The organism is Neobacillus sp. NRS-1170 (genome assembly GCF_050468025.1).
In genome coordinates this window covers 1-52,969 of sequence record NZ_JBITPF010000100.1, presented here as the reverse complement: position 1 = coordinate 52,969, position 52,969 = coordinate 1, and the positions used below count along the sequence as shown (strand labels likewise).

The 52,969-nt window shown below is 40.6% G+C and carries 55 protein-coding genes; 1 reads left to right on the top strand and 54 read right to left on the bottom strand.

What is annotated here, in order from left to right; all coding sequences use genetic code 11:
- Window positions 1-340: 340 nt before the first annotated feature.
- From lysS to metG, 43 genes are all read right to left on the bottom strand, one after another.
- Entirely contained in the window at window positions 341-1,825 is a 1,485-nt protein-coding gene (gene lysS / locus ACIFOT_RS31250; RefSeq protein WP_430072601.1) for a lysine--tRNA ligase, read from the bottom strand.
- A gap of 207 nt (window positions 1,826-2,032) precedes the next feature.
- Window positions 2,033-3,034: a tRNA dihydrouridine synthase DusB gene (gene dusB, locus ACIFOT_RS31245; RefSeq protein WP_430072597.1), complete on the bottom strand. Its 1,002-nt coding sequence runs from the start codon at window positions 3,032-3,034 to the stop codon at window positions 2,033-2,035.
- Between the two features lie 11 nt (window positions 3,035-3,045).
- Complete coding sequence (locus tag ACIFOT_RS31240; protein ID WP_289989690.1) at window positions 3,046-3,252, bottom strand: helix-turn-helix domain-containing protein; 207 nt, start codon at window positions 3,250-3,252, stop codon at window positions 3,046-3,048.
- Window positions 3,204-3,731: a 2-amino-4-hydroxy-6-hydroxymethyldihydropteridine diphosphokinase gene (gene folK / locus ACIFOT_RS31235; RefSeq protein ID WP_430072593.1), complete on the bottom strand. Its 528-nt coding sequence runs from the start codon at window positions 3,729-3,731 to the stop codon at window positions 3,204-3,206. The genes ACIFOT_RS31240 and folK overlap by 49 nt, the downstream gene beginning before the upstream one ends.
- 2 nt (window positions 3,732-3,733) lie before the next feature.
- Complete coding sequence (gene folB / locus ACIFOT_RS31230; protein WP_430072590.1) at window positions 3,734-4,093, bottom strand: dihydroneopterin aldolase; 360 nt, start codon at window positions 4,091-4,093, stop codon at window positions 3,734-3,736.
- Window positions 4,086-4,928, bottom strand: a complete 843-nt coding sequence (gene folP, locus ACIFOT_RS31225) for a dihydropteroate synthase (protein ID WP_430072587.1) — start codon at window positions 4,926-4,928, stop codon at window positions 4,086-4,088. The genes folB and folP overlap by 8 nt, the downstream gene beginning before the upstream one ends.
- A gap of 101 nt (window positions 4,929-5,029) precedes the next feature.
- Window positions 5,030-5,959: a cysteine synthase A gene (gene cysK / locus ACIFOT_RS31220; protein ID WP_430072584.1), complete on the bottom strand. Its 930-nt coding sequence runs from the start codon at window positions 5,957-5,959 to the stop codon at window positions 5,030-5,032.
- A 202-nt stretch (window positions 5,960-6,161) separates the two neighbouring features.
- A complete protein-coding gene (locus ACIFOT_RS31215) occupies window positions 6,162-7,055 on the bottom strand; it encodes a peptidyl-prolyl cis-trans isomerase (RefSeq protein ID WP_430072581.1) in 894 nt (297 codons plus the stop codon).
- A gap of 24 nt (window positions 7,056-7,079) precedes the next feature.
- Window positions 7,080-7,958 (bottom strand): Hsp33 family molecular chaperone HslO, encoded by an 879-nt coding sequence (gene hslO / locus ACIFOT_RS31210; RefSeq protein WP_430072578.1) that lies wholly within the window; start codon window positions 7,956-7,958, stop codon window positions 7,080-7,082.
- Window positions 7,959-7,991: 33 nt separating this feature from the next.
- A complete protein-coding gene (locus ACIFOT_RS31205) occupies window positions 7,992-8,759 on the bottom strand; it encodes a type III pantothenate kinase (protein ID WP_430072576.1) in 768 nt (255 codons plus the stop codon).
- Between the two features lie 109 nt (window positions 8,760-8,868).
- Entirely contained in the window at window positions 8,869-10,827 is a 1,959-nt protein-coding gene (gene ftsH / locus ACIFOT_RS31200; RefSeq protein ID WP_430072573.1) for an ATP-dependent zinc metalloprotease FtsH, read from the bottom strand.
- Between the two features lie 120 nt (window positions 10,828-10,947).
- Window positions 10,948-11,493, bottom strand: a complete 546-nt coding sequence (gene hpt, locus ACIFOT_RS31195; protein WP_430072608.1) for a hypoxanthine phosphoribosyltransferase — start codon at window positions 11,491-11,493, stop codon at window positions 10,948-10,950.
- A 25-nt stretch (window positions 11,494-11,518) separates the two neighbouring features.
- On the bottom strand, window positions 11,519-12,904 hold the full coding sequence (gene tilS, locus ACIFOT_RS31190) for a tRNA lysidine(34) synthetase TilS (RefSeq protein WP_430072570.1): 1,386 nt from the start codon (window positions 12,902-12,904) through the stop codon (window positions 11,519-11,521).
- Window positions 12,905-13,049: 145 nt separating this feature from the next.
- Window positions 13,050-14,051, bottom strand: a complete 1,002-nt coding sequence (locus ACIFOT_RS31185) for a serine/threonine protein kinase (RefSeq protein ID WP_430072605.1) — start codon at window positions 14,049-14,051, stop codon at window positions 13,050-13,052.
- A complete protein-coding gene (locus ACIFOT_RS31180; RefSeq protein ID WP_430072568.1) occupies window positions 14,020-14,757 on the bottom strand; it encodes a VWA domain-containing protein in 738 nt (245 codons plus the stop codon). Before ACIFOT_RS31180 ends, ACIFOT_RS31185 begins: the two co-directional genes overlap by 32 nt.
- A 94-nt stretch (window positions 14,758-14,851) precedes the next feature.
- The gene (gene spoIIE, locus ACIFOT_RS31175) at window positions 14,852-17,326 is read right to left on the bottom strand and encodes a stage II sporulation protein E (RefSeq protein WP_430072565.1); all 2,475 of its coding nucleotides are present in this window, start codon (window positions 17,324-17,326) and stop codon (window positions 14,852-14,854) included.
- A 342-nt stretch (window positions 17,327-17,668) separates the two neighbouring features.
- The gene (locus tag ACIFOT_RS31170) at window positions 17,669-18,109 is read right to left on the bottom strand and encodes a S1 domain-containing RNA-binding protein (RefSeq protein WP_223596365.1); all 441 of its coding nucleotides are present in this window, start codon (window positions 18,107-18,109) and stop codon (window positions 17,669-17,671) included.
- A 95-nt stretch (window positions 18,110-18,204) separates the two neighbouring features.
- On the bottom strand, window positions 18,205-18,588 hold the full coding sequence (locus ACIFOT_RS31165; protein WP_430072562.1) for an FtsB family cell division protein: 384 nt from the start codon (window positions 18,586-18,588) through the stop codon (window positions 18,205-18,207).
- A 12-nt stretch (window positions 18,589-18,600) separates the two neighbouring features.
- The gene (yabQ, locus tag ACIFOT_RS31160) at window positions 18,601-19,242 is read right to left on the bottom strand and encodes a spore cortex biosynthesis protein YabQ (RefSeq protein ID WP_430072559.1); all 642 of its coding nucleotides are present in this window, start codon (window positions 19,240-19,242) and stop codon (window positions 18,601-18,603) included.
- Window positions 19,239-19,541 carry a sporulation protein YabP gene (gene yabP / locus ACIFOT_RS31155; RefSeq protein WP_430072557.1) on the bottom strand — a complete coding sequence of 101 codons (303 nt, stop codon included), beginning with the start codon at window positions 19,539-19,541 and terminating at the stop codon, window positions 19,239-19,241. Before yabP ends, yabQ begins: the two co-directional genes overlap by 4 nt.
- Window positions 19,542-19,616: 75 nt before the next feature.
- Entirely contained in the window at window positions 19,617-19,895 is a 279-nt protein-coding gene (locus ACIFOT_RS31150) for an RNA-binding S4 domain-containing protein (protein WP_430072554.1), read from the bottom strand.
- Between the two features lie 15 nt (window positions 19,896-19,910).
- Window positions 19,911-21,377: a nucleoside triphosphate pyrophosphohydrolase gene (gene mazG / locus ACIFOT_RS31145; protein ID WP_430072551.1), complete on the bottom strand. Its 1,467-nt coding sequence runs from the start codon at window positions 21,375-21,377 to the stop codon at window positions 19,911-19,913.
- Window position 21,378: 1 nt separating this feature from the next.
- The gene (locus ACIFOT_RS31140; protein ID WP_430072548.1) at window positions 21,379-22,998 is read right to left on the bottom strand and encodes a putative polysaccharide biosynthesis protein; all 1,620 of its coding nucleotides are present in this window, start codon (window positions 22,996-22,998) and stop codon (window positions 21,379-21,381) included.
- Window positions 22,999-23,106: 108 nt separating this feature from the next.
- Complete coding sequence (gene spoVT, locus ACIFOT_RS31135; protein WP_317851496.1) at window positions 23,107-23,643, bottom strand: stage V sporulation protein T; 537 nt, start codon at window positions 23,641-23,643, stop codon at window positions 23,107-23,109.
- A gap of 372 nt (window positions 23,644-24,015) precedes the next feature.
- Window positions 24,016-27,555: a transcription-repair coupling factor gene (mfd, locus tag ACIFOT_RS31130; protein WP_430072546.1), complete on the bottom strand. Its 3,540-nt coding sequence runs from the start codon at window positions 27,553-27,555 to the stop codon at window positions 24,016-24,018.
- Window positions 27,556-27,764: 209 nt separating this feature from the next.
- Complete coding sequence (locus tag ACIFOT_RS31125) at window positions 27,765-27,995, bottom strand: anti-sigma-F factor Fin family protein (RefSeq protein WP_430072543.1); 231 nt, start codon at window positions 27,993-27,995, stop codon at window positions 27,765-27,767.
- 115 nt (window positions 27,996-28,110) lie between these two features.
- Window positions 28,111-28,671 (bottom strand): aminoacyl-tRNA hydrolase, encoded by a 561-nt coding sequence (pth, locus tag ACIFOT_RS31120; RefSeq protein ID WP_223596383.1) that lies wholly within the window; start codon window positions 28,669-28,671, stop codon window positions 28,111-28,113.
- A gap of 132 nt (window positions 28,672-28,803) precedes the next feature.
- The gene (locus tag ACIFOT_RS31115; protein WP_430072540.1) at window positions 28,804-29,442 is read right to left on the bottom strand and encodes a 50S ribosomal protein L25/general stress protein Ctc; all 639 of its coding nucleotides are present in this window, start codon (window positions 29,440-29,442) and stop codon (window positions 28,804-28,806) included.
- Between the two features lie 142 nt (window positions 29,443-29,584).
- Window positions 29,585-30,541 carry a ribose-phosphate diphosphokinase gene (locus tag ACIFOT_RS31110; RefSeq protein ID WP_430072537.1) on the bottom strand — a complete coding sequence of 319 codons (957 nt, stop codon included), beginning with the start codon at window positions 30,539-30,541 and terminating at the stop codon, window positions 29,585-29,587.
- A gap of 24 nt (window positions 30,542-30,565) precedes the next feature.
- Complete coding sequence (gene glmU, locus ACIFOT_RS31105) at window positions 30,566-31,939, bottom strand: bifunctional UDP-N-acetylglucosamine diphosphorylase/glucosamine-1-phosphate N-acetyltransferase GlmU (RefSeq protein ID WP_430072534.1); 1,374 nt, start codon at window positions 31,937-31,939, stop codon at window positions 30,566-30,568.
- A gap of 198 nt (window positions 31,940-32,137) precedes the next feature.
- Window positions 32,138-32,428: a septation regulator SpoVG gene (gene spoVG, locus ACIFOT_RS31100; protein ID WP_003347151.1), complete on the bottom strand. Its 291-nt coding sequence runs from the start codon at window positions 32,426-32,428 to the stop codon at window positions 32,138-32,140.
- A gap of 149 nt (window positions 32,429-32,577) precedes the next feature.
- On the bottom strand, window positions 32,578-32,952 hold the full coding sequence (gene ridA, locus ACIFOT_RS31095; RefSeq protein WP_430072531.1) for a 2-iminobutanoate/2-iminopropanoate deaminase: 375 nt from the start codon (window positions 32,950-32,952) through the stop codon (window positions 32,578-32,580).
- Window positions 32,949-33,782 carry a pur operon repressor gene (gene purR / locus ACIFOT_RS31090; protein ID WP_430072528.1) on the bottom strand — a complete coding sequence of 278 codons (834 nt, stop codon included), beginning with the start codon at window positions 33,780-33,782 and terminating at the stop codon, window positions 32,949-32,951. Before purR ends, ridA begins: the two co-directional genes overlap by 4 nt.
- Window positions 33,783-33,879: 97 nt before the next feature.
- Window positions 33,880-34,749 carry a 4-(cytidine 5'-diphospho)-2-C-methyl-D-erythritol kinase gene (ispE, locus tag ACIFOT_RS31085; protein WP_430072525.1) on the bottom strand — a complete coding sequence of 290 codons (870 nt, stop codon included), beginning with the start codon at window positions 34,747-34,749 and terminating at the stop codon, window positions 33,880-33,882.
- Window positions 34,750-34,940: 191 nt separating this feature from the next.
- The gene (locus ACIFOT_RS31080; RefSeq protein WP_430072522.1) at window positions 34,941-35,126 is read right to left on the bottom strand and encodes a small, acid-soluble spore protein, alpha/beta type; all 186 of its coding nucleotides are present in this window, start codon (window positions 35,124-35,126) and stop codon (window positions 34,941-34,943) included.
- Window positions 35,127-35,235: 109 nt separating this feature from the next.
- The gene (veg, locus tag ACIFOT_RS31075) at window positions 35,236-35,499 is read right to left on the bottom strand and encodes a biofilm formation stimulator Veg (protein ID WP_205181638.1); all 264 of its coding nucleotides are present in this window, start codon (window positions 35,497-35,499) and stop codon (window positions 35,236-35,238) included.
- Between the two features lie 202 nt (window positions 35,500-35,701).
- A complete protein-coding gene (gene yabG / locus ACIFOT_RS31070; protein WP_430072520.1) occupies window positions 35,702-36,622 on the bottom strand; it encodes a sporulation peptidase YabG in 921 nt (306 codons plus the stop codon).
- Window positions 36,623-36,848: 226 nt separating this feature from the next.
- Window positions 36,849-37,727, bottom strand: coding sequence for a 16S rRNA (adenine(1518)-N(6)/adenine(1519)-N(6))-dimethyltransferase RsmA (gene rsmA, locus ACIFOT_RS31065; protein WP_430072518.1), 879 nt, complete (start codon window positions 37,725-37,727; stop codon window positions 36,849-36,851).
- The gene (gene rnmV / locus ACIFOT_RS31060; protein ID WP_430072515.1) at window positions 37,720-38,280 is read right to left on the bottom strand and encodes a ribonuclease M5; all 561 of its coding nucleotides are present in this window, start codon (window positions 38,278-38,280) and stop codon (window positions 37,720-37,722) included. Before rnmV ends, rsmA begins: the two co-directional genes overlap by 8 nt.
- Before the next feature lie 202 nt (window positions 38,281-38,482).
- A complete protein-coding gene (locus ACIFOT_RS31055) occupies window positions 38,483-39,664 on the bottom strand; it encodes a ubiquitin-like domain-containing protein (protein WP_430072512.1) in 1,182 nt (393 codons plus the stop codon).
- A gap of 488 nt (window positions 39,665-40,152) precedes the next feature.
- Window positions 40,153-41,334, bottom strand: coding sequence for a ubiquitin-like domain-containing protein (locus tag ACIFOT_RS31050; protein ID WP_430072509.1), 1,182 nt, complete (start codon window positions 41,332-41,334; stop codon window positions 40,153-40,155).
- A 237-nt stretch (window positions 41,335-41,571) separates the two neighbouring features.
- On the bottom strand, window positions 41,572-42,339 hold the full coding sequence (locus ACIFOT_RS31045; RefSeq protein ID WP_430072506.1) for a TatD family hydrolase: 768 nt from the start codon (window positions 42,337-42,339) through the stop codon (window positions 41,572-41,574).
- Window positions 42,340-42,623: 284 nt separating this feature from the next.
- Entirely contained in the window at window positions 42,624-44,582 is a 1,959-nt protein-coding gene (metG, locus tag ACIFOT_RS31040) for a methionine--tRNA ligase (RefSeq protein WP_430072503.1), read from the bottom strand.
- 479 nt (window positions 44,583-45,061) lie between these two features.
- Between metG and ACIFOT_RS31035 the strand changes: the two genes are divergently transcribed.
- Complete coding sequence (locus ACIFOT_RS31035) at window positions 45,062-45,346, top strand: AbrB/MazE/SpoVT family DNA-binding domain-containing protein (protein WP_223596406.1); 285 nt, start codon at window positions 45,062-45,064, stop codon at window positions 45,344-45,346.
- 78 nt (window positions 45,347-45,424) lie between these two features.
- Here ACIFOT_RS31035 and rsmI read toward each other — a convergent pair whose 3' ends face one another.
- The 11 genes from rsmI to ACIFOT_RS30980 all read right to left on the bottom strand — a co-directional run.
- Window positions 45,425-46,297 (bottom strand): 16S rRNA (cytidine(1402)-2'-O)-methyltransferase, encoded by an 873-nt coding sequence (rsmI, locus tag ACIFOT_RS31030; RefSeq protein ID WP_430072500.1) that lies wholly within the window; start codon window positions 46,295-46,297, stop codon window positions 45,425-45,427.
- The gene (locus ACIFOT_RS31025; protein WP_430072498.1) at window positions 46,275-46,562 is read right to left on the bottom strand and encodes a GIY-YIG nuclease family protein; all 288 of its coding nucleotides are present in this window, start codon (window positions 46,560-46,562) and stop codon (window positions 46,275-46,277) included. The genes rsmI and ACIFOT_RS31025 overlap by 23 nt, the downstream gene beginning before the upstream one ends.
- On the bottom strand, window positions 46,552-47,292 hold the full coding sequence (locus ACIFOT_RS31020; protein ID WP_430072496.1) for a tRNA1(Val) (adenine(37)-N6)-methyltransferase: 741 nt from the start codon (window positions 47,290-47,292) through the stop codon (window positions 46,552-46,554). Before ACIFOT_RS31020 ends, ACIFOT_RS31025 begins: the two co-directional genes overlap by 11 nt.
- Before the next feature lie 46 nt (window positions 47,293-47,338).
- Complete coding sequence (gene yabA, locus ACIFOT_RS31015) at window positions 47,339-47,710, bottom strand: DNA replication initiation control protein YabA (protein ID WP_430072493.1); 372 nt, start codon at window positions 47,708-47,710, stop codon at window positions 47,339-47,341.
- Between the two features lie 12 nt (window positions 47,711-47,722).
- Window positions 47,723-48,550: a PSP1 domain-containing protein gene (locus tag ACIFOT_RS31010; protein WP_223596411.1), complete on the bottom strand. Its 828-nt coding sequence runs from the start codon at window positions 48,548-48,550 to the stop codon at window positions 47,723-47,725.
- Window positions 48,543-49,550: a DNA polymerase III subunit delta' gene (holB, locus tag ACIFOT_RS31005; protein WP_430072490.1), complete on the bottom strand. Its 1,008-nt coding sequence runs from the start codon at window positions 49,548-49,550 to the stop codon at window positions 48,543-48,545. The genes ACIFOT_RS31010 and holB overlap by 8 nt, the downstream gene beginning before the upstream one ends.
- 89 nt (window positions 49,551-49,639) lie before the next feature.
- Window positions 49,640-49,969, bottom strand: a complete 330-nt coding sequence (locus ACIFOT_RS31000; protein WP_223596413.1) for a cyclic-di-AMP receptor — start codon at window positions 49,967-49,969, stop codon at window positions 49,640-49,642.
- A gap of 106 nt (window positions 49,970-50,075) precedes the next feature.
- Window positions 50,076-50,699, bottom strand: a complete 624-nt coding sequence (gene tmk / locus ACIFOT_RS30995) for a dTMP kinase (RefSeq protein WP_430072487.1) — start codon at window positions 50,697-50,699, stop codon at window positions 50,076-50,078.
- Window positions 50,700-50,728: 29 nt separating this feature from the next.
- A complete protein-coding gene (locus ACIFOT_RS30990; protein WP_430072484.1) occupies window positions 50,729-52,156 on the bottom strand; it encodes an aminotransferase class I/II-fold pyridoxal phosphate-dependent enzyme in 1,428 nt (475 codons plus the stop codon).
- Between the two features lie 237 nt (window positions 52,157-52,393).
- The gene (locus ACIFOT_RS30985; RefSeq protein WP_430072482.1) at window positions 52,394-52,612 is read right to left on the bottom strand and encodes a sigma factor G inhibitor Gin; all 219 of its coding nucleotides are present in this window, start codon (window positions 52,610-52,612) and stop codon (window positions 52,394-52,396) included.
- 174 nt (window positions 52,613-52,786) lie between these two features.
- On the bottom strand, window positions 52,787-52,969 hold a 183-nt coding region (locus tag ACIFOT_RS30980; RefSeq protein WP_430072478.1), incomplete at its 5' end, for a hypothetical protein.

The window sequence follows — 52,969 nt, the reverse complement described above, 5'->3', positions numbered from 1 at the left end:
AGTTTTCAAAGAGCAATTTTATTATCGCTCAAAAGCGACTTTCTTATCATACCAAGTCATCAACTTAAAGTCAACAACTTTTTTATTTTTCTTTTTTAAAACATGTTGTTTCGCAACAACGTTTATTAATATACCACCATTTATCCTTCCATGCAATAGCTTTTTTATACTTTTTAAAGACAAATAGTAAAGTAAAAATATTCGAATTACTTCTAACAAAAAGGCTGTGACTAGTCTGTTGATTTCCGCTCCAATCAACAGGGTTAAAAAATCTACAACAACTTATAACACAGCTAACAAAAAAAAGCACCGGATCCACCGGCACTTTTTTTCAATTATATTATCGGTGCCGCATTAATGGGAATAATAGTACGTCACGAATAGAAGGAGCATTCGTTAACAGCATCACTAGTCGGTCAATTCCGATTCCCAATCCGCCTGTAGGAGGCATACCATACTCTAATGCTTCGACGAAGTCCTCGTCCATCATATGGGCTTCATCATTACCCTGCTCGCGCTCTTTTAGCTGTGCTTCAAAACGCTCTCTTTGATCAATTGGGTCGTTAAGCTCCGTGAAGGCATTAGCATGCTCACGAGCTACGATAAACAACTCAAAGCGGTCAGTAAAACGTGGATCTTCATCATTCTTCTTCGCAAGCGGTGAAATCTCCACTGGGTGGCCAAAAATAAAGGTTGGCTGAATGAGCTTCTCTTCTACTTTTTGCTCAAAGAACTCATTCACAATATGACCGTAAAGCATGTTATCATTAATTTCTACTCCGTGCTCCTTAGCAAGCGCACGCGCCTCTTCGACGCTCATTTCTTTCCAGAAGTCCACTCCGGTATATTCTTTAATTGCGTCTACCATGTGGAGTCTCTTCCATTCCGGCTTAAGGTCTACTTCGTGATCGCCATATTGAATTGTGGTAGTTCCAACTACTTCTTGTGCAATATGGGCAATTAGATTTTCGGTTAAGCTCATGATATCGCGGTAATCAGCATATGCCTCATACAATTCAATCATTGTAAACTCTGGGTTATGACGAGTAGAAACACCTTCGTTTCGGAATACACGGCCAATTTCATACACTTTTTCAAGGCCGCCGACAATAAGGCGTTTTAGGTGAAGCTCGATGGCAATCCGCATATATAATTGCATATCCAGAGCGTTATGGTGTGTAATAAACGGGCGTGCAGACGCACCGCCGGCAATGGAATGCATCATTGGTGTTTCTACTTCTAAATAGCCTTGATTATCTAAATAACAGCGCATCGCGCGAATAATTTTACTGCGGGCAATAAAAGTTGCTTTACTTTCCTGGCTCATGATTAAATCCAGGTAACGCTGGCGGTAGCGCTGCTCAACATCCTTTAGACCGTGGAATTTATCCGGCAGCGGACGAAGTGCTTTTGTTAAGAATACGAATTCTTGAACCTTTACAGATAACTCGCCAACTTGAGTTTTAAAAAGGGTTCCCGTTACTGCAATGATGTCCCCTAAATCAGCAGAATCAAAGATTTCATACTGTTCTTCACCGACAGCATCTTTCCTTACGTATACTTGCAATTGGCCGGTTAAGTCTTGAATATGGGCAAATCCTGCTTTTCCTTTTCCACGTTTTGTCATAATACGACCTGCGAGTGAAACAGAAACATTTTTTGCTTCAAGTTCTTCTTTTTCCAGCTCACCATATTGTTCAATCAATTCAAGGGTATTGTGAGAACGATCAAAACGCTTGCCAAATGGGTCAAGTCCATTTTCACGCATACTTTGCATTTTTTCCCGTCTGACCCTTAATTGGTCATTTAATTCTTCCTGACTCATGACTAATTCAACTCCATTACTTCTTTTTTATGTAAAACTAAAAAGAATACTCACCAATTTTTTTACATACTATATTATTTTACACAAACTTGAGTATTCAGACATTAAAAATGTTTTTTAGATAGAAGAAAAACTGCCAGTTGTTCTACTGGCAGCTTGCATTCGTAAACAAAAGTATTATAGAAAATGAGAAAAGGAAAGTCAAACTCAGCCAACAATCGCCTGGTTTTGTTCCATTTCTTCAACCTCTTGAACTAAACCATTTAACAAGAGGACTAAATCTTCGCGGGTATTGCACTCATTGATGGCGTTACGCACTCTTGCGTTTCCGCGCACTCCTTTTAAATACCAGGCCGCATGCTTGCGCATTTCCCGAACGGCAATATCTTCATTTTTCAAGGCAATTAATCGGTCCAAATGAAGGATACAAACATCAATTTTTTCCCGGACAGATGGTTCATCCATTAGCTTGCCTGTTTCTAGATACTGCACCGTACGGTAGATCATCCAGGGGTCTCCAAGCGCTGCGCGGCCGATCATAACTCCATCAACACCGGTTTCATCCAGCATCCTCTTGGCGTCCTGAGGTGTTTGAACGTCACCGTTGCCGATAATCGGGATATTAACTGACTGCTTCACTTCACGAATGATATCCCAATTGGCTTTTCCTTCGTACATTTGCACGCGGGTACGGCCGTGCAGGGAAACGGCTTTTCCTCCAGCTTTTTCTACCATTTGTGCATTTTTGACGGCAAAGATATGCTCTTCATCCCAGCCCATCCGCATTTTCACTGTAACTGGCTTTTCAACGGCATCCACAACCGCAGAAACCATTTCATAGATTTTATTTGGGTCTAAGAGCCACTTTGCCCCAGCATCACACTTCGTAATCTTTGGAACCGGGCAGCCCATATTGATGTCGATAATATCGGCATTGGTGTTTTTATCTACGAATCTTGCAGCTTCGACAAGCGTTTCTTTTTCACCGCCAAAAATTTGCAGGCTTAACGGCTTTTCTCGCTCATCAATATACAGCATATTCATCGTCTTTTCATTTTTAAAAACGATTCCTTTATCGCTAACCATTTCCGCACAAACTAATCCAGCACCAAACTCTTTTACCGTTAAACGGAATGCAGAGTTACAAACACCGGCCATTGGTGCTAAAACGACTTGGTTCTTCATTTCAATATCGCCGATTTTTAACATCTAACAACCTCCTATTCTTTTGGTGTTAAATCATCTATGGTAATTTTTAAGGAATGTGCAATCCTTTCGAGTAATTCCCCTGCTGGCAGGCGGTTTCCTCTTTCAATCTCCCCTAAAATGGACACTGATACACCTAGCTGCCTTGAAAAGCTTTCTTGTGTATATCCCTTTAGCTTTCGATAGGCTCGAATACGTCTTCCCCATTTTTCCGCTTCCATATTCTGACTCCTTCTTTATCTGGTAATTCATTTAACCATGTTTCAAGAGGTTTATCTTTGATAGGTAATCTACTATCATGATTAATTTCTATAAATGGAATCATCACAAAAGCCCGCTCTAGCATCCTAGGGTGCGGAACAATTAGCTTCTCTGTTTCAATATTTTCTTGGTTAAAGGTCAGAATGTCAAGGTCTATTGTCCTTGGCCCCCATTTTATTTCCCTTTTTCTCCCAAGTTTAAATTCCGTTGTTAAACATCTATCTAATAATTCATCTGCACTCAAATCAGTGATAATCTCAATTACCATATTTAAAAATAAATCCTGATCTTCATATCCGACAGGATCTGTTTCATAAATGGAGGAGTAATTTACCAGCTTAATATCTGAATGACTTGTTAATTTTTTAATCGCACTTACCATATTATCATAACGGTTTCCCATGTTAGAGCCAAGGGCAATAAATGCTGTATTTTCCACTTTTATCTACTCCTCGTTATTTCTACAGCAACGGATTTGTAATGTCCGGGAATCGGCGGATCTGGTTTAATTACCTTCACCGTCACCTCTCCAATAAGCTGGAATGCTGCCAGCAAACTACCGGCTATTTTTTCGGCAATAGCTTCCAGTAATTTATATGGTTTTCCTTCGACAATTTCTTTACATAATTGATACAGCTCGCCATAATTTACGGAATGCTGCAGTTCATCGGTTTCGCCCGCTCTTTTTAACTCCAAGGAAACAGTTAAGTCGACGATAAAACGCTGGCCAAGTCTGGTCTCTTCCGGGAAAACTCCGTGATAGCCATAGAACTCCATTTGGTTCACAAATATTTTATCCAATCACTTCACCCTTCCCCATTAGTACATCCATCATTTTGGCCATACGGCTCATTTCTTTGACATCGTGAATTCTGATGATTTGACAGCCCTTTTGAATTCCGTAACAAATGGTTGCGCCTGTTCCCTCCATTCTTTGTTCAACCGGGAGATTTAGCGCTTGTCCAATCATGGATTTTCTAGATGTACCTAAAAGAACAGGATAACCCAGCATGACAAACTTCTCTAAATTCTGCATGGTTAGCAAATTTTCCTGGAAGTTTCTCGCAAAACCGATACCCGGATCGATAATAATTTTTTCATCCTTTACTCCTGCCTTTTTTACGATTGCAATACTTTCATAAAGGTCATTTAATACGTCTCTCATAAAAGAGTTGTAGTTTCGTTCTTGGCGATTATGCATTAATACAATGGGAACATCATATTGTGCCGCTACTTCTGCCATTTGATCATCTGCTTTAGCTCCCCAAATATCATTAATGATATGAGCCCCTGCTTCAATCGCCTGCTTGGCTACCTCTGCTTTATATGTATCGATGGAAATCGGTATTTGGACGTTCTCGGAAATAGCCTTAATAACCGGAATGACCCGTTCAAGCTCTTCTTCTGCCGAAACTGCCGCAAACCCCGGCCGTGTTGATTCACCGCCGATATCAATAATATCCGCACCATTTGCCGCCATTTCCTTTGCATGGCGGACAGCATGTTCAATTTGATTAAATTTACCGCCATCGGAAAAGGAATCTGGAGTTGCATTTAAGATTCCCATCACAATTGTTTTTTTACGAAAGTCTAAGGTATATGGACCACAATGAATTTGTTCCTGAGCTGTATACACCCCTATGCCCCCCTATTAAATACTTCTATTATCATACATGATATAGCAGTTCATTTACAAAAAAAGAAGTGTCGGCAAATGCCAACACCTCTTCCATAATTTTACTCAGCTTCATATTGATAAAGCGGTGTACTTAAGTAACGTTCTCCGTTATCCGGAATAATCGCAAGCACTTTTTTACCTTTGCCTAATTGTTTAGCAACCTTTAATGCTGCAGAAATAGCAGCTCCAGAAGAAATACCGCCTAGAATTCCTTCTTCTCTTGCTGCACGGCGGGAAGCTTCAAATGCTTCTTCTGTATTAATTTGAATAACTTCATCATAAATTTCTGTATTTAGGGTTTCAGGGATAAAGCCTGCTCCAAGTCCTTGCAGCTTATGAGGGCCAGGTTTTCCACCCGATAGGACTGGAGAATCCTGCGGTTCAACTGCTACAATTTTTACATTAGGGAAATTTTCGCGAAGAACGCTTCCAGCTCCTGTAATAGTTCCTCCTGTTCCAATCCCTGAAACAAAAGCATCTAACTGATCCATTTGTTCAACAATTTCTTTACCTGTTGTTCTTCTGTGAACCTCAGGGTTAGCTTGGTTTTTAAACTGCTGCGGCATAAAATAGCCATTTTCTGCTGCAAGAGCCTCTGCACGGGCAATTGCACCCTTCATCCCTTCTGGTCCTGGTGTTAACACAAGCTCACCGCCATAGGCACGAAGAAGGTTTCTTCTTTCTAAGCTCATTGTTTCCGGCATTACAAAAATCGCTTTGTATCCTTTGGCTGCTGCAATCATCGCAAGACCAATACCAGTATTACCGCTTGTCGGCTCAATAATGGTATCGACACCAGGCTTAATTAAGCCTTGTTCTTCAGCCGCTTCAATCATCGCTAAACCAATACGATCTTTTACACTGCTGCCTGGGTTAAAGTATTCAAGCTTTAAGTAAACCTCAGCGCTATTTTCATCTACTAATCTGTTTAATTTTACGATTGGCGTTTGACCAACTAATTCTGCTACAGAATTTGCAACACGTACCATAAAGGACACCCCTATTCCGAGTAATTTCATTGGATTTATATTATTAAATTTACCAGTTACATAGTCCTATTGTCAATTGTTTTGTTTGTAGAATTGTGAAAATATTATAAAAAATACTATTTAAACTTGCCTGTTGATTTCCGCTCCAATCAATTAACTCGACTATAAAAAAAGAAAACACAGAATAGTACCGTGTTTTTATTTATTGTTTATTCTTGCCATAAAACCAGTCTACTTTTGCTTCGTCCCAGAAAGTAGCTGCTGACGCTGGTTTTTTCATCTGGTCGAGGGCAATTTGCCTGCGGAGTTGATCTTTTACCTCGGAAAAAGAATAGGTTTCTCCGCTAATTTTACCTTCAAGCTTAATTAAAGCATACCCTTGCTCCACTTTGAGTGGTTTACTGTATTTCCCCTTTTTTAGCTTTTTAGCTGTCTGAAGATAAAGTTTAGGGTAGCGCTCGTCCTCTTCCGTGATAAAGCCGATATCGCCGCCTTCATTTGCAGAAAACTCATCAATGGACTTTTCCATTGCCAGTGCGGAAAAGCTGGAGCCATGGGCTAATTCCTTTGATGCCTTCACTGCCTCTGCCTTTGTTTTCACAATGATATGCGACAAATGATAGCCTGCCGGAACATCGAAAAGACTTTTATTCTTTTCATAATAGCTTTTTAATTCTTTATTAGAAACCTCTACATCTCTCGTTAAAAGCTCTTCTAATAAAAGAGTGCTGCGAATTTGTTCCTTCCACTTTTTCTCATTGGCCTGTTTTTTTTGACTAAAAGTATTATAAGTGGTCTGCAGCATGCGATATTCACGTTCAACATCTTCGTCCGATATTTCAATATCGTATTTTGCCGCCATTTCTTCAATGACCTTTTGATCGACCATTTCCTTTAACACATCTTTGCCATATCTTGCTTCAAGTTCATTCAGCCAATCTTGTCGCGAGATGGTCTTTTTCCCGATTGTCGCTACCGCCTCTTCATTGGCCAATGCTCCATTTGCCTCGTTCACCTTTGATAAGAAAAAGGCAGCCGTCAGGCAATTGAGCATAATGAGGGCAGCAATAACCATCCAAAGCTGCTTCCTGCCCAACCGGTTCTCCCCCTAATGAATCTCTTATTTCGCTTCTTTTTTAAGTTCTTCTAATTCTTCTTTTGTGAATAAGTATTTTTCATTACAGAAATGGCAGTGTGCCTCAGCCTGTCCATCTTCTTCAATCATATCATTAATTTCCTTTGCGCCTAGACCGACAATCGCACCAGCAAAACGCTCTTTAGAACATGAACATTGAAATCCAACCGGCATGGTTTCAAGTATCTTTACATTTTCCTTGCCAAAAAGCTCTTCTAATATATCCTCTGGAGTTAAGCCTCGTTCAATTAATTTGGATATCGGTTCAATCGTTTTCAACCGTTCTTCCATTTTGGAGATAATTTCATCTTTAATCCCCGGCATTAACTGAAAAATAAAGCCTCCTGCCGCTAAAATGGAATCATCTGGATTCACTAAAACTCCGACACCTACAGACGATGGAACCTGCTCAGAAGTAGCAAAGTAGTAAGTAAAATCTTCACCTAATTCCCCTGATACGAGAGGCACCTGTCCAGAAAAGAAATCACGCAGCCCAACATCCTTCACAACGGATAACAGGCCCTCGGTACCGACCGCGCGGCGGACATCAAGCTTGCCGTGTTCATTCGATTCAAAATCAACCTCCGGGTGGGTCACATAGCCGCGGACCTCTCCTTTAGCATTACTGTCAACTAAAATAGGCCCAAGCGGCCCGCCGCCATCAATCTTAATGGTCAGCTTTTCGTCTCCCTTTAGCATTGCACCCATCATGAGCCCTGCGGTCATCGCGCGGCCTAGTGCAGCCGATGCTGTTCTCCAGGTTTGATGGCGGCGCTGCGCCTCACGGACTGTTTCAGTTGTACGAACTGCATAAGCGCGAATATTTCCATCATAGGCAAGCGCCTTAACTAGATAATCCTTCATTGTCAAACTCCTTTCGTGCTGTCCCCTCTTAGGTTATCCTATGTTGCGCTTATAGATAAGCTGCAAGCCCTTTAATGTTAAAAATGGGTCTACGATATCAATAACCGTTGATTCTTGGGCAATTAGATTAGCCAAGCCGCCTGTTGCTATAACAGTTGGCTTCTTCTCACCCTGCTCCTTCATCCGCCTTACAATGCCTTCAACCTGTCCAACATACCCATAGACAATCCCTGCCTGCATTGCTGCAACGGTATTTTTTCCAATAACACCTTCAGGGCGGGCAATTTCAATCCGCGGCAATTTCGCCGCTCTAGAATATAGAGCTTCGGTAGAGATGCCCACTCCCGGAGCAATCGCACCACCCATATATTGACGCTCTTCATTAATATAACAATAAGTGGTTGCCGTTCCAAAATCGACAATAACCAATGGGCTTCCATATTCATGGATGGCCGCAACGGCATTAACAATTCGGTCCGCTCCAACTTCACGAGGGTTTTCATATTTTATATTTAAGCCAGTCTTAATTCCTGGGCCGACAACAAGAGGTTTAATATGAAAATACTTTTGGCACATGCGCTCTAACGCAAACATAATCGGCGGAACAACAGACGAAATGATAATGCCATCAATATCTGAAAAAGAAAGACCGGAATGATCAAACAATGCTTTAACATTCATCCCAAACTCATCTTCCGTACGATTTCGATTCGTTTCGATCCGCCAATGGTATTTCAGTTCATCCCCTTGATAAACGCCAAGTACAATATTCGTATTTCCCACGTCAAAAACAAAAATCAAATCTATCACTCACTTTATCGGATTTTTCTTTTCTCATATTGCACATATCATACCATAATTATCTGCATCAGGAAAAAAAAGAGTGCTTCATCGAAGCACTCTTTCTACATTACTTATAGTCAATTTCATCAGGAGGAGTATCTAAGAAGGATTTTTCATCCTTTTCGGAATCATCCTTTTTGGTGTTGATATTTACCTTTACATCTTCTGCTTTTTTAGGTTCAACCTTAACCGCTTCTAAAGTAACAGAAGGGTCTGGCATATGGCCATGGTCAACTAAATAGCGAATTTGTTCAGCATTAAGTGTTTCCACTTCAAGAAGAGTCTTGGCAATAAGATCAAGCTTATCTCGATTCTCAGTAAGAATCTTTCTAGCTCTTTCGTATTGTTCTTTAATAATACGCTGAATTTCAAGATCGATTTCATAAGCAATCGCATCTGAATAATTCTGTTCATTATGAAGGTCACGGCCTAGGAAAACTTGACCGCCTGAGGCTTGACCGAACTGCAATGGTCCAAGCTTATCACTCATTCCAAATTCTGTCACCATGCGGCGTGCAATTCCCGTAGCACGCTGGAAGTCATTGTGTGCCCCAGTACTTACCTCACCAAAGACAATCTCTTCTGCCACACGGCCGCCTAATAAACCAACAATTTTATCAAGCAATTCCGGTTTTGTCATAAAGTAGCGGTCTTCTCTAGGAAGCATTACCGCATATCCGCCTGCCTGGCCACGCGGGACAATCGTTACTTTGTGAACCATATCGGCTTCATCAAGCACTAATCCAATAACGGTATGGCCGCCTTCATGGAAGGCAACAATGTTTCTTTCTTTTTGAGAAATGACACGTGTCTTTTTAGCTGGACCAGCAATGACACGATCCGTTGCTTCATCGATGTCGGTCATTTCAATTTTCTTTTTATTCTGACGAGCTGCCACCAACGCGGCTTCATTTAATAGATTTTCTAAATCTGCCCCTGAAAAGCCTGGTGTACGCATCGCAATATTTTTTAAATTTACCGATTCATCTAAAGGCTTGTTGCGTGCATGAACCTTAAGGACTGCTTCACGTCCAATAACATCTGGACGGTCAACCGTAATTTGGCGGTCAAATCGGCCCGGACGTAAAAGGGCTGGATCGAGAATATCCGGACGGTTTGTTGCTGCTACAATAATAATTCCTTCATTGGCACCGAAACCATCCATTTCAACAAGCAACTGGTTCAAGGTTTGCTCACGTTCATCGTGACCGCCGCCAAGACCTGCACCACGCTGACGACCAACGGCATCGATTTCGTCAATGAAGATAATACATGGGGCATTCTTTTTTGCATTTTCAAATAAGTCACGAACACGGGATGCACCGACCCCAACGAACATCTCAACGAAATCAGAACCACTTATCGAGAAGAATGGAACTCCTGCTTCACCAGCACATGCTCTCGCTAATAGCGTTTTACCTGTTCCTGGAGGTCCAACCAAAAGGATCCCTTTTGGTATACGGGCGCCAAGTTCAGCAAATTTGCGAGGGTCTTTTAAAAACTCAACCACTTCGACTAATTCAGCCTTTTCTTCATCTGCTCCGGCTACATCTCTGAAACGAACCTTTTTCTTATCATCGTTATAAAGCTTAGCTTTAGATTTACCAAAATTCATAACCCGGCTGCCGCCGCCTTGAGCTTGGTTTAATAAAAAGAAAAACAAAATAAAGATGATGACAAACGGAATAATGGATGTAAAGAACGTAACCCAACCACTTGTTTCCTTCGCAGGCATTACATCAACTTTAGCTTCTGAATCCTGGATGCTTCCAATAATCTTTTCACTGTTTGGAATATAGGTTAGAAATTTCTCGCCTTTTGCCTTTAATTCACCCCGAACTTCATATACACCTCGTTCAGGCTGCATGGAAAATGATTTTACTTCGCCATTTTCTAGCTGCGAAACAAACTTATCATACGTAATATGTTTGGTCGATTCGCTGCTTCCATTAAAAAAACTCACAACGCCAATAATGACTAAAAATATCAATAAATAAAAGATGGTATTACGGAAAATCCGATTCATCTCTTACCTCCTCCCACGGGTAAAAACTATAATAAATAGTATCATAGAAAATCTTACAAATTCAAGGAATTGCCCTTTACAACAAGGGTTTCCCTAACAATTGTTCAAGAAAAATCCTTATTAATGATTATTACTGTATACCTCTGGTTTTAGCACCCCAATATATGGAAGGTTTCGATATTTTTCAATGTAATCTAACCCATAACCGACAACAAATTCATCAGGAACAATAAATCCTACATAATCTGCTTGAATTTTGCTTTTTCTTCCGGTTGGCTTATCAAGTAAAGTGACAATCTTGATGGATTTCGCTTTACGGTAACGGAATAAATCGACTAAATAGCTGAGCGTCAGCCCGCTGTCAATGATATCCTCGATAATTAAAATATCTCTGCCTTCAACAGAAGTATCTAAGTCCTTAATGATTTTAACTTCGCCGGAGGATACTAATCCCGTTCCATAGCTGGAAACATCCATGAAGTCCATTTCTAAATAGCAGTCCATTCGTTTTAATAAATCAGCCATGAAAGGCATGGCTCCCTTTAATACACCAATTGCGAGCGGGAAACGGTCTTGATATTCCTCGGTTAATTGCGCCGCAAGCTCCCTGATTTTTTCTTGTATTTCCTCTTCTGAAACTAATACCTTTTCAATATCCTGGTTCATCATAATTGTGCCCCCTAGAAGATCATTACTTATAATATGTGAGTAGTATATATTGCCTTGCTGCTGAATCTATGCCTTCAAATGATGATTTTTTCAGACCTGGAAGCCAAATAATATTTCCCTCACTGTCCGTTATCACCGGCCAGTTATCGCGGTCATGAACAGGAATTTTTCGATCGATAAAAATATCCTTTAGCTTTTTCGAGCCCTGCATTCCTTTTAATGTCATCCGGTCGCCAATGCGCCGCGTCCGAATGATAATCGGCCATTTCAATTTTTCCTCTTTAAAGAAGGCCATGTACGGCTTGTTAGAGGGAATTTCGCTGTTAGCGCGTTCTATCCTAATACTCTCTTTACTTGGCAGCAAAATCGTTCCTGGCTCGTTTACTTCAAAAAAATATGGTTCAACCTGATCCGCTTGAAATTGAAAGGATAATTGATGATAGGAGCGAATCACTTTTAAACCACCCGGAAAATCAAGTTTACCTGAAGGTTCACGATGACGAATTAAGTGAAATACTTGCTCGATATGTACAGCAGAAAGATCAGCCGATTTTCCCATGTAAAGATAGTTTAATATTAGTTGAATCCCTCTTCTTTGTAAAGGTAAAGGCACTTCTAGAAACTGGTTAACGTCAATGGTTATTTTGCTCTTTTCCCTTATTTTCACTACTGTATTCATGTGTCTTTCTGTTAATTCCAGAAGATAAGTTTCATCAGATTGTAAATCTTCACTAAATCGTTGAAAATTCTCATGCACATGGGGATTTTCCGTTTTCAAAAACGGGAGAACTTGCATACGGAATCGATTCCTGCTATAAACCCCTTTTTCATTACTCGGATCCATCCTTGGTGTAAGCTCATTGGATTTACAATAGTTCCAAATCTCATCCTTTGACAAGCACAAAAATGGGCGAAAGATTCGGCCTTTATGAAACGGGCGAGAGAAAGGAATTCCTGCTCGTGCCATCCCCGTACTTCCTCTTGTTGCCCGCATCAGCATCGTTTCGATTTGGTCATCCCCATGATGACCTAGGGCTAAAAAAGGGAAATCATATTTTTCCATAGTACTTAAGTAAAAATCATATCGCGCTTCTCTTGCTGCAAGCTGTGAGCTCATCCCAGAAGCTTCCATGATTTTTGGAACATTAATTCGGGCCATTTCAAAGGGGACCTGATTTTGTTCACAAAAGTTTTGGACGAACATCGCGTCCTCATAGGATTCCTGACCGCGGAACATATGGTCAACATGGGCTGCTACAATGGAAAGATTCTTTTTATCTCTTTCCCCCAGCAAGAAGTGAAGTAATGCTAAAGAATCAGGCCCGCCTGATACACCAACGACAATTTTTTTATTGTTCAGTTTGAAAGAAAGGCGTTCAAGAAAGGCCGTGACCTTTGTTTCTAACATATAAAAAACTTCCTTATTAAAATAAGATGAGAATATCAATAGCATACCACTATAACGAAGGAACTATCAAAATTTAGGCTTTACTATTCATATAGAAATATTTTCTTCATTTTAATACGAATAACCTTCAAAATGGTTTCAAGTTTTATAGTAATTTTAAAAAAATATATCCGCTATATAAAACGGCTAATACCGCCGCGATCACAAAAAATTCAATCCAGCCGTTCTTTTTCTTCTTTTTCCGATAATGGCGCCTTGAAACTGGCGGACCTCCCTGTGATGGCTTCGACTGGACCGTGGTGTGTGCCTTTTGTGGGCTTTGTTTCGGATTAGAACTTGGATGATCGTTCAGTAAATCTAATAAGTCCGTGCGCATTTGTTTGGCAGTTGTATAATGCCCCTGCAGTGCTTTTAACATTACTTTTTCAAAGGGAATTAACTCTGACTTTTGGCGAATCGCCTCTCTTAACTGAACGATTCCACCCGTTGTTTTGGTAAAACGTTTTGGATAGGCAGTGTTGATCATGATCATGGCGACGGAGAATAAGTCATAAGAGCGTTCCGCCTTTCTACCGCCCAACCCCCAATAGCCTCGGTCATAAAACTCAGTGAATTCCTTAATTGCTCTGCCTTGGATAGTCGTTCCCCCCACATCAATACATCTAATTTTGGGAGGCGGTCCAGTGACAATTAAATTTTCAGGTTTTAAATCACCGAAAACCCAGCCGTTTTCATGCAGGGTATCTAAATCATTGAGAAGCTGCAAAAACAAAACGGTCGTCCATGATTTCCCCTTTTGTTGTAAAAAAGAAAGAAAATCAGGGCCGTGAATATATTCCATTACATAAAAGGAAATGCGCCCGCCACTCGTTTGCCAATCATCTACATCAAGCAAAGAAGGCCCGAGGGATGAGGGCCCCTGGACCTTTGCAAAGGATTTTAAAACATTAACCTCAGAGGTGATCGACATGCCATTATCACTCATTTTTAACGCTACTTGAGTGTTATTGTTTTTTGCAAGGTAGACAACCCCGTTTGCTCCAAATCCTAGTTCCTTTATAATCGAGTATTTATTTCCATGCCATTTTCCTGAAATGACGGTTCCGGGACTGACTTTACATTGATTCTTCAAAGAATGATTCATCATCACGTGCAAGCAGACTCCTTAATGAACGTTTTTGACTGAAAGCAGAAAGGGCGGTACGTAAGGCTGGGCCTGTAGGGGTAATCCCTCCGGTTGATAACTGCGAAAAGATGCTTGTCAAAGATTGTAGTTTTGGCGTCCAATCCAACAATTTTTCGACATCGTTCTTTTTCCCGGGAAATACATAAACAGAAAATTGGTTTTCTCCCGTCCGGGCATTTAAGCTAAGCGAAAGGTCTAACAGCGCTTCTTTTACCGTTTCTAGTTTATGCTTCATACTTGCACTTGTGTCGACAAGAACCAACACTTCTAATTCGACAGTTTCCCCTAATTCATCGACAACCTCCATGACCTCACCGCGTTTTTCAGGTGGCAGGTCTTCCATTGTTTGCGAACGGCCCAAAATCTGTTGGAGCTCGCGATTGACTACACCTTGAATCGTTTGATTCATCGCTTTTCGTGTAACCATTTGCACGGTTTGCGAAAGCTGCTGGGCATAGACTATTTGGCTGACACCTCCGCCTGACATCGCAATCCCGTCAATTTCGGTCATACCTTTTTCATCAATAACATCATGCTCCATCACACCAATGACATTTACGGTAATTCCTTGCTCTTTGGCGAGTGCGGCCATCGCTACTGGATCGTCTCCTTGATTGGAGCATCCATCCGTGATCAACAAGATTTGCCGGATTTTCCCTGTATACATAACCTTCTCCCTCCACTACATGTATTGGTACCATTTTCGACCGTGTGGGGGTGATTTATACATAATTTAGGAAGGTCATGCATAAAATAAACATTTATGCATGCTTTCTTTTTTTATAAACCGGGATAGATGCCCATTTTGGGGTATTATGTTGTATTTTTGCAACGGTCACCGTCATATCGTCTGCGATAACTCCTGCTCTTGAGCGAATCACTTCCTCCATAATTAAATCGGCTACTTCTTGCGGATCTTCTGTTTCTAATTCATGTAATTTCCGTTTCATCCATAAATCATAATTTTCAACATGCTTTGGCCCCTCGAACACCCCATCGCTCATCATAATTAACAAATCGCCTGCTTTTAATTGCTCGCTGACAACATCCACTTCAAATTCCTGAAGTATCCCAATTGGCAGATTGCTCGCTTGAATCTTAATAATTTTATTGCCCCTTTTAATAAAGCTTGGTGTCGAACCAATTTTAAGGAATTTAGCGGCAGCATTTTTTAAATCAATCATCGCTAAATCTAGGGTGGAAAAAATTTCATCCGTTGTTCTTAGTGAAAGGATTGAATTGATCGATTTGATAGCCACCTTTTCATCAATACCTGACTGGAGAATCTTTTGTAATAGCTGCAGCGTTTCTTTACTTTCATAATGGGCTCTCTCCCCATTTCCCATGCCATCACTGATTGCAATAGCAAATTTCCCGAAGCCGAGTTCAATGGTTGAATAACTATCACCAGAGACTAAGCCGCCATCCTTGGCCGCATGGGCTACCCCCGTTTCAACTGTATAAGCCTTTGACGACCTAAAGGTAACGTAACAGAACTCATTTGGATATGTGGCACATTCCTCCTTATTGACGATAATTGTTTCTGCTAGAATATCTGATAGCATCGGGGCAATCAGCTTTTCACATTCACCGTGCCCATTGCAGAATGGGACACTCATTTCAATATCGACATTCCCTGGCTCCAGGCTATAAATCTCCACTTGCTCAATATGAATTCCGAATCCTTGAAGCGCTTCCATAATTTGTTCTTCCTGTTTATAATGATTTTCCCTTTCTCGCTGAATTTCCTTAGCGAAATTATCCATCACTTCAGATACACCCAGCAATTGGTCGGCTACAAGCTTTCTGGATTCATGCACCTGCTTTTTTAATTTTTGATTGGCTTGAAAAAACGTTAACTCCTGTCCAATGGTTTCATATACCCTTTTCGGACGGGAACATATTTTTTCCCATTCCTTTGATAGCTTTAAAGAGACATTGCCATCGTTTTGGTCCATTTCATGGATAATTTCTTCCATATAAGAATAAGTTCCCGCAAAGTTTTTTGCCCAGCATTGTTCCTTCTTAAAGCAGGTTTGGCACGTTTTTTCTGTTACATTACTCATAAAATAATCCATTTCACGCTGGTCATAATCTTCGTTCGGTAATATTTCTGTTTGTGAAAAACTGTTTGACAGTGTATGAAATAGACTTGAAAACTGCGAAACCCGCTGTGCGGTAACATCACGCATTTTGCGCATATATTTTTGCTGTTCTGCCGTATATTCAGGTGTTCCCGGAATATATTTCGCTAATCTTGAGGTAAGACTTTGTGGAGTTAGCAGAAATAATAATACTGCCGCTGACGTTTCTAAAACCGTCAGTGTAATCGAACCGCCGCCTTCTCCGTACATACCGATTAATAGAGTAGAAATAAATAAGCCAATCGAAACACCAATTTTTTTCCCTTCCTTCAATAAACCGCTCAGAACACCAGAAAAGGCCAGTAAACTCATATGATAAAAGCTCGATACGCTTGCAAGGCTGAAAATTAATCCTGTTACGACCCCAACGGTTGAGCCGATAGTTGCCCCTGCTATAAAGGAAAAGACTAATACCAAATAACGCGACATAATATGCTCTATCGACAAATCATATAGCTTCCAGCCAATTGTTCCCGTCATAATCGATGCAAGCATGATGATGAGGCAGACGATTTCTTCTGTCTTTAATAATTGTCTGCGTTTATTTAAGGTTAAGAGCGGGATACTTTGTAAGAAGATTAGCGTTAAAATAAAGGCAAGGCTTGCCTGGACACCGACCATCATCGCATCATATAAGGTCAATTGCTGTGAGAGGATGAAGCTTTCTGCTAATTTTCCAATTCCTAAAATAATACCGACAAAAAGCGGCAAGGCCCTCATTTCATTTTTCAGCCATTTCCTGCTGACCCGATAGATGACTAGAAAAAGGATTGAGATTGCAAAGGCTGAGGCTGCATTAGCTAAAGAAAGGGTGGCTGCTCCTGCGATCAGCCCAATTAAGGCAAGCGGTGCCCGATCCCTTCTAATTAAATAGACAGAGGCAAAAAATGGAAGGGTAAATGGGGTTAATTTCGCAAGGATCAGCGCCCTTCCTAGCAAAAACCCTACTAATAATAATAGAAAACCTTTCTTTATAAAAAAGGATTCTAGTAATAATTGAACTTTTTTGACTCCAACCCCAGGGTCCCACTTTGATGAATGAAGGTTGACTTCTCCGATTGGTTCTATTAAACTCCGCTCCAGCTTTTCCATAAATCACACTCCCTACTAATTCATCGTTGGAGTCTATTATAAATTTGCTAGATTTAAAAGTTTGTCAAAATAATGAACAGAATATGGAAAATCGTTCGACGGTTTTCACTATTTTTAATCAATTAATGTCGTAAAAACAAATGGTTTGTTAAATTTGTCTGTTGATTTCCGCTCCAGACACTTCGCGCACCTTAGGGTGGTCTGGGGAGCCTTCCGCTCCAATCAACAGAATGATTAAATTTAGACATTTTTTAAAACAAAAAAGACAAGTCCTCTAGGACATGTCTTGATCTATTAGATATTTAGTGGAACCTGCTTTTTCCGATAAAAGCGAGCAGCAAGTTAACCCCGTCTAGCTCCTCTTCCTCCACGCTTGGACTCCGTGTGGCGCTTTAAGGAAGATAAACGATCCTCACTATCTTTTAAGAATTTTGCCATTTTTGTTTCAAAGTTTTCTGGTCTAGCATTGTTACGATCGTTTGATCTACCTTGACGAGGACGTTGCGAATGTGAGTGCTGTCTTCTCTCTCTTTCCGGCTGTTCAGGTCTATCCTTTGCTTTTTTAATGGATAGGCCAATCTTTCCATCCTTCTCAACATTGATGACTTTTACCTCAACTTGGTCGCCAACTTTAAGATGGTCGTTAATATCTTTTACATAGTTGTCAGCAACCTCACTGATGTGGACGAGTCCTGTTGAGCCATCCGGCAGCTCCACAAACGCTCCGAAATTTGTAATCCCTGTTACCTTTCCCTGTAACTTGCTGCCTACTTCAATTGACATAAAAAGAATGTTCCTCCTTAATAATTTAAAAAATCAATCTTACTCTATATTATACAGAAAGAAAAAATTGAGTGTCAATATGACTAAACATTGGTTCATTTTTCCTTGTTTTCATCTGGGATGGTAAAGATGACTTCATTTTCCTTAGAGAAAAAGAACTCTTTCCTGGCAAATTTAGCAATGTAGTCATCATCATTTAAATTAATAATTTCTTGTTTTAAACTATTCCGTTCTTTTTTTAAATCAGCAAGCTGGTTGTCCACCTGTTTTTTTTGTGCTATTTTGGCCTCGAGCTTAGTGGTTTGGGAAAGAAAACTGGAAATCATCAGGTATGATAGTAAGCTGGCAAAAACGAAAAACACTGAAAGACGTCTTATAACCTGCTTCTTTTTCCTAGCCGAGGCAATTTCCGCGTACTCCTGCTGGGCAACATAGGTTGTCTGAATCTTGGATACATTTCTTTGGGCTGGCGTTCCCATTCCCTTCCCCCTTTACTCTTTTTTCTTTTTCCATCTATTCCACTTATCTATCCACTTTACAATATAATTCCCGATTTCCTTTAATTTTCCTGCCGTTCTATTATATAACTTCTCGACGGATTTTTTAAGACTTTTCGGCAAAAGTTTCCAAAAAATTAATAATATCTTTTGGATAATAGTGAGAAGGATTTTAACGATGGACAATAAAACCTTAAAAATAAATTTGACAAGGGTTAAAAGCCCCCTGCCAATAAAAAGAAGTATGATGATGACCAGTTGGATTAAACCGACGACTGGTTTATACACAAGGAGATGAAAGGTTTTTTTGATAAATTTGGCAATAGCAATAATCGTTTTAATAAAAAACTCAAGTAAACGGAGATAAATCCCCTTAAACAAGCTTTGATAGGCTGCGAAGCCACAAATTAGGGCAATAAAGATATAAAATCGTAATTCTCCATTATTAACGAGGAAGAGAGTATAAAAAATAATCACCGCTTGAATCATCCAAAATAATAGATCATTCAAAAAAACAATCCAGCGTTTTTGTTTGGGGCGGTTTAAAAAACGCTGATACGTATCAAACATGGCGCCAAACAGCGACCCCATTCCAATCATCGAAAGCATCGTTAAAAATTGCGTCGAAAGGGTCATCGGAATAACTTGCTAAAGAAGCCTTTAGCTTTCTCCCCGTGCTGCTCATCTAAGTATACTAAATCAAAAACCTTCCCCTTGATGGAGACAATGCCCTTTTCGACATCAAGATTCTTCATTTGCAGGTTTTGCCCTTTAATGGCTAAAAAACCCATCGACGTTTCTAATAAAAATTCCTCATTATCAAAGCTTTCTACTTGTTTAACGCCGGTAATATCAAGCAACTTTCTTCCCCGCATAATCACATCATGCTCAGGAACACTGCTCTTTTGTGGATTGCTATCATAATATTGGCTCATCCTTCATCCCTCACAATCATTTGTACAACCTTTTTGTACATTTTTATGTGGGGATAGAGGAAATTAGAACTTTCATTAATCTAGTGGATTTTCTAATGAACCCATCCGTTCCTCATTTATGATTGTATACATCTCAGCCGCCTCATCCTTACGAGTGGTTTCCTGAATCCGGTCAATTCTGGCGGTGACCTTTCTTTGCCCGAGGCGAATCGTTAATTCATCGCCCACCTTGACCGTGGTACTGGCCTTAGCTTCTTTCCCATTTACTTCAATTCTGCCTTGGTCGGATACCTCTTTAGCTAATGTTCTTCTTTTTATTAATCTTGAAACTTTTAAAAACTTATCTAGACGCATGCTTCGTCCCCCGTTCTATAATCCTTTTAACTTTGCTTCATCCCAGTACTGATCCAGCTCTTCTAGCGTGTGATCTTCAAACGCCCGGCCGCTCTTTTCCACCATTTCTTCGACATATTGAAACCGGCGCGTGAACTTTTCGTTCGTTTCAAAAAGGGCTTCTTCAGGATGAATCTTTAAAAATCTTGCTACATTAACAAATGCAAATAATAAATCACCAAATTCCTTTTTGGCTAGCTCTCTGCTTTCTTCAGTTCCATTTAATTCTTGCACAAATTCCTCAAGCTCTTCCTTCACTTTCTCCAAAGCAGGAGTAATTTCCTGCCAGTCAAAACCAACCTTGGCAGCTTTCTTTTGCAGTTCATAAGCCCGGAGCAAGTTTGGCAGTGATTTTGAAACACCTTCCAATATTGTTGACCGTGTTTCACCTTTTTCCTGCCTTTTAATTTCTTGCCAGTTTTGGACTACTTCTTCAGCATTGTCTGCTTTTGCATTACCAAACACATGGGGATGCCTGCGGACCATTTTTGCAGAAAGTCCTTCAATTACATCATCGATGGAAAAATAACCGTCATCCTCACCAATTTGGGCATGAAGCATCACTTGAAGGAGAACATCTCCAAGTTCCTCAACAAGATGGTCGATATCTTCGTTGTTGATTGCCTCGATGACTTCATAGGTTTCTTCAATTAAGTACTTTTTCAGGGATTCATGGGTTTGTTCCTTATCCCAAGGGCAGCCCTCCGGCCCTCTTAATTCAGCAATAATCTCACGCAGCTTGGAGAAATTTTTCCACAAGATTTGTTCATCCTTTACAGGAGGGACATAGACAGAGGTGAGATTATTTAGCGATACATTTCGGTCAAGCTCATACAGCGGGACCTTTTCAATGACTTCCTCTTTGCTGCCTGCTGCCGTCACAATCCAAATCTCATAATCATCAGGCAATTTTTCCATTAAGGTTAATTTCACATCAGAGGCGACAAATTGATCATAAACTTGGCTAATCATCATGTGCTGGGTCAAATTCAGCTGACTGGCCCGGAGCATCGTCCCGTCAAGCAGCTGAAATCCTTCAACCGGGTCAATTTTTAACGAAGCAAATATGGCATCAATAAAGCTTTGTCCGCCGCCGATGATAATTTCTACACCTTGTTTTGGTCCGTTTTCTAAAAGAAGCTGAACGGTTTGCTCTGCGACAAGCGGATGGCCTGGAACCGCATAAATAATGTCTTCCGTTTGTGCCTTTTCCAAAAGAGTCTTTGCGATTTCTTGGTATACCGACTCAAATTGATCATGTTTTTCATAAACGGAATCAAAGGAAGAATAGTTCATCCCTTCTTTTTCTAATTCGTTTACTACGCGATGTTCTTTTGTTCTTAAAAAGAGATGGCTGGCATTCATTAATTTTTTATAAATCCCCATTGGCAGCTGTTCTATGTCGCCTGCCCCTAAGCCTAAAATTTCAATTTTTTTTACCATTTTATCTTCTATCCTTTCGAGCCATTAAATGGAGGAGCTTACTTCCCAATGGAAATAAGGAGAGTTCTTCTTCAAGAAACACATTTCCTCTAATGATAATTAGTAAAAACAGCAAGCCTCCGAAACTGGCAGAGCTGATTGCTTGAAAAGCAGCACCTATCCTGCCCAAGTCCAATGGGCTGATAATAAAACCTGATACAATTAAATAGCCCTTTAAAAAAAGAACCATCAGAACTGTTGCCGCTAGCACAGTCCCTAAAAAATGAGAGTTAAACAACGGGATTTTGACCATTTTTTTTAATCTCATAAACAATAGAACGCTTATAATGGCTAAGGTAATCAAGGAAGAAAGTGCCGCTCCCATTGTTGCAAACTTCGGGACGAAAATAATATTAAGGAAATACTTCATTGGAAATGCAGTTAGGACAACTAATGCCGGAAAAATAAGATTTCCCAACCCCTGCATAATGGCAATGAGCGTTAAAATAATCGAAGTAAACAAAATCACAAATCCTAGAATTCCCAAGACAGCTGAACCCGCTTCATTCTCAAACAGCATGGTGTTCGTCGGTTCAATGATGGCCCATAAACCGGCAGAAGCGCCAAGACCGATGACGATGCTGACCTTGATGGCCAGCTTTATTTTATGATGTAAAAATTGTGGTTTGTGCGCCATTCGCTCCTGTGTAATCAAGGGAACCAATGTTAAGGACATCGCGGTAGCCACGGTTGTTCCTAACTGAATTAAAGGCTGACCGCGGTCAAATACTCCTTTTAAGCCTTTTGCGATATCCTGTTCGATTCCACTAGAAGTAAGTAAAGAAAACAGATTCAAAGAATCGCCTAATTGGAGGAAAATTAGCAGCATTCCGCTCAAGCAGATGGTCAGACCCTGAAAAAGCAGCGACTTAAAAATCCTTTTTGCATCTTCAGTATAACTTTGGAATATTGCCTTTTTGGGCGCTATCCATTTCCATTCTTTACGAATCCATAAAAACATAAACAGGATAATGGCTGAAATCAGACTCCCGGTAATAGAGCCAAACATTGCTCCTCCGCCAACAAGGTAAAGAGAGTATCCCTTTTGCATAAACAAATAGGATAAAAGGATAATTGTAAGTACCCTGGTTGTTTGTTCTCCTACCTGGGATAGAGCTGTCGGCACCATGTCGCCGATTCCTTGATAATAACCCCTGAGGAGCGAAACAAATGGAAAGGTTAAAAAAACAATCGCGACAACCCTTAATAAGATGGATAAATGAGGATCATTCATCCATAAGGCGATTTGGTTCGCCCCTAAATAAAGAACAAGGAAGCAGACAAAGCCGAATAACTGTAAATAAATAAACGATACAAGCAGAAGGAGCCGGGATTTTTCATCGTCCCCTTTTGCTTTTTGTTCTGCATAAAGCTTCGAGATCACTACTGGAAAGCCTGTAGTTGACAGGACCATGGCGATCCCATAAAACGGGTATACTTGCTGGTATATGTAAAAACCAATATCGCCGACAATGTTTTGAAATGGAATCCGGTAAAAAGCGCTTAATATTTTGGTTATGATGGCTGCAATGGTTAAGATTAGGGCCCCTCTAAATAAGGTTTTTGATGGATTTGAAGACATCTGCATTATTTCACCTACTATGTAAACTCGAGGTTATTATAGCACAGTGTTACTTGTTTTATCGCTAAATAAAAAAGACAGCCAATGCTGCCTTTTTAAATAAAAATATTATGACTCCATTTGTCTTGCCAGGAATCCTGCCGCTGTTTCTACAGCTTTTTGTTCTACTTCACCAAGGGAGCCTTCTTTGGAGTAGATAATGACCGCTCCAATTGGATCTCCATTTGCAATAATCGGTCCAATGGTATACGATGATACAGTTTCATCATTACCATCGGCTAAAGCAATTTCACCTTGCTGGTTAACTAGGACTGAATTACGTTCTTCCATTGTTTTTTCAACTAAATCACTAATATTTTTATTTAAATAATCCTTTTTGGAACCGCCTGCTACTGCAATGAAGGCGTCTCTATCACAAATTAAAATTGGGTTACCGAGGCTATCAAATAGGGCTTCTGCATATTCTTTGGCAAAATCGCTTAATTCGCTGATAGGTGAATATTTCTTTAATATGACTTCCCCATCCCGATCAACGAAAATCTCTAACGGATCCCCTTCACGGATACGTAAGGTTCTGCGTATTTCTTTAGGAATTACAACACGACCCAAATCATCGATTCGACGAACTATTCCAGTTGCTTTCATCCAATGTTGCCTCACTTTCATCTGATGATTTTTCAACTTGGTGATTGACTGTGTTTCCTTTAATAGCAATCATCACCAACTTTGAACTTAGTATCTTTCAACTGGAAAGTTCTATACACAATCGACATATAAATTTCACATTTACAGGAAATTTTCCCAAGAGAATGGGATGAGAATAAGAGAAATTGTATTGAATGGTAAAAATAGGTCCTGATTTAGGGGAATTTTTGAAGGTTTGGGTTTCCAAGTGTTTTATGAGGACAGATTCTGCTTCTTCATCATGATTTTTTGTCCTCATGAACGCTCCATGAGGACAAGTTCTGCTTCTTCATCATGATTTTTGTCCTCATGAACAATTCATGAGGACTCTTTTTAATTCACCGGATTTTCCTGTTCTCTTTTAGCAGTTGGAATCGCTTTTATCATTTCAAAGGCAATGTTCAGCCACTCGGCAGTTTCATATTCTTTCGTCTTAATCATTATTTTTAATTTTTGGCCTTCCATTCCCGGTGTGACATTCCGGCCGAATTGATTGGCGATTCTGAAAAGCTTGCTTCCATCAATGGTGTTGGTAACCTTTTCGTTGATTAATATGGTTACATCTTGTTTTATCTGCTTAATTTGCTCGATTCCGCTTAGTGCAGCATAGATCTTCATTTCAGCAATTTGGAAAAGGTAAGAAACCTCATCCGGATATTCGCCGAAACGGTCCAGCATTTCTGACTGGAGCTCTTCAATATCCTCAAGCGCCTGGGCGCCCCTAAACCGCTTATACATCTCTATCTTTTGATGGCCATCCTTAATATACGTATCCGGAATGTAAGCATCAATCTCAAGATCGATTTCCACATTTGTTTTTACCTCGGCGGAAACTAGGTCACCTTTGCGCTCTTCAATCGCTTCCTTCAGCATTTGCGAATATAAGTCAAACCCAACGGAATCAATGAAGCCATGCTGCTGGGCTCCTAATAAATTACCGGCCCCGCGGATGGATAAATCACGCATTGCGATTTTAAAGCCCGAACCTAATTCAGTAAATTCCTTGATTGCTTGCAGGCGTTTCTCGGCCACTTCCGTTAGCACCTTATCCTTGCGGTAGGTAAAATAGGCATAGGCAACGCGGTTTGACCTGCCAACACGGCCGCGCAGCTGATAAAGCTGGGATAGCCCCATGCGGTCGGCATCAAAGACAATCAGCGTATTCACATTTGGAATATCGACCCCTGTTTCAATAATCGTCGTACTAACGAGCACATCAAATTCCCCGGCTAAGAAACTAATCATCACCGATTCCAATTCATTTTCCGTCATCTGGCCATGTGCATAGGTTACACGCGCATCCGGGACAAGCATGGAAATTTCCTCTGCCTTCCGTTCAATGTCTTCTACCCGGTTGTATAAAAAGTAGACTTGTCCGTCGCGGGCTAGCTCTCTTTCGATTGCTTCTCTGACCAATGATCCATTGTACTCCATGACATATGTCTGGACAGGGAATCGATTCTCCGGCGGCGTCTCGATGACTGATAAGTCGCGGACACCAAGCATTGACATATGCAGCGTCCTTGGAATTGGCGTTGCCGTTAACGTAAGGACATCGACATTGGTTTTTAACTTCTTAATTTTTTCCTTATGGGTAACACCAAATCGTTGTTCCTCATCGATAATTAACAGCCCTAAATCTCGATAGACAATATCCTTTGATAACAAGCGGTGGGTTCCGACGACAATGTCACATGTGCCAGCCTTTAGGCTTTTTATGGTATCTGTCTGTTGCTTTTTCGAGCGGAAACGGCTTAACAGGCCAATATTGATCGGGTAATCTTGAAATCTTTCACGGAGGGTTTCAAAATGCTGCTGCGCCAAAATCGTTGTCGGCACAAGGAACGCAACCTGCTTGCCATCAGCTATCGCCTTAAAAGCGGAACGGATGGCGACCTCTGTTTTTCCATAACCAACATCGCCGCACAATAAGCGGTCCATTGGCCGCGACCGTTCCATATCCTTTTTAATTTCATGAATCGAGCGTAATTGATCTTCCGTTTCTTGATACGCAAAGGAGGTTTCAAATTCTCTCTGCATATCCCCATCCGGTGTAAAAGCATAGCCAACGGCCGATTCCCGTTCAGCATACAGCTTAATTAAATCGTCGGCGATATCCTGAACCGAAGATTGAACCTTTTTCTTGACCTTTTTCCAATCAGTGCCGCCCAGTTTATAGATTTTTGGCTCTTTTCCTTCTGAGCCTACATACTTCATGACCTGATCAATTTGTTCAACCGGAACATAGAGTTTATCGGTCCCCTGATAACGAATATGGAGATAATCCTTATGAATTCCGTTAATGACCAGTGTTTCAATTCCTAAGTACTTGCCAATTCCGTGATTGACGTGAACAACATAATCGCCAATTCTAAGCTCGGAGTAACTTTTAATTCTTTCAGCATTTGATAGCTTTTGACGGCTGGCAGACTTTTTCACCCGTTTGTTAAACAGCTCTTCTTCTGTGATGACAGCAATTTTTTGAATTGAAAGCTCAAAACCTGATTGCAGGTTCCCTTTCATAATCTGAACTTTGCCAGGGAGCAGCTGCTGATCTCCCTTTATAATGCTGGCATCAATTTCATAATCCTCTAACACCCGCTCAAGCTTTTTGACCCGTTCTTCGTCCGGTCCTAAAAATAAAATAGAATAATTGCCTTTTTTCCAACGCTCAATCTCTGCCTTTAATACATGCATTTGTCCATGAAAGTTTTGCATTTGCTTGCAAGAGATATTAATAATATTCTGCGGACTAGTATTGGCTACATGCCGTAAAAACAGGGACATGTACAGGATTGGAAAATCCTTTTTTTGCAGCATCGACTGCAAATCATGGGAGATATGTAAATCATGAATGATTTGACCTTCACTAAGCAGAGAGGTGTACCATTCAGCCTCCTCTTTAACAAGGGAGTCGTTCATCTCTTGAACCCTGCTGATTTCATCAATAAATACCAATCCATTACTTGGAAGGTAGTCTAGTAAACTATTAGGCCTGTCATATGCCAGCGAGAGGTATTTAAAGACTTGATCAGGCTTATGGCCATTTTTCAATTGCTCCAGTTCGAAACTGATATTTTGCGATAACTGGATTTTTGCTTTATCATCTTTTAATTTTTTAAGGCTTTTGGATAAACCATCTTCCAATTTGCCGATAATCCGGCTATAATCTTCTGCTTCTAGCAATACCTCCGTTGCCGGACCAATCAGAATCTCCGAAACCTTCTCTTTGGAACGCTGATCCTCCAAGGAGAAATAGCGAATCGAATCTACCTCTGTATCAAATAATTCAATTCGGAGCGGATTCGTTTCGGTAAGCGGATAGATATCAATAATTCCGCCTCTAACGCTGAATTCCCCTGGTGTCGTGACCATTTCAGCCCGAACATAGCCCATTTGGACAAAGGTATTTAACATTTTATCAATATTTAAATCTTCGCCTATTTTTAAAGATAGCTGGTATCCCTTCCATAACGACTTGGGTGGAAGGATTTTCTTTAACCCGGAAATCGGGACAATTAATATGCCTTTCTGCTGCTTGCTCCAGTGATTCAAGGCCTCAATCCGCTGCGCCTTTAATTCTGGACTCGCAATGCTCATTTCAGCGGCAATCAATTCATTAGCTGGAAAAAGAAACACTTCTTTCTCACTTAATAGATTTACAATATCATCATAGAGTTTCTGGGCTTGTAATAGATTGTGGGTAACGAGCATAATCGGCCGTTTCAATTGTTCATAGACCGCAGCCGTAAGAACCGTCCTGGATGAACCTGATAATCCGGCTATCAACTGTTCCCTTAAGCCCTCTTGCACACCGGCGATGATGGAGTGTACATCTTCCTGCTTCAGGAATAATGACTTTAAACCGTTCAAGGTTTCTCCTCCCTTCTTAACGAAAAGCGAAAGCGCCTTGACCAGGGGCGACAAGCATAAGACGAGCCGGCGGGAAGGTTGCTTTTTAACCTTCTCGACGGATTGGCTTATGACCTCGAGCCCCTAGGCGCTGTAGCTAGACATTTATCAAATTAATATAATAGAAAAATATAAATAGAAAAACGCTTTGGAGTAGCATCCAAAGCTGGTTAATGAATAAGGTAATCGTATTGATGGTAGTCTGGATTCCGTTCTAAAGCCTCCTGGCAGTCCTCACAGATGGCCGTGATATGAATATCGCCAGATGAATCATATGCAATCATATCAATTCTTTCCTGATCCGTTAATTTATGAAGACCAAGGGATTCTGAGTGTATAGATGCTTTATCAATGGAACCAAGGTTCGTACCACAATGCCGACAATGGTAATGGATGGCCACACATGTCCCTCCCTAATCTACGATTCACTTCTAGTATTAACCTGATAGGAGGAACTTATTCAACTAGTTTCTTATGCATTTTATTCTATGACATATTGGCTCGTATCATGAATACTTACTGATTATATTCATTCATCACCTGTAAGAAAGGCTTCTCGAGCCACACTTCGCAGGCTTCAGAACTTTTTTTCACTGCCTCCTGTGTCAAAGGCCTTTCATCCTGACGGAAACGTCCTAAAACATAATCCGGCACGCTCATTCCCGGCTCAGGGCGGTCAATTCCAATTCGAATCCGGTTGAACTGCTGCGTGCCCAAATGGGCCACAGTTGATTTAATTCCGTTATGTCCGCCAGGGCTTCCTTTTTGACGCAGCCTGATTTTTCCGACGGGCAAATCGAGATCATCATAAATAACTAGCAGATCCTCTAACTCGATTTGGTAATAGTCCATTACAGCTCTGATCGACTCTCCAGATAAATTCATGTATGTAAGAGGTTTTAAGAGAAGAATCTTTTCTCCTTTATGAAAACCAATCCCATATAATCCTTTAAATTTGGATTGATTAAGCGGTATATTCATTTGGCTTGATAAGGCATCAATGACTTCAAAACCGATATTATGCCTTGTTTGGTCATACTGTTTCCCCGGGTTTCCTAAACCAACAATTAATTTCATAGGTGGTCCCTCCTCTTTTGGTTTAGCCAACCTTTTAAAAAAATTTCGGAACATAGCTATCTCCCATAATATAATATATTTTCTATGGAAATGCGATAAAGACGTAACCAAGGATAGGTTACGTCTTTCTTTCTATTCTTCTCCAACTGGAGTGGTTTCTCTTCCTTCTTCATTATCAGGGTGGCCGCCTTCTTGCTGCTCCCCAGCATTAATTTCCTCTTCGGCCTTAGGCGGCAGGATAGACGCAACGACTTCTTCATCCTCGTGGTTAATGCTGAAACCACCTCCCGATGGAATATCGCCAACAGTTATGTTTTCGCCGACCTGAAGGTTCGTGATATCGACTTCAATTTGCTGTGGAATATTATCAGGGGTTGCCGTGATTGAAATTTCATGAAGCGGCTGCTGAAGGACACCGCCATCCTTTACTCCGATTGCTTCGCCTACAAGAGCAAGTCTTACATTAACGTTGATCTTGGATGATTTATCTACGGCTAAGAAATCAACATGAAGAATTTCCTTTTTAATAAAATCCTCTTGATAATCGGTTAAGATAACATCCTGTTTGCTGCCCTCAACATCAAGTGAAATGACCCCATTACGGCCGACAGCGCGGATTGTCTTCGTTAAATCAGCTGAACTGACATAGACCGGCTTGCTATCCACTCTTGCTCCATAGATGACCGCAGGAATGTTCCCATTATCTCTGATTTTTCTTAATGCTGAATGGCGGAGCTCTTTCCGCTCTTTTGCCTGTAAAACAGTACTCATGTATTGTCACCTTCCTATTTTGAATAAAACATTCTATATAAAATTGCCCCAAAATAGGAAGGACTAAACATTTTTTTGCAAAAAATAACACTTATAGCGAAGAAGGACCTGACCCAAAAAGTCAGATCCTAATTATGGCCTATTAATCAAATAGGGTACTTACAGATTGTTCTTCGTGGATGCGGATAATCGCTTCCCCAATTAACGGTGCGACAGATAAATTAATGATTTTATCGGTCTTTTTCTCTTCTGGCAAGGCAATAGAGTTAGTCACCACTAATTCCTTAATTTTTGAATTTTGGATTCTTTCAATTGCTGGGCCTGAAAGGACAGGGTGTGTACAGCATGCATATACTTCCAATGCACCATTCTCTACTAATGCGTTAGCTGCCAATGTGATCGTTCCTGCGGTATCAATGATATCATCAATTAATATCGCTACTTTCCCTTCAATATTACCAACGATATTCATAACCTCAGCCACATTCGGTCTTGGACGGCGCTTGTCAATAATTGCAATCGGTGCTTTTAGACGTTCAGCCATTTTTCTGGCTCTTGTAACCCCGCCATGGTCCGGTGAAACAACAACAATATCACCGTTTAATTCTTTATTTGAAAAATAATCTGCTAAAATAGGCACACCCATCAAGTGATCAATCGGAATGTCGAAGAAGCCTTGAATTTGTGGTGCGTGTAAATCTAAGCAAAGGACACGAGTTGCACCAGCTGTCTCAAGCAGGTTTGCAACAAGTTTCGCCGTGATTGGCTCGCGGGAGCGTGCTTTACGATCCTGACGTGCATAGCCATAATAAGGCATTACGATATTAATTGTTTTCGCTGATGCTCTTTTTAGGGCATCAATCATGATTAATAATTCCATGATATTTTCATTAACTGGTGAACTGGTTGACTGAATGACATATACATCACAGCCGCGGATACTTTCTTCGATATTGATTTGAATTTCTCCATCACTGAATCTTGTTACCGAGCTCTTTCCAAGCTCGACACCGATTACTTTAGCAATTTCTCTTGCAAGCGGGAGATTTGAATTTAAACTGAATACCTTTAAATTTGGATCTAAATATTGATTTGACATGAGGGCCCTCCTGAAATCATTCGCTTATTTCTTTAAGTTAAGCTTTGCAACGTAATTTTCTTTATTCACTTGTTTAGCACGGGCAATGGATAAAGCCTCGCCAGGTACGTCTTTTGTAATCGTGGATCCTGCAGCTACATATGCTCCTTTTCCAATCGTGACAGGGGCAACAAGATTGGAGTTGCAGCCAATAAAGACTCCATCTTCAATTTTGGTTAAATATTTATTTTTGCCATCGTAATTCACTGTAATCGAGCCGCAGCCGATGTTTACATCACTGCCGACTTCGGCATCGCCGATATAGCTTAAGTGTGAGGCTTTGCTTCCTTTTCCGAATACAGCCTTCTTAATTTCGACGAAGTTTCCGATTTTCACATCATCATTAATATTTGAATCAGGGCGAATGTGAGCAAATGGTCCAATATTGACGTGGGAACCAATCGCGCTTTTAAAGGCAGCTGATTGACGGATGACAGTTTCATCCCCAATTTCACACGTGTCAATTTCTGTGTTTGGACCAATTTGACATTCCGCACCAATAAAGGTTTTTCCTGTTAAAATAGTGCCAGGATAAATAATGGTATCCTGACCGATTTCAACATCCGTTCCAATGTAGGTGTTGGCAGGATCTATGATTGTCACCCCATTGCGCATATGCATCTCATTCAGACGAGTTCGCATAATTCGCTCTGCTTCCGACAAGGCAACCCGGTCATTGACGCCAAGCGTTTCTTCGATTGTCTCCGTTTGAAAGGCTGTAACAATTTCACCTTGGTTTTTCAGGATTTCAATGACATCTGGTAAATAGTATTCTCCTTGTACATTGTCATTAGAAACATTTTTTAATGCTTCAAAGAGAGCAGCATTGTCAAAACAGTAGGTCCCTGTATTGATTTCATTTACTTTACGCTCATCTTCCGTAGCATCTTTATGTTCGACAATTTTCTCGACAAGGCCTTTTTCATTCCGAATGATTCGGCCATATCCTGTTGGGTCGTCAATTCTAGCTGTAAGGATCGTTGCTTTGGCCGCTAATTCTTCATGGTGTTTAAACAAGGACTCCATCGTTTCAGCCTTAATTAACGGGGTATCACCGCACACAACGATGGTAACGCCTTCTTTTCCTTCCAGCATGCTTGCAGCCTGCATAACGGCATGGGCTGTACCTAATTGCTGCTCCTGAAGCGCATAATGACTCCTGCCGCCTAACTGTGCTTTCACCATTTCCGCTCCATGTCCAATGATGGTGACCATTTCCTGGACATTCAGCTTTTCCACATGGTCAACCACATGCTCGACCATCGGTTTACCGCAAACTGGGTGTAATACTTTATAAAGCTTAGATTTCATCCGCGTTCCTTGTCCTGCGGCCAAAATCACAGCATAACGATTGGGCATGTTCAAGTCCTCCAATGTAACCTTTTTATCCACTAAAAATATTAACGTAAATGGGGCGGCTTTTCAAGGAATGAAGGATATGTGTCTATTGTTGTAATTTTGAGTTTTTTTAGTAGAGGACAGAAGATCGTTTCGTGGGTTTTTGAAAACAATAAAAAAGAGCCTTACTTAGAAGAAAGGCCCTAGTTGTAATAATCCTTAGGAAGCTCCGGCTTCTTCAAATTCTACTTCCAATTCACCTAAACGGTGGTACTCAGCCAATACAGCTTCTTGGATTTTACCGCGTGTTCCTGAATTGATTGGATGCGCAATATCACGAAATTCTCCATCAGGAGTACGTTTACTTGGCATAGCTACAAATAAACCGTTGTTCCCGTCAATAACACGAATGTCATGAACAACAAATTCATTGTCCAATGTGATTGATGCAATCGCTCTCATTCTTCCATCCGTATTAACCCGGCGTAATCTTACGTCAGTTACTTCCATGTGCTCACACCCTTTTCCTAAAGATAAAAAGCTAATTAAATAAATTCAACAAATAATTTGCTTATTCCTTCTTTATTTTCAAAATTTTTTTAAAAAATTAGGACGAAATTGTGAACTTTTGTAAAATTAGATACAAAAAAAACGCTCGTCTATTTCACGAGCGCAACTACTTCAATCTCAACCAACACATCTTTTGGCAAACGGGCAACCTCAACACAGGACCGGGCCGGTTTATGCGTGGAGAAATATTCCCCATATACTTCATTAACTGCCGTGAACTCATCCATATTTTTAATAAATACAGTAGCTTTTACGACGGTTTCAAAGGATGCTCCTGCTTCTTCAAGCACAGCCTGCAAATTGCGGAAAACCTGATGGGTTTGTTCTTTAATGTCTCCAGTCACCAGTGTCCCTTCTGCTGTTAGCGGAATTTGTCCTGAACTGTAAAATAAATTGTTGACAATGATTCCTTGAGAATATGGCCCGATGGCTGCCGGCGCTTGATTCGTTTGAACTACTTTCATACGATCTCCCCCTGTTTATTAAAATAATTCCCTATTTGAACATTAATCTTTTTTTCTTTTACATCCACATCAGAAAGTTGGACAAGCGATATATATTCATCAACTAACCGCTCTTCAATTTTTTCCGCTTCCACTAAAACAGCAATACCGGCGACTTGGGAATTGAATTCTTCAATGATACTGATCATCCCCATGACAGTGCCGCCTGCCTTCATAAAATCATCAACAATAAGAACGCGCGACCCTTCCTTCATGCTTCGCTTTGAGAGAACCATGGTTTGGATTCGCTTGGCTGACCCAGACACATAATTAATACTGACGGTTGGCCCTTCAGTAACTTTACTGTCCCTTCGGACAATAACTACCGGAACATTCAATTGACTGGCTACTGCGTAGGCCAGCGGAATTCCTTTAGTGGCAACGGTCATCACCACATCAATTTTGGCTTCCGCATAGGCTGAGGCAATAATTCGTCCGGCTTGCTGCACGATGGAAGGATTTCCCAAAATATCCGTTAAATATAAATACCCTCCAGGCAAGAGCCTATCAGGATTGGCAATTAAGTCACAAAGCTCATTCATGAATGGCTGTGCTTCTTCTTTACTAATTTTCACAATAAATTTAACCCCGCCAGCGGCTCCGGGCACTGTTTGCAGTGTTCCGATTCCTCTTTGTTCAAAGGTTTCCTTGACGATAGCTAAATCCTCACTGATGGAAGACTTAGCCGAAGCATAGCGCTCGGCAAAATACGTTAGCGGTACTAATTGACGAGGATGGTCCAATAAATAGTTGGTCATATCAATCAAACGTTCACTGCGGCGAAATTTCATAACAAACCCCCAAAAGCCGAATATTCTAATTAGAGGATATCATTATTGTACGTATTTAATCAAGTGTTTGCCATAAAAATACCAATAATGTTCGGATTTAATCAAGTGAATGCCGTTCTCCAAGCATACGAACTGCGAATACCTGGTCACAGAAGCCTCGAAGGCCGTTATAGATTCGGTGCATTCTCGAATCATGCTGGACAATTCCAAAAACGGTTGGCCCGCTGCCGCTCATTAAGACAGCGTCCGCTCCAAAACGCTTCATTTGCTCCTTTATTTGCGCCACTTCAGGATGAAGATTTAAGGTAACATCCTCTAACACATTCCCTACATTTTGACAAACCCTTTGATAATCACGGCTATTAATCGCCCCGACCATTTGTCCGATATCGGGATGGCTCATTCTGTTGATATCTAAGCGTCGATAAACCTCTGCCGTCGAAACTCCGATAAAGGGTTTTGCGAGAATCACCCAGCATGTCGGCGGCGGCGGAAGTTCGGTAATCATTTCTCCTCTGCCTTTCGCTAATGCTGTGCCCCCATAAACACAAAAGGATACATCTGAACCAATTTCGCTCCCGAGCTCTGCTAATTCATCTAGTGATAAGCCGAGATCCCATAGCTTATTCAAGCCCCGCAAAGTAGCGGCAGCATCACTGCTCCCGCCCGCAAGTCCAGCCGCAACAGGAATGGTTTTTTCAATGGCGATCATGACACCTTTTTTCACCTGGAAACGTGTCTTTAACAGCTGTGCTGCTTGATAGGCTAAATTTCGCTGATCATCCGGTACATAGCGATTATGGGAAAGAATATGTATTTGATCTTTATTTAATAAGGTCAGTTCCACCCTATCGGCTAAATCAATGGTCGTCATGATCATTTCAACCTCGTGATAGCCGTCGGAACGTTTATGTAAAACATCTAGTGCTAAATTGATTTTAGCCGGTGCTTTGACTAAAAGCTTCAATAGGTCCACCTACTTCTATATAGTGCAATATTCCGCAATCCACATTTTGTCCATTTTACCACAAAACGACTAGTAAAGCGCAAGCGCATTGGGGTTATATGGTGAAATTTAAAGGCCAGAGGAAAATATCCCCCTGGCCCTGCTGCAGCAGTGATTCGTTTAAATTACAAGCGGAAGTGCGTTTGTTAGGTTTAAGACTGACGGCCTCTGCCGGCCAACTGTGCTTCTGCAAGCTCTATGGCGCGTTTAACCATATTCCCTGCATCCTTTGCCCGGATGCCGCCCCAACCATCTTTTTGAACAACATCATAGAAACCAAGGTCTTTTGCAAGCTCTTCTTTAAATTGGCTTGACATAATCCCTCTTCTTCTGCCCATCTAAACAACCCCTTTCCAGCTGCAGCATTATTAGTATGGGGGGAAAAATGGTTTTTCATAATAGCAAAAAGCAGTAAACCTAAGTTTACTGCCACTCATTGCTTATATACTAACTTAATGCTACATGTCCTGCTGCTTCATCGTAGAATGTAATTTGAACTGTTTCTGTTAATACATCCGCATAGCTGTAAGACACGCGCTCGAATGAATTTTCATCCTGATCTAATTCAATAACAAAAACAGATGGGTAAGTTTCAGCTAAAACACCTGAACGTTCAATTGTTTTCCTGCGTCCGCCATTTGCTTTTAGCAATAATCTTTTCCCTAAATTTGTGTCAAGAGCCTTTTTAATATCGGCTAAGGTTTTTGGCATTCGGTCCACCTCACTATGTAAAGTATAACACACTGACATAGTCCTGTCAAACAAAAATATAAATTATATCAGTCCGACAAAAAGTTTGTCAATATTTTTTCTTCTACTTTTTCTTCTAAATTTCAACATTCCTATCGTTACCTTAATGTCAATGGAATATGTGTACATTATTAAAAAAAATAAGCCCCGGGGATTAAAAGGCTTATACTTTCTCTGTATCTTGATTATCTTGATTTTCTTCTTCATCCTCGTCCGGGATTGGTCTATAAGGCATACCTGTTCTTAAAACACCTTTTGTTTCGATGCCGCCCAGCCCCTTATCTCCTGTTAATGTATTTCGCAAAACATCCCACACGTTGATTCTTTCCATAAACGGGGTAAAGCTTACTTTGGCAACGATGTACACTGGATCAAGTGCGTGTATATTGACTCTTGTGGGAGAGCTGGCGAAGTTTGCCCCTGCATGAATCAGGGATTCAAAGTGTGATTGGCATGCACCCGCAAAGATAACCAGTTGATCTAGATGAGGGACTTTTTTCCTTGCCTCCCTAACGGCTTGGGCAAAGTGCCTTGAATGCCGGTAGGCGTTGATATCGTTCATTTTTCCTTTTGCCTTTGAGTAGGCGTCATGACCGGTGATGACGAGAATATCCGGCCGGTAATAATCCATTAATTCACCGATTTTATTCGGCATTTCCTTTTCATTGCAATGGATGCCTAAAACAGGGACTCCGATTTTTTCGTACAGAGTCATACATTTTTTTAGATAGGAGGGATCTCCATCTAAATGCAGGACTTTGCCTGGGATCTGAAAATAATTGCTTGGTTTCACATATCCGCCTGTTGCATGATATTCTTGTCTTTGTTTCAGTAAATCAACATCCTGCGTAAAAAGTCTTAGTGACTGTTCTTCAAGTGTCCTATATTCTTTTGTGAGCTTTAATCTCTCGGTTTGGTTGATGACAACCAAATCATTATATGGAGCATCTGCTACGATGCGAAAATCTTCCCCGTAAAGGATCGCAAATTTCTGGTCATTTATTTTTCGAAAATCAATAACACGAAAAAGAATGTCACAGTTGTACGAACGTCTGCCGACAATATCCATTAATTTTATATCCACTGCCGTCACTCCAATTAGACCAGCAAAAAAGGCCTTTCAAAATAAAAGTTCTCTCATAGGCTATGCCGCCGGCTTTGTCCCTGTGACGAACGATAAATAGGATTATTTATTATAAGGATTTTGTTGGTAATTCCTTGGGCGGATAACACATAATGCCTATGATGTGAATTGTTTTTTTGCTCTGCGCGGGCACTGTGCCAAATAAAAAAAGACCTTCTAAAAAGGTCTAATAGAAATATGGGTATAGTTCGTCTGCGAGGCGGCCGAATTCTTCTAATGAGAGGGTCTCGCCTCTTCGTGAAGGTTCAATTCCGCTGGCTTCTAATGCCGCAAGGATGCCCTCTTTCTTTTGTTTCCCATCCGGCAGCTGACTCGTTAAATTATTAAGCAATGTTTTTCTTCTTTGTGCAAAACTAGCCTTTGTCACTTGGAAAAAGAAGGTTTCATCCTTGACACTGACAGCAGGGCTCTCCCGCTTAATCAGTCTGATTACCGCTGAATCAACATTTGGCTGAGGCACGAACACCGTTTTCGGAACAATCATCACCGTCTCAGCTTCTGTATAGTACTGAACGGCAATAGAAAGCGAACCATAATCCTTTGTCCCAGGCTTGGCCGATATCCGGTCTGCGACCTCTTTTTGGAGCATACAAACGATGCCGCGGATTGGGAGCTGATCCTCCAGCAGCTTCATGATAATCGGGGTCGTCACATAATACGGTAAGTTCGCCACCACCATAACATCGTCGATGCCGGCAAAGTGTTCAGCCATAACTGACTGGACATCCGCTGCCAGCACGTCTTTATGAATGATGCTGACATTCGGATACGGTGAAAGGGTATCCGCTAAAATCGGCAGCAATCTTTGGTCGATTTCAAACGCAACGACCTTTTTGCTTGAACGAGCGAGCTGCTCTGTAAGCGCCCCAATCCCCGGCCCGATTTCAATCGCTCCAGATTGCTCCGTCAAATCCGCGAAACTTACGATTTTTTTTAAGATATTTGTATCAATTAAGAAATTCTGTCCCAGGCTTTTCTTAAAAGAAAAACCGTATTTCTCAAGAATAGCCTTTGTCCTCACGGGTGTTGCAATATCTTTATTCATCTTTTTCCTCCTGCCTAACAATAGCAAGTGCTTCTGCAAATTCCTGTTTGCTAATTTGGAACATCATTAAGCGTTTATGCAGTTGTTTTCCATTTGTATATCCTATTTTTAAAAGCTTTCCCAGGATGATTCGTCGTTCTTTGGAGCCTTCGCCGCCAACAAGTCCAGCTGTTATTAAATCCTCTTGAGAAATTTCTTCTGAAATCGTTCCATGCATGACTTGCGCATCCTTCAAGGCCTCACGGATCGCATCGGGCTTGGCATGTTCAACACCCAGTCCTCTGCCGCGTTTAGCTAGCGCTTCTTCCTTCGGTAAAAAAGCATGCTTGCAACCAGGGACCTTTTCAGCGATTGTTTTTCTGATTTTTTCGCCGGGAAAGTCTGGATCTGTAAAAATTATCACACCCCTTGTTTCCTGGGCGCGCCGTACCTTTTCAATGGTAGCTTGATTGACCGCAGAACCATTCGTTTCAATTGTATCCGCATCTACCGCTCTTTTTATTGCTGTCGTATCATCCTTACCTTCCACGACAATAATTTCTCGGATTTTCATTCTTCCTCCAAAAATAAAAAAGTAATTGAAAAAAACTTGAAACATTTATGTAATGTCCATCGTCTATATTATCAATGCATTCATACATTAAAGTATAAAACGCAGTGAAAAAATACTAGTATGCATTCGAATTTAAGTATAATGAAAAACAAACAAAAAGTAAAAATGCAGAGGAAAGGACCCTCTGCATCATAGAAAAATATTAATTTAAAATTTTTATTTTTACCTTTTTACGTCCCCAGCGATACGCATCAGAATTAGAAGCCATAAAAACATCAATGATATAACCTTTTATTGCCCCGCCTGTATCAGCTGCAACAGCATAGCCGTAGCCTTCGACATAAACCTTCGTTCCGAGCGGAATAATTCTCGGATCAACAGCAATGACTTTCATGTTTGGATTAGCGCGGAGATTTAGACCCGTCGCAGTCCGCCCAGAACAGCCATTACAATTCGCTGTATAGGCGGTTGCTGTAACGTAAAACTCTTTTCCCGTTTCTACTGCTCCACGGGAAACTTGCAAAGATAAATCTTTCGTTCCGACAGCCACAACTTTATCCTGCTTTTCTGCAATCATCCGCTCACTAATTAATTTTCTTGAAACTTCCTTGCCATTTTCAAGTAAAACTTCGAACTGCTTGGAAACACGGCCTTGTTTACCAGCTTTTAATGTTTTTTCTGTGCCCTTTGTCAAATCTGCATCCTTTTTTGTTACTACGGCAAATTCAACAGGTTCTTCCACTACATCGGTGACTTTTTCTACCCGGATGACGTTAACAACACTATTGTCTTTCACTTTTTCTGTAGGTGCTGGTTCAACTCGGTCTAATTTGTTTAGTTTAATGCCCTGCTGTGTTAAAAAGTCAGCGACCGTAGTCGAAGTGGTCCAAACTTGCTGGGATTTACCGCTATCAACAAAGGTTAGATTCAAGGCAGTTTTAATGCCAACCTTCAGCTTATTTTGGAGTACCGCTTCTGGTTTTGGTGAGATTTGATCATGTGCATTCAAATCAATTTTCTGCTCCTTTAAGAGCTCAACCACAGTCCCGGCTGTTGTCCAAATTGTTTTCTTCTCGTTGTCCTTCACAATAGTAACCTGTTTCGCCTGCTTCCAAATGACATTAAGGTGGTCCTTCACCTTTGCATCCGCCTTTGGAGACAGGTAGTCCTGTGAGCGAAGTGAAACATCCAGTTCATCAAATAACTCTTTGACGGTATCTGAATGTGTTTTAACGACCCTTTGTTCGCCATTAAGAGTAATTGCAACAGTTTTCTTTGATCCCTCAAAAAAAAGAATTCCTAGAGTTGTTAACAAAACTACAAAACTAGCAATAGCAATGGCCAAACTTCTCCTGCTCAAAGACATGAAAAACAGGTTTTTCATGTTTTTGAATACGATGAAAAACGCCTCCTTTTGAATCTCCTTAGGTGCCTCTTTGGTTGCTAAGTTAACATAAACGTAACATAGATTTTTCTGAAACAAAGAACAGGGAGATATTAAATCGTTTACATTCGTGGCATTTATATTGCAATAACATGTCCAAAATAAACGAATAATCAGAAAACGTTATTTCTAATACCGCTTCAGAGATAAGCTGCTGCCTTTTTTTATGGATTTTTAGGCTGCTCGTTGCCATTTGATTCTTTAAGGTCTCTAATTCCGTCCGTTTTTCTTCCTATAAATTAAATAAAAATATTTGAAAAAAACTTGAAACATTTTTGTAATGTACATCGTCTATATTATCAAAAGCAATCATACATTAAAGTATAAAACATAGTGAAAAATTCCTAGTATCTATTCGTTGTTAGGTATAAATAAAAATAATGAAAAAGTAAAAATGCAGAGGATAGGACCCTCTGCACCTAAGTAAATTACTGCAAAATTGTAATTTTGACTTTCTTACGTCCCCAGCGATACGCATCTGCATTAGACGGCATGAATACATCAATGATATACCCTTTGATCGCCCCGCCTGTATCAGCTGCAACAGCATAGCCATAGCCTTCGACATAAACTTTTGTTCCGAGCGGAATAATTCTCGGATCAACAGCAATAACTTTCATGTTTGGATTAGCACGGAGATTAAGACCGGTTGCAGTACGTCCTGAACAGCCATTACAATTTGCTGTATAGGCGGTTGCAGTAACATAAAACTCTTTTCCCGTTTCCACTGCGCCACGGGAAACTTGTAAAGATAACTCCTTCGTTCCGACAGCCACAACTTTATCTTGCTTCTCTGCAATCATCTGCTCACTAAGTAATTTTCTTGAAACTTCCTTGCCATTTTCAAGTAAAACTTCGTATTGCCTGGAAACACGGCCATGTTTACCAGCTGATAAGATCTTCTCTTTACCTTTTTCCAACCCTTCATCCTTTTTGGTTACCACGGCAAATTCAACAGGTTCTTCCACTACATCGGTGACTTTTTCTACCCGGATGACGTTAACAACACCATCTTCTTTCACTTTTTCTGTCAGTGTTGGTTCAACTCGGTCTAATGAATTTAGCTTGATACCCTGCTGCGTTAAAAAGTCAGCGACCGTAGTCGAAGTGGTCCAAACTTGTTGTGCTTTGCCCTTGTCAACATAGGTTAGATTAAAGGCTTTTTTAATGCCGACCTTCAGCTTATTTTGGATTGCCGCTTCTGGTTTTGGTGAGATTTGATCATGTGCGTTCAAAACAATTTTCTGCTCTTTTAAGAACTCAGCCACTGTCCCGGCTGTTGTCCAAATCGTTTTCTTCTCGTTGTCCTTGACAAAAGTAACCTGTTTCGCCTGCTTCCAAACGACCTTAAGGTGGTCCTTCACCTTTGCGTTCGCCTTTGGAAACAAGTAGTCCTGTGAGCGAAGTGATACATCCAGTTCATCAAATAACTCTTTGACGGTATCTGCATGTGTATTAACGACCTTTTGCTCGCCATTAAGAGTAATTGCAACAGTTTTCTTTGATCCTTCAAAAAAAAGAATTCCAAGAGTTGTTAACAAAACTACAAAACTAGCAATAGCAATGGTCAAATTTCTCCTGCTCAAAGACATGAAAAACAGGTTTTTCATGTTTTTGAATACGATGAAAAACGCCTCCTTTTCTCGGAGAGATTATTGAGAACCATGCTGCCGGCTGTCAACCCTTGCTTATCCTGTGAACGTATTTTTAATTATGCATAATATTGGGAAAATTGCAAAGGAAAACTTATCGACACGGTAATCCTATGTTGAAAAGGAGACGTGTAGAACTTTTTGTTATCAGAAAAAATTAAGACAAGCTTCTAGTCCATTCGACAAAATCTCGTATCAGTTTATGCCGAATAATTTTTTAGCATTTCGTGTCGTTACTTCGGCAACTTCCGCTAATGTCAGCCCCTTAATTTCGGCAATTTGCTCAGCAACCAACTTAACATAACCCGGTTCATTCCGCTTGCCTCGGTATGGGTGCGGAGCTAAATAAGGACAGTCTGTTTCAATTAACAATTTATCTAACGGAATTTCAGCCGCTACTTCCTTCGGCTTTTTTGCATTTTTAAACGTTACTGGACCGCCAAGTGAAATGTAAAAGTTCATCTTCACGCATTCTTTCGCCACTTCTGGACTGCCGCTAAAGCAATGCATGATTCCCCCTACTTCCTCAGCCCCTTCCTCTTTTAATATTTCCACAATATCTGCAGTCGCCTCCCGATTATGGATGACGATAGGAAGCTTCACTTTTTTAGCCAGTCTGATTTGCTTTCGAAAAACCTCTTTTTGGATCTCCTTTGGAGACTTGTCCCAATGGTAGTCCAAGCCCATTTCTCCGATTGCGACTACCTTTGGATGCTGGGATAATTCCTCAATCCAAGCTAAATCCTCATCCGTCATATCAATAGCATCGACAGGATGCCAGCCAACACAGGCATAAAGAAACTCATAGTTTTCTGCCAATTCCATGGCTTTTTCAATCGTCGGCCGATCAAAACCGACAACAACCATATTCGAAACTCCCTCTGCTTGTGCTCTTTCAATCACTTCTTGCAAATCTTCGTTGTATTGTTCTGCATTTAAATGTACATGTGTGTCGAATAACATTTCATATGCTCCTTTTTTCACAATAGATATCCTTGTCATACCATAAATAAAAAAATAGAAATGTCCCGAAAATTGTTTCACGTGGAACATTTCTATATCGAAAAGTGGAAGCGCCTTCGGAACAAGCACAGCTTGTTCCTGCGATGATTATTCTAAGGAGCTTTCCTTAGTGGCCAGGGGCGACAGGCATAAGACGAGCCGGCGGGAAGGTTGCTTTTTAACCTTCTCGACGGATTGGCTTATGACCCCGAGCCCCTAGGCGCTGGAACTAGACAATTTAGACATTATTTTACCTTTGCGCCATTTAAAAGTGTTTGATCAACTGTTGCCAAGGATAATTGACCATCCTTTGAACCTGCTAAAATCATACCTTGTGACAGTTCGCCTCGTAATTTAACTGGTTTTAAATTTGTTATACAAATAACCTTACGTCCCACTAATTCTTCCGGCTTATAAAATTGAGCAATTCCTGATACAACCTGGCGCTTTTCATAGCCAAGGTCCAGCTGCAGCTTTAGCAGTTTATCCGCTTTTTTAATCGGCTCTGCCTGAATAACTTCGGCAACACGCAGGTCAATTTTCATAAAATCATCAATGGAGATTTCATCAATAGCTTCAGGTTTTTCCTCTTTCTTTTCCTCAGCCACAACAGGAGTTCCGCCCTGCATCTTTGTCTTAATGAATTCTACTTCTTCTGCAATTTCAAGTCTTGGGAATAGCGGAGCTTCCTTTGCTACCTTCATTCCGCTTGGAATTAATCCAAAACCTTCAAGACCTTCCCATGCTTTTAGAGCTTCCTCTTCTATTCCTAACTGTTTGAAAATCCCATCAGGAGTCCGTGTTAAAAACGGTTTTAACAAAATGGCCGTTCTGCGCAGCGATTCCGCTAAATGAACCATTACACTTGCAAGCTCACCTTTTTTAGTCTCATCCTTAGCTAAAGTCCATGGCTGGGTTTCATCGATATATTTATTAGTCCGGCTGACTAGCTGCCAGATGGACGTTAACGCAACAGAAAACTCCATTTTCTCCATAGCTTCTTCGTATTTTGTGACTGTTTCACGATTTACTTGAAACAGGGAATCATCAAATTCACTGACAGAACCTGAATACTCTGGAATCACACCAGCAAAATATTTTTCAATCATCGCAACAGTTCGATTTAACAGATTTCCAAGATCGTTTGCTAAGTCAAAATTAATTCTTTCCACAAAGCCTTCAGGTGTGAATACTCCGTCTGCACCAAATGGGACTTCCCTTAATAAATAATAGCGGAGTGCATCAAGGCCATAGCGATCAATCAACGTAACCGGATCGACCACATTTCCTTTTGACTTTGACATTTTTCCATCCTTCATTAACAGCCAGCCATGCGCAAACACCTTTTTTGGCAGTGGAATATCCAAGGCCATTAACATAATCGGCCAATAAATCGTATGGAAACGGACAATCTCTTTCCCCACCAAATGAACATCAGCCGGCCAGTAATTCAAATAGTTAGCGTCGTTTTCTGTACCATACCCTAATGCCGTAATATAGTTAGAAAGCGCATCAATCCAAACATAGATGACATGCTTCGGATTGCCAGGGACTTTAATCCCCCAATCAAATGTCGTTCTTGAAACTGCTAAATCCTCTAAACCAGGCTTAATAAAATTATTAATCATTTCATTTTTACGGGATTCCGGCTGAATGAACTCAGGATTCTCCTCATAATATTGCAAGAGGCGGTCGGCATACTTGCTCATTCTAAAAAAGTAGGATTCTTCTTTTACAAGTTCAACGGGGCGGCCGCAATCCGGGCAGTTGCCATCGACAAGCTGACGGTCGGTGTAAAAGGATTCACAAGGTGTACAATACCAGCCTTCATATTGATCGAGATAAATATCGCCCTGTTCAAGCAATCTCGCAAAAATCTTTTGAACAATTTGCTTATGTCTTTCTTCGGTCGTCCGGATAAAATCATCATAAGAAATATCGAGCTTTTTCCAGAGGACTTTAATTTCATCAACCATCCCGTCTACATACTGCTGCGGCGTAATTCCCGCTTCTTCCGCTTTACGCTGAATCTTTTGTCCATGCTCGTCTGTTCCCGTTAAATACCTGACATCAAACCCTCGCATCCGCTTATAACGGGCCATTGCATCACCCGCAACAGTGGTATAGGCATGTCCAATATGTAAATTTCCACTTGGATAATAAATTGGTGTTGTTAGGTAAAAGGTCTTTAATTTTTCCTCCATTTTTACTCCTCCTATTAGGTCGGCAATCATTAACCCTACTGACCATTATTGCCTCTTTTTTCCCGCTTCTATCCTCAAAATATACCGAAAAAAGGACTTTTGTGCAAGAAAGCGCCATCCCTCACTTCCAACATTTTAAAATATTTTCCTTATACACCCATAAACATAGGACCCTCAGCGAAATATATGTTGTTTAAAAGCTGATTATGTAGATATTTGTCGAATATTGTAGAATTCATACGGCAATGAATTTACACTACGACAATATTAAAAACAGTGTTTAATTGAAGTATTTTTCAGTTAAACCCTATTAAATCAGTAGTTTTGTCATAAGTAAAATTTCTTTTATTTTCCAAAATAAAAATAATTGACGGATATGGGAATGGCTGGTATTATGAAGGTAAGAAAAATTTGTCGAATAATGACGAATTGTAGAATAGAAAATATACTTTTTTATTAGTGAGAGGAGATTATAAAAAATGAAATCTACTGGTATCGTTCGTAAAGTTGATGAATTAGGCCGTGTGGTTATTCCGATTGAATTAAGACGTACTCTTGGTATTGCTGAAAAAGATGCACTTGAAATCTATGTTGATGATGATCGTATCATCCTTAAGAAATATAAGCCAAACATGACTTGCCAAGTAACTGGTGAAGTTTCTGATGATAATTTAGCACTTGCTGGCGGGAAATTAATTCTTAGCCGTGAAGGTGCAGAGCAATTACTGCAAGAAATTCAAAACAGCTTTGAATTAGCTAAATAAGAATAAAGCGGATATTTTCTTTTTTACTTCTTTAATATAAATGGCTCCAGACCCTTATTGGTTCTGGAGCTTTTAATTTTATTCAATATGATACGTTTGATAAACTTCACGCTTGTTTAAGCCGCGGTCTTTTGCAGTTTGTTTGATGGCTTCTTTTGATGCCATCTTTTTTTCTGAAATATAGTGATTCACATGTTCTTCAATTGTAAAACTCTCCCACCAACTGAATTCTTCCTCGACTTCACCGGTGGCCCCTTCTACAATTAAACAAAATTCCCCGCGAATTTCGTCTTGATTGGCCCATTTAATTGCTTCCTCAAGGGTGCCGCGAATAAATTCTTCAAATTTCTTAGTCAGCTCCCGGCATAGGGCGATGTTCCGATTACCCAGAATATCTAGCATAATCGCTAATGTTTCTTTCAAACGATGCGGTGATTCATAGAAAATGATCGTTGCCGTTTGTTTTTTTAAAACCTCTAATTCAGAGCGCTTTTCTTTCTTACTTCTGCCTAGAAATCCATAAAAATAAAACGGCTGACAGCTAAGCCCTGAGGCAATTAAGGAAGTGAGGGCAGCATTGGCACCTGGTAAAGGAACTACCGTCATTTTTTCGGATATAGCAGCCTGCACAAGCTCATAACCCGGGTCTGAAATCGTCGGCATCCCCGCGTCGCTGACAAGAGCAATTTTTTGGCCTTCCTTAACCTTTTGAATTAATTTTTCACCACTTGTCTCTTTGTTGTGCTCGTGATAACTGACAACAGGCGTCTCAATTTCAAAATAATTACAAAGCTTTCTTGTATTTCGTGTATCCTCAGCAGCAATCATGTCTGCCTCTTTTAATATTCGGATTGCCCGAAAGCTCATATCCTCCAAATTCCCGATTGGAGTAGGAACAAGATAGAGAATACCTTTGTGTTCTTCGTTTTCAAAGCTTTTCTGCTGCCACATTATATCCACCCGTTTCTTCCATTAAAAACTCTATTTTTTTCTTTCGTGATAACCTTTTGAAGTAATACTCCGCTCTAAGGGCATCCGTTTTATTATCATATTCTTTATAAAAGGTCAGCTCAACAGGGCCTCGTCCCCTTGTATATTTTGCCCCTTTTCCTTCATTATGAAGCCTTAGGCGGCGCTCAAGATTATTCGTATAGCCCCCATAGAAGCTTCCATCCCGGCAGGTTAACACATAAAAGTAATGTTCGTTATTCACCATATAAAATTTCTCGGATCTCAGGCGTGTATTCATCCTTTTCATTATAGACGAATAACGGCGGAAGTATTTTTAAATCGGGACTGCCGTCTTTAATTGCTTCGACTAAAAGGGTATTGGCTTCCTTCCCCTGCTTTGGATAAACAAACTGAATTCGTTTGGGCTCAAGCCTATATGAGCGCATCAACGTAATCATATCTAGCAGACGCCCTGGCCGGTGCACAAAGGCTACTTTCCCGCCCTGGCGCACCAATTGGCTTGAAGCTTTTACCGCATCCTCGAGCGTACAGAGAATCTCGTGCCGAGCAATAGCTAAATGCTCATTTGGATTGATTTCTTCCTTGGAGGGTGTCGTAAAATAAGGTGGATTACAGGTGACAACATCGAATTTTCCAAAGCCTAATTGCTTGGCCATTTCTTTAATATCGCCATGAATCATGGTTAATCGGTCCTGAAGCTCGTTATATTCAATACTTCTAACCGCCATATCATATAACCGCTCCTGAATTTCTACACCTGTAATCTTCCCCTTTGTCCGAGCACTTAAAAACAAAGGGATCACCCCATTGCCGCTGCAAAGGTCAATTAAGTTCCCCTTTTGAACTGGGACATACGTAAACCTTGCCAGCAAAACGGCATCTAGTGAAAAGGCAAATACAGATGGACTTTGAATAATCCTTAAATTTTCAGCAAGCAAATAATCAAGCCGCTCATCTTCCTTCAATATAACCATAGATTCCTCCTAAAAAAACAGCCTCCCTGTTGAAGGAAGGCTTTAGCTATTTCTTATTAAGGAAGGAAAGGCAAAATAAACAATCGCCTTCCTTGCGCAAACTTCCGAAGTGAAGATTGCAAATATGAAAGCCTTCTTGGTAAAGACGGGCAAGATTATCGTATCCTTCCCCAACATCAAAAGGCTTCATAACAGGTGCCCCCGATTGGGCAGCTCCTTTTTTAACCCCTGTTTCTTTCTTTTCTGCTTCCGTGGTTACATCTAAACGGCGCCTTAGATGTTCATTTTCAAGCTTTAAATAATGATTCTCTTCTAGTATTTCGGCTAAATGCTGCTTCAATTCTCCAAGCTGTTGGTAAAGACTCCCAATTTGTGTTTCCATATTACTTACTGATTCAAATATTTCTTTTTTATCCACGGCGTACACCTCTTAATCTGTGGATTGTATAGAAAAGGCCCCTTCTTTAACGATTTCATCCAAAGTATACTCCAGAACCCGTTCTTGTTCCTTTAGTTCAACCTGAAGAACCCGCTCTAATATATTTAATCCTACCACTTTGCCGGCACCCTGTGGTGTTTCAATGATTTCCCCTAAATCAGGGAGCTGCTCCTTAGCAGATTCATATTCATCATTTTCATATTTTAAACAGCACATAAGCCTGCCGCATAAGCCAGATATTTTCGTAGGATTTAACGATAAATTTTGATCCTTCGCCATTTTGATGGAAACGGGATCAAAGTCACCCAGAAAAGTGGAACAGCAAAGCATTCTGCCGCATGGGCCTATCCCGCCAAGCATCTTCGCTTCATCGCGGACGCCAATTTGCCGGAGCTCAATCCTTGTCCGGAAGATGGCCGCTAAATCTTTCACTAGCTCCCGGAAATCGACTCTTCCATCGGCCGTAAAGTAAAAGATGATTTTATTGCGGTCAAATGTATATTCAACATCGACTAGCTTCATATCCAGCTGATGTTCATTTACTTTCTCATTACAAACTTCATAAGCTTCCTGGGCAGCTTGTTTATTTTCATCAACAATCATTCGATCCTTCGGGTCTGCAATTCTAACGACCTTTTTCAATGGGAGAACAACATCATGTTCCCCTACCTGTTTGCGGGGAATGACTGCCCTTCCATATTCGACGCCGCGTACCGTTTCAACAATGACAAAATCATCTTTTTGAATTGAGAGGTCTCCAGGATCAAAATAATAGATTTTCCCCGCTTTTTTAAAGCGTACTCCTACAACATCATACAAATGAAGATCCCTCCTGCAATTTTAACACAAGCTGTTCCATCATCAGCTGAGGATTCATATTAGCCGCAAGCTTCCTTTTTGCCTCAAGGATAGCTGACATTTGTTCCGATATGCGCCGTCCGGATGTTTGCAAGGCAAATTGATTTAACCGCTCACTTTCCCCTTTAAAAACAATTTGCTCCTGCCTATCTAATTGTATATATAGTAAATCCTTAAAAATAAGAAGTAAAAGATCTAAACCACGCTGGATCTGTTCTTTCTCTTTAAAGTGCGGGAACCAATCGCTTTGAAGCGTTACCATCGCCTCTAACGGATTTTTTCTCAACACTTCATATAATTTTAACATTATTTTTTGGGCTTGTGCAAACCATTCATTGGTATTTAATTCAAGCGCTTCATCGATGCTGTTTGTAAGCTGGGCTAACAGCGGTGCCTTTTGGGGTGCTACACCGTTTTCCACCAATTGTTTAATCATAATCTGCGGGGATAATGGATTGAATTTTAATGTTTGGCACCTTGAAAGAATCGTAGGTAATATTTGCTGAGGCTGCTCGGTTATTAAAATTGCCACGGTCTCAGCATTGGGTTCCTCAAGGAATTTTAATAGGCTATTAGAAGCACTATTGCTCATTTTATCAGCATGAATAATCAAGTATGCCTTTTTCAAGGATTCTAAGCCCTTTTTTGCAAACTCTGCTTGCAGGCTTCTGATTTGATCCACCTTTATCGACAGTCCATCCGGTTCAACAATATGGACATCGGGATGATTCCCATGGTTAATCCGACGGCAATTTTTACAATCTTCACACGGCTTAAAACCATCTGTTAATGACTCACAGAAAAGGGACTTCGTCAAAAGAAGCCCTATTTCTTTTTTGCCGGTCCCCTTCATGCCTTCAAAAAGATATGCATGGGCCACTCGATTTTTTACAAAGCTGTTTTTTATCATCTTTAATACGGCTGGCTGCAGCTCTTCTAGTTGATCCCATGTTTTAATCAAAGTTATCACTCGCTTTTTTAAAAGAAATGCGGAAGCGCCTAGGCGCTGAAGCTAGACAATTCTCAAAGTCAAAATATAATTTTTTATTTTTAAAAATGCATGTATTGCTCGATTGGCAAGACGAATACCGTGGCTCCGCCTACTTCCACTTCTACTGGATATGGAACATAGGAGTCCGCATTCCCGCCCATTGGAGACACAGGGGAAACGAGCTGATCTCTGGCCCTGCAGTTATCCTTAATAATCTGGAGAGCACGGTCCACGCGAATATCTTCGGTCCCGATCATAAAGGTTGTGTTGCCTGATTTTAAAAATCCACCTGTGCTGGCAAGTTTTGTCGCCCTGAAATTATTCTCTACTAATGCCTTTGATAACCGGTTGCTATCTTGGTCTTGTACAACAGCGATAATTAGTTTCATCGAACAACCTCTCCTCTATTAAACCGATTCTAGTTCCTTTATCTATATTATATCAGATTTATGTTAAGTGGAAATTTAGCCATAAAAAAAAGCCTTCACTTGAAGGCTATTTTTCGGCTAATTTTGTTTCGACAATCTGTAAGGTCTTTTTATAAATCTCATCTATTGTTCCAGAAGCATCGATTTTGACAATTCGCTCCGGAAAGCGATCGATCAAGAGATGGTATCCTTCTCGGACTTTATGGTGAAATTCAAGATTTTCTAAATCTAACCGATTAATTTCCCGGCCTTTATTTTTATTAATGCGCGTCAGTCCTAATTCCGGCTCGATATCAAAGTATATTGTTAACTCGGGCATTAAGTTCTCGACGGCAAATTGGTTGATGCTCCATACTTCGTCGATTCCTAATCCTCTTGCATACCCTTGATAGGCAAGGGAGCTGTCGACAAACCGGTCACATAGAACGTCTCTTCCTGCCTCAAGTGCTGGTTTCACTCGTTCGATCAAGTGCTGTCTGCGCGCTGCTGCATAAAGCAAAGCTTCTGTCCTGGGATCCATCGCGGTATTTTCTTTGTCTAAAATTACTCTTCTAATTTGTTCGGCAATATCAATGCCGCCTGGCTCCCTTGTTAATAGGGCGTGGTTAAGCTTTTGTGCCACCATGCTGATGATCGTTGTTTTACCGGCACCATCCGGCCCCTCAAATGTAATAAATGTTCCGCTGTTCATTCAAATAAAACCTCCAAAACTGTTAAAATCTAATGTTGTCTATAAACTCTAATGAACTCTTTTCTTAAGTTTGTGCCGCCCTGAAATCTAGCCCCTGATTCTAACAGTGTTTTGAGCTGAGTCAGTTTTTCTGCTGTTATTTTTTCACCCTTTAACAGTAAGGGAATACCGGGAGGGTAAGGAATAATGGTTTCAGCGCAAACATGGCCCTCGGCATTATTTATATGTATATCTTGCTCTTTTAAGCTATCCATCTCTTTATAAGGGATCGCCAGACCTGTAATGCTGCCGGCAACTGTCTGATAATCATCCTTCCATTCTTGGCAAGGAAGATCTTCTAATATTGTTTTGATTTTTAATGCCGTCTCTTCCAATGGATAGTTCTGTCCTTGTTTTAATAATGGAAGGATGAGAAGCACATTATAGGGGTCGGCTAATTCTGTATAGATGGCGTGTTCTTCCAATTTCTTCTGAATTTGAAAGCCAGTTAATCTGCATCGGGATTGAAGCGTGATTTTTAAACAATCTCCATGATGATTGGGATACTCTAACACTTTAATCTGCTTGATTTTTGCCAATTCCTCTTTAAAGCGATTGATTTCTTTTAGTAAAAAGATTATGTCCTTTTGCTCATAGCCGGCTAAATAATGTCTGGCTAGATCAAGCGACGCCATAATCGGATAGGAAGGGCTGCTGGATTGGAACATTTCTAAGTATTCTTCTACCTTGGTCTTTTCAATGAGTTTACTATTAAAATGCAGGTATGAGCCCATCGTCATGGCCGGCAGGGTTTTATGTGCGGATTGCACTACCAAATCTGCTCCCATTTGTGCAGCAGAAGCTGGAAAGGGCTGGCCGATGATAAAATGTGCACCGTGTGCTTCATCTACTAAAACGGGAATTTGATGCCGGTGGGCCTGTTCAATAATTTCTTGTACATGGGTGGTTAACCCATAATAATTCGGATAGGTCAATATGATGGCTTTTGCATTGGGATATTGGTTTATCGCTTTTGCTGCTGTTTCCGGCGTAATCCCAGCAGCCACCCTCCACTCCCGGTTATATTCCGGTTCTAAAAAAATTGGGTTTACTTTTGCTATTTTTAACGCATTTAGAACAGATTTGTGGCAGTTCCTTTGAACAAGGACTGTATCGTCCTCTGTACAAGCTGCCATGATCATCGCTAAGTTGCCGACGGTTGATCCATTTACTAGAAAATAGCTTTTTTCTACTTGAAAAAGGTCAGCTAAAAGGGTTTCTGCCTCTAAGATGGCTTCTTCAGGCGAGTGCAGATCATCCAGTCCCGTCAGTTCTGTTGCATCGAGCTGCAGAATTGGCTGAAAAAATGGAGATCGGTTAATTTCCCCATATTTATGCCCAGGTACATGGAAGGAAATTGGCTTCTGCTCTATATGTTTTATTAATGCTTCATATAAGGGCTTCTGGTATTGAGTCATTTTTTATACTTCCTTTATATAGTCTCATCTATTTTAACAAAAAGCTATGTTAAAGGGCAGTGTTGACTTTTTAACACTGTTGATTGGAGCGGAAGGCGCGAAGACTCCTGCGGGAGCACGTGGCAGAGGAGACTGAAGTGCCGAGGAGGCTCCACGGCACGCCCGCGGAAAGCGAAGCGCCTGGAGCGCAAATCAACGACTAAGTTTAACAAAAAAAATAAAGCCCATAAGGACTTGTTATGAAAATATTTCTGGAGTGTTTATTTTTTTTAGCTGCTTAAGGAAATATTTATATTTTGGATCATTTGTATCTGTCTGAATCAAATCATTTTCACAGTCGGTACAAATAAACGAAGTATATAGATGTATGCCTTTTGGTTTTAGATTCTCACAAATCACACACATTTCTTCAATATGTTTATGTGCCAAAAATGAACTCAATTCCTCCACCTCCATACACCCATTCTGCCCGGCAATTTGGATTTGTATACAATTTTTCGAATACTCTTTATTATATTATGTTGTGTTTCACAATTGGGTGTATGTCTATAGGTGAATTCTTTTCAAAAACCTTAAATTTTTGTTTGTTTTTATTGAAGATCACTGTTGTGGACTCGGTCTTTCATTTTTCTACTGCTCGTGTCTTCTAAAAGCGCCATTGTGGACTTGGCCTTCTATTTTTCTATCGCCTATGTCCTTTATATGGGCTATTGTGGACTCGTCCTTCTTTTTTTCCGGTTCCCGTGTCTTCAATATAGTCCAGTTTTCAGTTTTGGATAAGAATAATCCCAATACAAAAAGACAACCCTCTCG

Excerpts from the sequence above, each read along its gene's own strand:
- yabP (WP_430072557.1), bottom strand. The coding sequence starts at position 19,541 with ATGAGCCAATATTATGATAGCAATCCACAAAAGAGCAGTGTTCCTGAG.
- ACIFOT_RS31050 (WP_430072509.1), bottom strand. The coding sequence starts at position 41,334 with ATGAAAAACCTGTTTTTCATGTCTTTGAGCAGGAGAAATTTGACCATT.
- purR (WP_430072528.1), bottom strand. The coding sequence starts at position 33,782 with ATGAAATTTCGCCGCAGTGAACGTTTGATTGATATGACCAACTATTTA.
- ACIFOT_RS31110 (WP_430072537.1), bottom strand. The coding sequence starts at position 30,541 with ATGTCAAATCAATATTTAGATCCAAATTTAAAGGTATTCAGTTTAAAT.
- rsmA (WP_430072518.1), bottom strand. The coding sequence starts at position 37,727 with ATGAATAAAGATATTGCAACACCCGTGAGGACAAAGGCTATTCTTGAG.
- ACIFOT_RS31165 (WP_430072562.1), bottom strand. The coding sequence starts at position 18,588 with ATGGGAACGCCAGCCCAAAGAAATGTATCCAAGATTCAGACAACCTAT.
- yabQ (WP_430072559.1), bottom strand. The coding sequence starts at position 19,242 with ATGACCCTTTCGACGCAATTTTTAACGATGCTTTCGATGATTGGAATG.
- metG (WP_430072503.1), bottom strand. The coding sequence starts at position 44,582 with ATGGAGGAAAAATTAAAGACCTTTTACCTAACAACACCAATTTATTAT.
- lysS (WP_430072601.1), bottom strand. The coding sequence starts at position 1,825 with ATGAGTCAGGAAGAATTAAATGACCAATTAAGGGTCAGACGGGAAAAA.
- spoVT (WP_317851496.1), bottom strand. The coding sequence starts at position 23,643 with ATGAAAGCAACTGGAATAGTTCGTCGAATCGATGATTTGGGTCGTGTT.
- ftsH (WP_430072573.1), bottom strand. The coding sequence starts at position 10,827 with ATGAATCGGATTTTCCGTAATACCATCTTTTATTTATTGATATTTTTA.
- ACIFOT_RS31020 (WP_430072496.1), bottom strand. The coding sequence starts at position 47,292 with ATGGTTATATTGAAGGAAGATGAGCGGCTTGATTATTTGCTTGCTGAA.
- ACIFOT_RS31045 (WP_430072506.1), bottom strand. The coding sequence starts at position 42,339 with ATGTTATTCGACACACATGTACATTTAAATGCAGAACAATACAACGAA.
- tmk (WP_430072487.1), bottom strand. The coding sequence starts at position 50,699 with ATGAACAGCGGAACATTTATTACATTTGAGGGGCCGGATGGTGCCGGT.
- rsmI (WP_430072500.1), bottom strand. The coding sequence starts at position 46,297 with ATGTGGCAGCAGAAAAGCTTTGAAAACGAAGAACACAAAGGTATTCTC.
- cysK (WP_430072584.1), bottom strand. The coding sequence starts at position 5,959 with ATGGTACGTGTTGCAAATTCTGTAGCAGAATTAGTTGGTCAAACGCCA.
- mazG (WP_430072551.1), bottom strand. The coding sequence starts at position 21,377 with ATGGTAAAAAAAATTGAAATTTTAGGCTTAGGGGCAGGCGACATAGAA.
- veg (WP_205181638.1), bottom strand. The coding sequence starts at position 35,499 with ATGCCAAAAACCTTAGCCGATATTAAAAAGGCTCTTGACACAAATTTA.
- ACIFOT_RS31180 (WP_430072568.1), bottom strand. The coding sequence starts at position 14,757 with ATGTATACAGGGAAAATCCGGCAAATCTTGTTGATCACGGATGGATGC.
- ACIFOT_RS31025 (WP_430072498.1), bottom strand. The coding sequence starts at position 46,562 with ATGGTGAATAACGAACATTACTTTTATGTGTTAACCTGCCGGGATGGA.
- ACIFOT_RS31115 (WP_430072540.1), bottom strand. The coding sequence starts at position 29,442 with ATGAGTACTGTTTTACAGGCAAAAGAGCGGAAAGAGCTCCGCCATTCA.
- ACIFOT_RS30985 (WP_430072482.1), bottom strand. The coding sequence starts at position 52,612 with ATGGAGGTGGAGGAATTGAGTTCATTTTTGGCACATAAACATATTGAA.
- ACIFOT_RS31140 (WP_430072548.1), bottom strand. The coding sequence starts at position 22,998 with ATGTCTTCAAATCCATCAAAAACCTTATTTAGAGGGGCCCTAATCTTA.
- hpt (WP_430072608.1), bottom strand. The coding sequence starts at position 11,493 with ATGAACCAGGATATTGAAAAGGTATTAGTTTCAGAAGAGGAAATACAA.
- glmU (WP_430072534.1), bottom strand. The coding sequence starts at position 31,939 with ATGCCCAATCGTTATGCTGTGATTTTGGCCGCAGGACAAGGAACGCGG.
- rnmV (WP_430072515.1), bottom strand. The coding sequence starts at position 38,280 with ATGAAAATCCGAGAAATTATTGTCGTGGAAGGTAAGGATGATACGACA.
- dusB (WP_430072597.1), bottom strand. The coding sequence starts at position 3,034 with ATGTTAAAAATCGGCGATATTGAAATGAAGAACCAAGTCGTTTTAGCA.
- ACIFOT_RS31080 (WP_430072522.1), bottom strand. The coding sequence starts at position 35,126 with ATGGGCAGAAGAAGAGGGATTATGTCAAGCCAATTTAAAGAAGAGCTT.
- ACIFOT_RS31240 (WP_289989690.1), bottom strand. The coding sequence starts at position 3,252 with ATGGAAGCGGAAAAATGGGGAAGACGTATTCGAGCCTATCGAAAGCTA.
- ACIFOT_RS31000 (WP_223596413.1), bottom strand. The coding sequence starts at position 49,969 with ATGAAACTAATTATCGCTGTTGTACAAGACCAAGATAGCAACCGGTTA.
- ridA (WP_430072531.1), bottom strand. The coding sequence starts at position 32,952 with ATGAAAGTAGTTCAAACGAATCAAGCGCCGGCAGCCATCGGGCCATAT.
- ACIFOT_RS31170 (WP_223596365.1), bottom strand. The coding sequence starts at position 18,109 with ATGTCAATTGAAGTAGGCAGCAAGTTACAGGGAAAGGTAACAGGGATT.
- ACIFOT_RS31035 (WP_223596406.1), top strand. The coding sequence starts at position 45,062 with ATGAAATCTACTGGTATCGTTCGTAAAGTTGATGAATTAGGCCGTGTG.
- spoIIE (WP_430072565.1), bottom strand. The coding sequence starts at position 17,326 with ATGGAAAAGCTGGAGCGGAGTTTAATAGAACCAATCGGAGAAGTCAAC.
- hslO (WP_430072578.1), bottom strand. The coding sequence starts at position 7,958 with ATGAAGGATTATCTAGTTAAGGCGCTTGCCTATGATGGAAATATTCGC.
- ACIFOT_RS30990 (WP_430072484.1), bottom strand. The coding sequence starts at position 52,156 with ATGACTCAATACCAGAAGCCCTTATATGAAGCATTAATAAAACATATA.
- tilS (WP_430072570.1), bottom strand. The coding sequence starts at position 12,904 with ATGTTAGAAACAAAGGTCACGGCCTTTCTTGAACGCCTTTCTTTCAAA.
- pth (WP_223596383.1), bottom strand. The coding sequence starts at position 28,671 with ATGAAATTAATTGTTGGTTTAGGAAACCCGGGGAAACAGTATGACCAA.
- ACIFOT_RS31185 (WP_430072605.1), bottom strand. The coding sequence starts at position 14,051 with ATGATGAATCATTCTTTGAAGAATCAATGTAAAGTCAGTCCCGGAACC.
- ACIFOT_RS31055 (WP_430072512.1), bottom strand. The coding sequence starts at position 39,664 with ATGAAAAACCTGTTTTTCATGTCTTTGAGCAGGAGAAGTTTGGCCATT.
- spoVG (WP_003347151.1), bottom strand. The coding sequence starts at position 32,428 with ATGGAAGTAACTGACGTAAGATTACGCCGGGTTAATACGGATGGAAGA.
- ACIFOT_RS31150 (WP_430072554.1), bottom strand. The coding sequence starts at position 19,895 with ATGCGTCTAGATAAGTTTTTAAAAGTTTCAAGATTAATAAAAAGAAGA.